This window comes from Streptomyces sp. NPDC006551 (genome assembly GCF_040611675.1).
In the GTDB taxonomy this organism is placed as follows: Bacteria; Actinomycetota; Actinomycetes; order Streptomycetales; family Streptomycetaceae; genus Streptomyces.
Window position 1 is genome coordinate 1 of record NZ_JBEXOT010000049.1, and the last position, 46,077, is coordinate 46,077.

Annotated in this window: 33 protein-coding genes and 3 pseudogenes; 12 read left to right on the plus strand and 24 right to left on the minus strand. The window is 70.0% G+C overall.

From position 1 onward, the window contains the following. From ABZY12_RS29635 to ABZY12_RS29650, 4 genes are all read right to left on the minus strand, one after another. A partial coding sequence (locus ABZY12_RS29635; protein WP_356895665.1) for a reverse transcriptase-like protein occupies nt 1-762 on the minus strand: 762 nt, incomplete at its 3' end. Further along, entirely contained in the window at nt 762-1,505 is a 744-nt protein-coding gene (locus ABZY12_RS29640) for a C4-type zinc ribbon domain-containing protein (RefSeq protein WP_356895724.1), read from the minus strand. The genes ABZY12_RS29640 and ABZY12_RS29635, both read right to left, overlap by 1 nt. Then, a complete protein-coding gene (locus ABZY12_RS29645) occupies nt 1,502-2,317 on the minus strand; it encodes a Nif3-like dinuclear metal center hexameric protein (protein WP_356895667.1) in 816 nt (271 codons plus the stop codon). The genes ABZY12_RS29640 and ABZY12_RS29645 overlap by 4 nt, the downstream gene beginning before the upstream one ends. Before the next feature lie 130 nt (nt 2,318-2,447). Then, nucleotides 2,448-3,485 carry an iron-siderophore ABC transporter substrate-binding protein gene (locus ABZY12_RS29650; RefSeq protein WP_356895669.1) on the minus strand — a complete coding sequence of 346 codons (1,038 nt, stop codon included), beginning with the start codon at nt 3,483-3,485 and terminating at the stop codon, nt 2,448-2,450. Nucleotides 3,486-3,729: 244 nt separating this feature from the next. Between ABZY12_RS29650 and ABZY12_RS29655 the strand changes: the two genes are divergently transcribed. Further along, the gene (locus ABZY12_RS29655) at nt 3,730-4,881 is read left to right on the plus strand and encodes a hypothetical protein (RefSeq protein WP_356895671.1); all 1,152 of its coding nucleotides are present in this window, start codon (nt 3,730-3,732) and stop codon (nt 4,879-4,881) included. A 249-nt stretch (nt 4,882-5,130) separates the two neighbouring features. On the opposite strand, the gene ABZY12_RS29660 is transcribed toward ABZY12_RS29655, so the two are convergent. Genes ABZY12_RS29660 through ABZY12_RS29670 form a run of 3 tightly spaced genes read right to left on the minus strand, consistent with a single transcriptional unit; the run spans nt 5,131 to nt 8,041 of the window. Further along, nucleotides 5,131-6,072, minus strand: coding sequence for a 3-oxoacyl-ACP reductase (locus ABZY12_RS29660; RefSeq protein ID WP_356895673.1), 942 nt, complete (start codon nt 6,070-6,072; stop codon nt 5,131-5,133). 15 nt (nt 6,073-6,087) lie between these two features. Next, entirely contained in the window at nt 6,088-7,164 is a 1,077-nt protein-coding gene (locus ABZY12_RS29665; protein ID WP_356895675.1) for a Zn-dependent alcohol dehydrogenase, read from the minus strand. A 22-nt stretch (nt 7,165-7,186) separates the two neighbouring features. Next, nucleotides 7,187-8,041, minus strand: a complete 855-nt coding sequence (locus ABZY12_RS29670; RefSeq protein ID WP_356895677.1) for a MaoC/PaaZ C-terminal domain-containing protein — start codon at nt 8,039-8,041, stop codon at nt 7,187-7,189. Between the two features lie 1,706 nt (nt 8,042-9,747). On the opposite strand from ABZY12_RS29670, the pseudogene ABZY12_RS29675 reads away from it, so the two are divergent. Next, nucleotides 9,748-10,419 (plus strand): annotated as a pseudogene (locus tag ABZY12_RS29675) (tyrosine-type recombinase/integrase); the annotation flags it as partial. On the opposite strand, the gene ABZY12_RS29680 reads toward ABZY12_RS29675, so the two are convergent. Beyond that, nucleotides 10,396-10,575 (minus strand): MafI family immunity protein, encoded by a 180-nt coding sequence (locus tag ABZY12_RS29680; protein WP_356895679.1) that lies wholly within the window; start codon nt 10,573-10,575, stop codon nt 10,396-10,398. The pseudogene ABZY12_RS29675 and the gene ABZY12_RS29680 sit on opposite strands and share 24 nt — an antisense overlap. Before the next feature lie 211 nt (nt 10,576-10,786). On the opposite strand from ABZY12_RS29680, the pseudogene ABZY12_RS29685 reads away from it, so the two are divergent. The 3 genes and pseudogenes from ABZY12_RS29685 to ABZY12_RS29695 all read left to right on the plus strand — a co-directional run bounded on the left by ABZY12_RS29685 (nt 10,787) and on the right by ABZY12_RS29695 (nt 13,521). Continuing rightward, nucleotides 10,787-12,046: pseudogene (locus ABZY12_RS29685) on the plus strand (replication initiator). Nucleotides 12,047-12,074: 28 nt separating this feature from the next. After that, a complete protein-coding gene (locus ABZY12_RS29690) occupies nt 12,075-12,224 on the plus strand; it encodes a helix-turn-helix domain-containing protein (protein ID WP_356895726.1) in 150 nt (49 codons plus the stop codon). Continuing rightward, nucleotides 12,224-13,521, plus strand: a pseudogene (locus tag ABZY12_RS29695) (site-specific integrase). Before ABZY12_RS29690 ends, ABZY12_RS29695 begins: the two are co-directional and overlap by 1 nt. Nucleotides 13,522-13,669: 148 nt before the next feature. Here the strand turns inward: ABZY12_RS29695 and ABZY12_RS29700 are convergent. The 7 genes from ABZY12_RS29700 to ABZY12_RS29730 all read right to left on the minus strand — a co-directional run bounded on the left by ABZY12_RS29700 (nt 13,670) and on the right by ABZY12_RS29730 (nt 31,381). After that, nucleotides 13,670-13,927 carry a MafI family immunity protein gene (locus tag ABZY12_RS29700; protein WP_356895681.1) on the minus strand — a complete coding sequence of 86 codons (258 nt, stop codon included), beginning with the start codon at nt 13,925-13,927 and terminating at the stop codon, nt 13,670-13,672. Nucleotides 13,928-13,937: 10 nt separating this feature from the next. Further along, on the minus strand, nt 13,938-20,834 hold the full coding sequence (locus ABZY12_RS29705; RefSeq protein WP_356895683.1) for a polymorphic toxin-type HINT domain-containing protein: 6,897 nt from the start codon (nt 20,832-20,834) through the stop codon (nt 13,938-13,940). 136 nt (nt 20,835-20,970) lie between these two features. Then, nucleotides 20,971-24,639, minus strand: coding sequence for a LamG domain-containing protein (locus ABZY12_RS29710; protein WP_356895685.1), 3,669 nt, complete (start codon nt 24,637-24,639; stop codon nt 20,971-20,973). A gap of 386 nt (nt 24,640-25,025) precedes the next feature. Continuing rightward, a complete protein-coding gene (locus ABZY12_RS29715; protein ID WP_356895687.1) occupies nt 25,026-26,447 on the minus strand; it encodes an MFS transporter in 1,422 nt (473 codons plus the stop codon). Between the two features lie 178 nt (nt 26,448-26,625). Then, nucleotides 26,626-27,828, minus strand: a complete 1,203-nt coding sequence (locus ABZY12_RS29720) for a lipid-transfer protein (RefSeq protein ID WP_356895689.1) — start codon at nt 27,826-27,828, stop codon at nt 26,626-26,628. Between the two features lie 13 nt (nt 27,829-27,841). Next, entirely contained in the window at nt 27,842-30,016 is a 2,175-nt protein-coding gene (locus ABZY12_RS29725) for an acyl-CoA dehydrogenase (protein WP_356895691.1), read from the minus strand. A gap of 168 nt (nt 30,017-30,184) precedes the next feature. After that, nucleotides 30,185-31,381, minus strand: a complete 1,197-nt coding sequence (locus ABZY12_RS29730) for an FAD-dependent oxidoreductase (protein WP_356895693.1) — start codon at nt 31,379-31,381, stop codon at nt 30,185-30,187. A gap of 139 nt (nt 31,382-31,520) precedes the next feature. Here ABZY12_RS29730 and ABZY12_RS29735 point away from each other — a divergent pair, with 139 nt between their 5' ends. Then, entirely contained in the window at nt 31,521-32,585 is a 1,065-nt protein-coding gene (locus ABZY12_RS29735; protein ID WP_356895695.1) for a hypothetical protein, read from the plus strand. Here ABZY12_RS29735 and ABZY12_RS29740 read toward each other — a convergent pair. Beyond that, nucleotides 32,554-32,961, minus strand: a complete 408-nt coding sequence (locus ABZY12_RS29740) for a hypothetical protein (RefSeq protein WP_356895728.1) — start codon at nt 32,959-32,961, stop codon at nt 32,554-32,556. The genes ABZY12_RS29735 and ABZY12_RS29740 overlap by 32 nt on opposite strands. Before the next feature lie 193 nt (nt 32,962-33,154). Between ABZY12_RS29740 and ABZY12_RS29745 the strand changes: the two genes are divergently transcribed. Beyond that, entirely contained in the window at nt 33,155-33,880 is a 726-nt protein-coding gene (locus ABZY12_RS29745) for a class I SAM-dependent methyltransferase (protein WP_356895697.1), read from the plus strand. Here the strand turns inward: ABZY12_RS29745 and ABZY12_RS29750 are convergent. Next, entirely contained in the window at nt 33,852-34,436 is a 585-nt protein-coding gene (locus ABZY12_RS29750) for an RICIN domain-containing protein (RefSeq protein WP_356895699.1), read from the minus strand. The genes ABZY12_RS29745 and ABZY12_RS29750 overlap by 29 nt on opposite strands. A gap of 238 nt (nt 34,437-34,674) precedes the next feature. On the opposite strand from ABZY12_RS29750, the gene ABZY12_RS29755 reads away from it, so the two are divergent. The 3 genes from ABZY12_RS29755 (at nt 34,675) to ABZY12_RS29765 (ending at nt 37,581) form a co-directional block, all read left to right on the plus strand. Further along, nucleotides 34,675-35,505, plus strand: a complete 831-nt coding sequence (locus ABZY12_RS29755) for an N-acetylmuramoyl-L-alanine amidase (RefSeq protein WP_356895701.1) — start codon at nt 34,675-34,677, stop codon at nt 35,503-35,505. Nucleotides 35,506-35,595: 90 nt separating this feature from the next. Further along, on the plus strand, nt 35,596-36,450 hold the full coding sequence (locus ABZY12_RS29760) for a DUF5336 domain-containing protein (RefSeq protein WP_356895703.1): 855 nt from the start codon (nt 35,596-35,598) through the stop codon (nt 36,448-36,450). 120 nt (nt 36,451-36,570) lie between these two features. Further along, nucleotides 36,571-37,581 carry an LLM class F420-dependent oxidoreductase gene (locus ABZY12_RS29765; protein ID WP_356895705.1) on the plus strand — a complete coding sequence of 337 codons (1,011 nt, stop codon included), beginning with the start codon at nt 36,571-36,573 and terminating at the stop codon, nt 37,579-37,581. Between the two features lie 93 nt (nt 37,582-37,674). Here ABZY12_RS29765 and ABZY12_RS29770 read toward each other — a convergent pair whose 3' ends face one another. Beyond that, nucleotides 37,675-38,223, minus strand: coding sequence for a hypothetical protein (locus tag ABZY12_RS29770; protein WP_356895707.1), 549 nt, complete (start codon nt 38,221-38,223; stop codon nt 37,675-37,677). A 111-nt stretch (nt 38,224-38,334) separates the two neighbouring features. On the opposite strand from ABZY12_RS29770, the gene ABZY12_RS29775 reads away from it, so the two are divergent. Further along, nucleotides 38,335-38,628 carry a hypothetical protein gene (locus ABZY12_RS29775; RefSeq protein WP_356895709.1) on the plus strand — a complete coding sequence of 98 codons (294 nt, stop codon included), beginning with the start codon at nt 38,335-38,337 and terminating at the stop codon, nt 38,626-38,628. Between the two features lie 49 nt (nt 38,629-38,677). Here ABZY12_RS29775 and ABZY12_RS29780 read toward each other — a convergent pair whose 3' ends face one another. The 3 genes from ABZY12_RS29780 to ABZY12_RS29790 form a co-directional block, all read right to left on the minus strand. Then, on the minus strand, nt 38,678-39,754 hold the full coding sequence (locus ABZY12_RS29780; protein ID WP_356895711.1) for a prenyltransferase: 1,077 nt from the start codon (nt 39,752-39,754) through the stop codon (nt 38,678-38,680). After that, complete coding sequence (locus ABZY12_RS29785; protein WP_189802044.1) at nt 39,751-40,485, minus strand: class I SAM-dependent methyltransferase; 735 nt, start codon at nt 40,483-40,485, stop codon at nt 39,751-39,753. Before ABZY12_RS29785 ends, ABZY12_RS29780 begins: the two co-directional genes overlap by 4 nt. A 208-nt stretch (nt 40,486-40,693) precedes the next feature. Next, nucleotides 40,694-42,004, minus strand: coding sequence for a glycosyltransferase family 4 protein (locus tag ABZY12_RS29790; protein WP_356895714.1), 1,311 nt, complete (start codon nt 42,002-42,004; stop codon nt 40,694-40,696). A gap of 230 nt (nt 42,005-42,234) precedes the next feature. On the opposite strand from ABZY12_RS29790, the gene ABZY12_RS29795 reads away from it, so the two are divergent. Then, entirely contained in the window at nt 42,235-42,900 is a 666-nt protein-coding gene (locus ABZY12_RS29795; RefSeq protein WP_356895716.1) for a TetR family transcriptional regulator, read from the plus strand. Here ABZY12_RS29795 and ABZY12_RS29800 read toward each other — a convergent pair. From ABZY12_RS29800 to ABZY12_RS29810, 3 genes are all read right to left on the minus strand, one after another. Beyond that, on the minus strand, nt 42,854-43,087 hold the full coding sequence (locus tag ABZY12_RS29800; protein ID WP_356895718.1) for a ferredoxin: 234 nt from the start codon (nt 43,085-43,087) through the stop codon (nt 42,854-42,856). The genes ABZY12_RS29795 and ABZY12_RS29800 overlap by 47 nt on opposite strands. Further along, nucleotides 43,087-44,556 carry an aldehyde dehydrogenase gene (locus ABZY12_RS29805; protein ID WP_356895720.1) on the minus strand — a complete coding sequence of 490 codons (1,470 nt, stop codon included), beginning with the start codon at nt 44,554-44,556 and terminating at the stop codon, nt 43,087-43,089. The genes ABZY12_RS29800 and ABZY12_RS29805 overlap by 1 nt, the downstream gene beginning before the upstream one ends. A gap of 131 nt (nt 44,557-44,687) precedes the next feature. Continuing rightward, a complete protein-coding gene (locus tag ABZY12_RS29810) occupies nt 44,688-45,953 on the minus strand; it encodes a site-specific integrase (RefSeq protein WP_356895722.1) in 1,266 nt (421 codons plus the stop codon). Between the last annotated feature and the right edge of the window lie 124 nt (nt 45,954-46,077).

A 46,077-nucleotide genomic window follows, 5' to 3' on the forward strand; every position in this document is an offset into this window, starting at 1 on the left:
GTTGCCGACGCAGTGGTCGATGGCCTGGAAGGTGCGCTTGGCCGGCGGCTCGACGGTACCGCCGGTGGCGTCGCGCTCGGCGGTGCCGGCCGCTGCGAGCGAGGCGCGGGCCTGGGCCGCGATCGCCTCGTCGGCGGCGAAGAGCCCGTCGGCGGACGGGGCGACCGCGCCGCCGCCCGTACCGGCGCCCAGGCCCACCGCGGCACCGCCCGCGAGGGCGGCCCGGGCGCGGGCCGCGCCCGCCGTCGCGTCGCCGGGCGGGCCCGACGGGGGCGGCGTCGCCGCGTTGCGGGCGGCGGCCGCGTCCAGGGCGGCCGAGGAGGCCGTGGGCTCCCACTGCCTGCCCCGCTTGCCCGCGTCCATCGCCTCGTTCGCGAGCCGGTCCGCGTGCTTGTTCTGCTCGCGCGGGATCCATTCGTAGCGGACGCGGCCCGCCGGGAAGACCCGGCCCGCCTCCGCCGCGAGCGGCTTCATGTCGGGATGCTTGATCTTCCAGCGGCCGGACATCTGCTCGACGACCAGCTTGGAGTCCATCCGGGCATGGACCAGCGCGTCGGGGAACAGCTCGCGCGCCGCTTTCAGGCCTGCGATCAGGCCCTTGTACTCGGCGACGTTGTTCGTGGCCACGCCGATGTACGCGGCCGCCTCGGCGAGCGTCTCGCCCGTCACCGGGTCGAGGACCACGGCACCGTAACCGGCGGGACCCGGGTTGCCCCGGGAGCCCCCGTCGGCCTCGACGATCAGTTCCCTCACAGGCGTCATTACAGGCCGGACTCCGACGTACGGACGAGGATCCGGCGGCAGTTCTCGCACCGCACCACCGTGTCGGCCGCGGCCGCGCGGACCTCGTTCAGCTCGGTGATGTTCAGCTCGATGTGGCAGCCCTCGCACTTGCGCTGGTACAGGCGCGCGGCGCCGACCCCGCCCTGCTGCTCGCGCAGCTTCTCGTACAGCTTCAGCAGGTCGGCGGGGATCGTCCCGGCCGCCAGCTCGCGCTCCTTGCCGACGGACGCGGCCTCGCTGTCCAGCTCGGCCTGGGCGGCGTCGCGCCGGGCGGTGGCGTCGTCGGCCTTGGTCTGGACGGCGGAGGCGCGCTCGGTCAGCTCGGCGACCCGCTCCTGCGCGGACTCGCGGCGCTCCATGACCTCCAGGACGATGTCCTCGAGGTCGCCCTGGCGCTTGGCGAGGGAGGCGATCTCCCGCTGGAGGCTCTCCAGGTCCTTCGGCGAGGAGACGGCGCCGGAGTCCAGGCGCTGCTGGTCCCGCGCGGCGCGCTGGCGCACCTGGTCGACGTCCTGCTCCGCCTTGGTCTGCTCGCGGGCGCAGTCGCTCTCCTCCGTCTGCGCGGCGACGAGCAGATCGCGCAGCTGGGTGAGGTCCTTGTTCAGCGACTCGATCTCGGCGTGCTCGGGCAGGGACCTGCGCTTGTGGGCGAGCTGCTGGAGACGAACGTCCAGGGCCTGGAGGTCGAGGAGTCGGATCTGGTCGGCGGGCGCGGCGTTCAGTTGGGGGCTCCAGAAGTGTGGTGGGAGGACCATGGGTCGGTGACCGTCTTCGAGACGTGGACGCGGAGGTCCCAGCCGTGGCGGTCGGAAATCTCGTCGAGCTGGGCGGCGGCCTGCTCGCACCAGGGCCACTCGGTGGCCCAGTGGGCGGCGTCGACCAGGCCCAGCGGGGAGTGCTGGGTCGCCTCGGACACCGGGTGGTGGCGCAGGTCCGCGGTGAGGAACGCGTCCACGCCCGCGGCTCGTACGGCGTCGAAGAGGCTGTCGCCCGAGCCGCCGCTGACGGCGACCCGGCGCACGATCATGGCGGGGTCTCCGGCGACGCGGACGCCCTGCGCGGTGGCGGGGAGCCGCTTCGCGGCGCGGGCGGCGAACTCGCCGAGCGTCTCGGGGTGGGTGAGCTCGCAGATCCGGCCGAGGTTGTTCTCGGGGACCAGCGGGCCGATGACCCGCAGGTCGAGGGCGCCGGCGAGGGCGTCGGAAACGCCGGGGTCGGCGGTGTCGGCGTTGGTGTGCGCCACGTGCAGGGCGATGTCGTGCTTGATCAGGCCGTGCACGACCCGGCCCTTGAAGTGGGAGGCCGCGACCGTCGTCGTACCGCGCAGATAGAGCGGGTGGTGGGTGACGATCAGGTCGGCGCCCAGCTCGATCGCCTCGTCGGCGATCTCCTGGACGGGGTCGACGGCGAACAGGACACGGGTGACCTCGGCGTCGGGGTCGCCGCAGACCGTGCCGACGGCGTCCCACTGCTCGGCCCGGTCGGGCGGCCAGAGTGCGTCGAGCTCGGCGATGACTTCAGACAGACGGGGCACGGAGGAAAGGCTACCTGTCCTCCGTGCCCCACCGCCCTGCCTGTGGGCAGGGATGATTCCGCTTGGCCGGCAAGGCGCGGTCCGGGGCCCGCGCCGCCCGGTCACCGGACCCTTCCCGCCCGCTCCGGGGCTACTTCTTCACGAGGTCGGCGCGCAGGTCGTCGAGGACGCTGTTCGCCGCCGTCACGCCGAGGCCGAGGTACCAGGTCTCGTCCGGGACGTCCTTGGCCTGGCCGGCCTTGACCGCCTTGAGGTTCTTCCACAGCGGGTTGGCCTGGGCGGTGTCGCGCTTGGTGGCCTTCGGGTCGCCGTAGACGCCGGTGAAGATCCAGTCGGCGTCGGCCTGGTCGATCTTCTCCGGGCTGATCTCGGCGGCGAGGTCGTCGATCCGCTGGTTCTCGGGCCGGGGCAGGCCCGCGTCCTCGAGGATCGTGCCGATGAAGGACGCCTTGGCGTAGAGGCGGATCTTGCCGGGGAGGTAGCGGACCATCGAGATGGTCGGCTTGTTCGGGCCGACGTCCGTGCCGAGCCGCTTGGCCTTGGTCTCGTAGGCGGCGAGCTTCGCCTTCGCGTCGGCGGTCCTGTCCAGGGCCGCGGCGTTGAGGAGGTAGTTCTCCTTCCAGGTGAAGCCGGGGCGGATGGAGAAGACGGTGGGGGCGATCTTCGAGAGCTCGTCGTACTTGTCCGCGGCGCGCAACTGGCTGCCGAGGATCAGGTCCGGCTGCAGGTTGGCGATCGCCTCGAGGTTGAGGTTGTTGATGGTGCCGACGGACTTGGGGGCGCCGGCGTCCTTCGCGAGGTACCCCGGGATGCCGTCGTCGCCCTCGGCGGGGGCGTAGCCGACCGGCTTGACGCCGAGCGAGACGACGTTGTCGAGCTCGCCGACGTCGAGGACGACGACCCGCTTGGGGGCGGCCTTGATCTCGGTCGTGCCGAGGGCGTGGGTGAGGGTGCGCGGGAACTGGCCCGGCTTGGCGTCCGTACCCAGGGCGGCGGTCTTGGCGGCGGCGTCGCCGAAGTCCTTGCCGCCGACGGCGACGTCCTTCTTCTTGCCGCCGTCCTCCTTCTCGGCACTGTCCGAGGAGCCGTCACCGCTTCCGCAGGCCGCGAGGGAGAGCGCGGCGGCGAGGGCGACGGCGGCGGCTGTGCCGCGGCGGCGGAGGGACATGAGAGGTGCTCCTGTACGGGTACGGGGACGGCGGCTCGTCGACCGGCACGGAGGTTCCGTACCCGGAGCCACTCACTCCACTTAGGGTCGCCTTACTTTACGCATCCGCCATTCCTCCAGCACAACCGGCCCCCTCATCTCAGCCGAATCGCGACATGGCCACCCTTATGTGTGAAGTGACATGGCTCGTGTTGTTCGGCTGGAAGTGCGAAAACTAGCTTCGGTGGCCGGAGGTGACGAGTCGATGACAGCCTGTGCCATCGAGACCGCGGCGGAGGACGGCGGCGCGGTGTGGCCGACGGGGTTCACGATCACGGCGAACGGGGCGTACGCGGCGCGGCTCGCGGGCGCCGGGGACGCGCTGTACGCGGAGCGGTGGACGCTGGACGGGCCGGAGCCGTACGCCGTACCGCTCCCGCTCGACCAGCCCGAGGACCCCGGTGCCCGGCTGCTGCCGCTGGCGGACGGGCGGGTGCTGATCGGGCGGCGGGTGGACGGCCGTCGGCACACGTTCTCGCTGTTGTACCCGACGGGCCCCGGGACGGGGCAACTGCCGCTAGGGGCGGTCGAGTCCGTCGAGCCGTCCGGGGAGCTCACGCTGCTGCCGCCGTCGCCGGACGGCATCTGCGCGTACGCGATGTGCGTCGGCCCGGACACGACCTCGCTGTGGCTGGTGGCGGGCGGGGCGTTCGGCCCCGAGCAGGTCGCGGAGGTCAAGGGACGCTGTACGGGCGGGGTCTGGCTGGACCGTACGGGCCGGATGCTCGCCCTCGACCGGCGGCTGGACGGCGGCCCGGTGAAGGCGGTGGCGGTCGATCTGGAGCGGGGCGGAGAGACGACACCGTTGCTCCAGATCACAGAGGAGAGCGACGACCGGCTGCTGATGGCGGACCCGGACAGCGGGCTGCTGCTGATCCGTTCCGACGCGCCGTCGCCGGGGCACGAGCGGCTGGGGTGGGGTGTGCTCGGCAGCCGGCTGCCGATCCGCTTCCCGGAGTGTCTGCGCCTCGACGACGCGGCGGTGACGCCGTTCGCGGTCCAGCCGGGGCAGGTGCTGCTGCCGGAGCACTGCTCGGTGGCGCTGCGGATCGACGCGGCGGCGGGGAGCTGGGTGGGGATGTGGCGCCCCTCGGGACGCCGGATGCACCAGGTGGCGGCGCCGGCGGGGTGGCTGGCGGGTTCCGGTCTCTGGACGCCGCACGGGGTGCTGCGGCTGCCGTACGCGACCCCGGAGGCGCCGTGCGGCCTCGCGGACCTGGAGGTACCGCCCGACCAGGAGCCGGAGCCGGAGCAGCAACCGGCGCGGCAAGCGGAAGCCGCACCCCCGGCGCCGGCCGTGTGCCGACCGGTCCCACTGCAAGAGGCACCCCTCACCGACCGCAGAGTGACCCCCTAGACTTTCGCTCGCAGTACAACAGCGATCAGCACGGGGTGAGTTCCAGCATGTCGGAAGCACGCACGGACGGGTCGGAGCCGCACGGCTCCGGAAGGCATCGCGGCGAGGCGGCGCCGGCGGAGGAGGACTCCACGTCCTCCCCGCACGGCCGCCACCGTCGCGACCCGCAAGCGCGGTGACACCGCACGGGCCCCGGGAGACCCCCGGGGCCCGTGCGTTTCCCGGCCCGCGCGCCGACGAGTCCGTTTCTCAGCCCTTCCTCAGGCCCAGCACCTCCGTCGCCGCGAACGTCTCCCCCGCCGGACGGCCCGCGTAGTGCGGGGTCAGCAGCCCGTCCAGTTCCTCGTACGTGAACGCGTCCTTCGTCGTGTCGAACTTCGCCGCGACCTTGGGGCGGTCCACGATCGCGACCATTCCGCCGTGCACGACGAGCAGTTGGCCGTTCACACCGCTCGCCGCCGGAGAGGCCAGATAGCCGACCAGGGGCGCCACATGCTCCGGCGCCAGCGGGTCCAGCTCCCCCGCGCCCGGCTCGGCGAAGCCCGCGAAGACGTCCTCCGTCATCCGGGTCCGCGCCCGCGGGCAGATGGCGTTCGCCGTGACGCCGTACTTCGCCAGCGCCAGCGCCGTCGACGTCGTCAGGCCCACGATCCCGCCCTTCGCCGCCGCGTAGTTCGGCTGTCCCGCCGAGCCCGCGAGGAACGCCTCCGACGAGGTGTTCACGATGCGGCCGTACACACCGCTCTCCCCCGCCTTCGCCCGGCCCCGCCAGTGCACCGCCGCGAAATGCGTCGTGTTGAAGTGGCCCTTGAGATGGACCCGTATCACCGAGTCCCACTCGTCCTCGCTCATCGAGAAGACCATCCGGTCCCGCAGGATTCCCGCGTTGTTGACCAGGACGTCGAGCTTCCCGAACTCGCGCACCGCCAGGTCGACCAGCCCCCGCGCGGTCTCGAAGTCGGCGACGTCGCCCAGGTGCGGGACCGCCCGGCCGCCCGCCGCGCGGATCTCCTCGGCGACCTCCTCGGCCGGGGCGGCCGAGGCGGCGCCGGAGCCGTCGCGGCCCGCCTGGCCGTAGTCGTTGACGACGACGGCGGCGCCCAGACGGGCCAGTTCCAGCGCCTCGGCCCGGCCCAGGCCCCGCCCGGCACCGGTCACGATCGCGGACAGGCCCTCAAGAGGGAGTGACATCTCGTGGAAGTCCTCTCAGATCTCGACGCAGGTACGCAGCGCCACACCCGTACGCATCTGCTCCAGCGCCTCGTTGATCCCGGAGAGCGGCACCCGGTGGGTGATCAGCGACTCCAGGTCGATCCGGCCCGCCCGCCACAGCGCGATGGCCCGCTCGTACGAACGCATGACGTCGCCGCCGCCGTACATCGACGGCAGGATCCGCTTCTCGTCGAAGAACAGCTCGAACATGTTGAGCTGGAGGTGGTCGTCGAGGGCGCCCGCGCCGACCACGCACAGCGTGCCGCCGCGCCGGGTCGTCTCGTACGCCGTCCGCGCGGTCGCGGACCTGCCGACGACCTCGAAGACGTAGTCGAAACCCTCGCCCGCCGTGATCCGCTGCTTGGCGTCGGCGAGCGCGTCGGGGGAGACCGCCTCGGTCGCACCGAAACGCAGGGCCGCCTCGCGGCGGGACTCGACCGGGTCGACGGCGACGATCTGGGCGGCGCCCTGGAGCTTGGCGCCCTGGATCGCGGAGACGCCGACGCCGCCGCAGCCGATGACGGCGACCGACGAACCGGCCTCCACCTTCGCCGTGTTGATGGCCGCGCCCAGGCCCGTCGTCACGCCGCAGCCGATGAGCGCGGCGATGTCGAAGGGCACGTCGTCGGGGATGGGGACGGCGCAGCCCGCGTCGACGACGACCTCCTCCGTGAAGGTCCCCGTCCCGGCGAAGCCGAAGACGTCCCCGCCGGGCCGGCGGAAGTTGGGGGTGCCGGCGTTCATGAACCCGGCCAGGCACAGCTGGGTCTGGCCGCGCTTGCAGGCGGGGCAGCCGCCACAGGCCGGCAGCCAGCACAGCAGGACCCGCTGCCCCTCGGCCAGGCCGGTCACCCCGTCGCCGATGTCGGTGATCTCGCCGGCACCCTCGTGCCCGGGGATGAACGGAGCGGGCTGTGGGAGCACGCCGCTCATGGCGGAGACGTCGGAGTGGCACAGACCGGTGGCCCGCACCCGGATCCGCACCTTGCCGGGGCCGAAGCCCACCGCCTCGACGTCGTCGAGGACCTCGAGTTCGTCCTGGCCGATCTCGTGCAGCACGGCTGCGCGCATGGTGCGGCTCCCTTCGGGATGGCTACGAGTGTTCGACGATCGTGTCGGCCAGGACCGGGGCGTCCTCCCGCTCCACGGCGGTGACCGACACCTGGACGCGGCCGTCCCCGGTCCACATGCGGACGCGCAGTGTCTCGCCGGGGAAGACGACCCCGGTGAAGCGCGTGCGGTACGAGCGGACCCGGGTGACGTCCCCGCCGAGCACCGTGTCGACCACCGCCTTGAGGGTCATGCCGTACGAGCAGAGTCCGTGCAGGATCGGCCGGTCGAAGCCGGCCAGCTTGGCGAACTCGGGGTCGGCGTGCAGCGGGTTCCAGTCGCCCGACAGGCGGTACAGCAGCGCCTGGTCCTCCCGTACGGCACGTTCCACGGTCCTGTCGGGCGCGCGGTCGGGCAGTTCGACCCGCTCGGAGGGGCCTCGGTCGCCGCCCCAGCCGCCCTCCCCCCGGACGAAGATCTGGGCGTCGCTGGTCCACAGGGGGCCGTCGTCGTCCGCGGCCTCGGCGCGCAGGACGAGAACGGCGGCCTTGCCCTTGTCGTGGACGGCGGCGACGCGGGAGGTGGTGACGGCCCTGCCCTTGACGGGGATGGGGCGGTGGAGGGTGATCGCCTGCCCGCCGTGCAGGACGGCGGCGAGGTTCACGTCGACGCCGGGCGCGGAGAGCCCGCCGACGATGCCCATTCCGGCGCCGGCGACGGTGGCGAAGCTGGGCAGGACGTGGAGCTTCGATTCGAGGGTGTAGCGGAGTTCGTCGGGGTCCGTGGCGGGGATTCCCGCCCCGAGGCCGAGGTGGTAGAGCTGGACGTCCTTGTGGTCCCAGACGATCTCGGCACTGCGGGGCTCGGCGGCGACGGCCTTGGCGGCATCAATGGGCATCGGGATGCTGCTCCTTGGAGATCCGATGAGGATCCGTGAAGAGGAAGGACCTCGGCACGACCGTCCGCACCGTCGGCCGCACCGAGGCCGTGCGGGACCGTCCCGTACGCGCCCGCCGTTCTAGAACGCGTTCTAGGTCGGTGATCCTCATGTATAGCCCAGGGGGAATGACTTGAGAACCCCCTGACGCCATGTCAGGTATCGGCTTCGCAGTCCGGACAGCGCGGGGAGCAGCGGCACGGGATGTGCGAAGCCCCTCGATGATGCGACGCTCGGCGGCGACGTCGGCAGCAACACGCTGGGGGTCGTGGCACGCGGATGCGGACACCGGTGTTGGGCAACGTGAACCGGGCGACCGTCCGGCCCCCTGCCGTCGCGCACCCTCCGGCCCCACAGGAGGGTCCACGGCGTGACACGCCCCTGGGAAGGGCTGTCAGACGGTGACTGCTCGGCGCGCGCCACATGCCCGGCAATGTCGGGACGAGCGCAATAAACCCCACGACATCGGCCTCGTCGCCTCCACCCGGCCATCGCTGCGGCTGCCGCGGACGACTGACCGAGCCTCCTGACGGACCGTTTGCGGAGCGCCCTGGCCGCAGCGGCCCGAGCGGACCACCAACAAGGCCGGCGAACAGCCGGTGCCACTACGCAGAACCGCCCCGGTGCAACTCAAGGCCGCACCGGGGCGCAGGAAGGGGCAGGCAGGCAACAGGCCGAGACCCGGAGCCCCTCCGGTCGCCCTGCTATCCAGGGCCCTCCTCCCTGGAGAAGACCAAACCGACGCTGCAGAGGCGATCAGGGTCGTCACTCAGACACAGGGACTTACCCCCGTCAATGGGGTTGACCGAGATGTTGCACCCGTCTAGGGGCTCGTTCTGAAAATTCAGAGCGACCGAAGTTCCCGACGCGGCCTCGGTCTTCGAATAGGAAGTATCTCCGGCATCGACGAAGAACGCCCAACTCCCCGTCGAGTCACCACTGGGACATGACGGATATACATCTGATTTCAGATCGACGGAGGTAAGGCTGAAGGCGTGATGCGCAGTGATCACCATCTTCCCTCCCGAGCTGTCCACCCACGCACCCACCAAGTCTCTGTCGGTGATCAGTGAGGGCTCGTGTTGCTCACCGGTACACGACGTCACCCCAAGCAGCAGCACAGCCAGCTGAATAGCAGATAACCACCTAGAGCGGACCAACATTCCCACTCCGTTCCTGACGCTCGGTCGCTCGATCATATCCTGCCACATTGTCACTCGACCCAGAAGGGTTATAGGAGTTCAGAGGAAGGCGCTCGCTCCAGGTGAGGTGCTGCGTCGTCGCTGAAACCGAACTGTCACGGAATGAAGGGTTCCAGCTTCTGCGAGTCACACGCGTGGCGAACGCCAGTCCGACATGTTCACGAAAAAGGGACATCCTGTCTCACTCTGCGACAGTACCTGCGGGCGAGCTAGCGTTTACCCACGGACTGCAGGATTCCTTCAGGTCCGCCTGAATCGATAATCCCTTTGAAGGAATCCAGAATCGCAGCCAGACCACCCTCCGGAATTGCCTACGAGATCGGGACACTGAAGATACCCGCCAGAGCATTCCCCGGGTCGCCTTCCATCGATCCATCACTTGCCCGATCTTACGCAGCGTCATTAACGTGGCGCTCCACCGCATCCCATCGGGAAGCCCAGCGTCAACATTGTCAACGGGTTCCCTACACCGCCTGCGTGAACCGGTACCTGGTCCCCGGCCTCGGCAAGAAGAGGCTCACCAAGCTCACCGCCAAGGATGTCCGCACCTGGCTCAACCGCCTCCGACCACCTGCTAGTGCTGCACGCGCGGCATCGACGCCCGGCGAGACGATCGCCGTTGCTGCGCCGTCGGCAAGTGCTGCTCCAAGCGACCTTCTCCGCTGACGCTGACCTACATCCACTCCGTACTCAAGTCCGCGCTGGAGCACGCCGTACGCGAGGAGGAGATCCCGCGCAACGTCGCCCGCAACGTCCGCACCGGCACACCCCCCTTGATTCACAGCGGGTTACGCTGACCCGCCAGGATCTATATCGACCAAATCGGAAAAATTCAGCCCCCGATGATTCGACCCCCTCACCAGCGACGAAGCCCGCCAGCTCCTCGCCGCCAGTCGAGATCACCGGCTGCGCGCGCTGTTCGGTACTCGCCCTCCACGCCGGCCTCCGCAAGGGCGAACTCCTTGACCTCCACTGGGACGACATCGGCCTCACCATCGACACCGGCGCCATCCGCCGCACCCTGCAACGCACGAACGCGGGCGGGCTCACCACCCTGCCCCCAAGACCCGGCCCTCCGAACGCCGCATCGCTATCCCCGCCAGCTGCCCGCACTCACTGAAGCGTCACCGCGAGCAACTGCACATGGGAAATCCACTCACAGAGCGTGTCGAAGGCCAAGGCGTATTCGCCGACAATGAGGAACTCTCGCACATTCCTGATCACTTCCCCTCGAGCAATAGGGGAATCATTCAAGAGTTCCGCGATTGCGCTCCGATAGTGCGGCTCCTGCATCACGCCACCCAACTACTTGTAGGGGTGCCCAGTGATAATCCGATCACTGGCCGGCTCGCAAATCACCTTAACGTCCACCCCGTCATACACACCGGTGATCGCCACGCGAGATGGCGCCCCCCTCCGGATACCACCGCACACCCCGACCACCACAATCCCCCGCCCCGAACCGACCACGGCCGCGCTGCCCACGTTCACCGGCTATCGGGACCTGCTCGGCGTGGTACGGCAACTGTCCTCGCTCGGCTGCGCCCAGCCGATCCGGCTCGAAGGCCACCGCGCCGAGATCGACGCCTTCACCGGCGAGATACTGCGCGAACTGAAGTCCAAGGAACTTCCCGCCGGACACCTCCTGGTCCGATGCGGCAACCGCCGCACGACCCGCTGCCCCTCCTGCGCCGAGCTCTACCGTCAGGACACCTACCAGCTCATCGCCGCCGGCCTGCGCGCGGCAAGACCATCCCCAACCAGGTCGCCACCCACCCCCGCGTCTTCGCCACCCTCACCGCTCCCTCCTACGGGCCCGTCCACGGGCGACACGTCAACGGCTCCGCCCGCTGCCGCTGCGAACGCACCCACACCAAGGACGACCCGCTCCTCGGCACCCCGCTCGACCCCGAGCGGTACGACTACACCGGTGCCGCGCTGTGGAACGCCCACGCCCCCGCCCTGTGGGCCCGCTTCATGCTCCACCTGCGCCGCACCATCGCCGCCGCAGCCAGCATCCCCCAGCGCCTCCTCTCCAAGGTCGTCCGGGTCGCGTACGCCAAGGTCGCCGAGTACCAGCAGCGCGGAACGATCCACTTCCACGCCGTCATCCGCCTCGACGGCCCCGCAGGCCCCTACACCCCACCACCCACCTGGGCCACACCCGAACTCCTCGCCGACGCCATCCGCATCGCGGCCACCCGCGCCCACATCGACGGGCCCGAGGTCAACGGCCGCGCTCGCTCCTTCGCCTTCGGCGAGCAGATCGATACCAGGATCATCCGGTCCTCCGCCTTCCAGGACGGGGCCACGATCACCGAGGGCAAGGTCGCCGAATACGTCGCCAAGTACGCCACCAAGGGCACCGAAGCAGCGACCGGCACCCTCGACCACCGACTGAAGAGGATCACCGATCTCTGGTCGGAGTCAGTACCCGAGCACGCCGCCCGGATGATCCGCACCGCCTGGGCCCTCGGCGCCCGCGAGGACCTCAAGCACCTGAACCTGCGCAAGTGGGCCCACATGCTCGGCTTCCGCGGCCACTTCTCCACCAAGACCCGCGCCTACTCCACCACCCTCGGCGCCCTCCGGGCCCGCCCGAGCCGCCTGGCACCGCCGCCACACCCCTCCGCCCTCCCCGACCACCCTCGTCATCGCCCACTGGGCCTACGACGGCACCGGCCTCACCCCCGACCTCGAACGCCTCGCCGCACTCATCCACGGCGGCCCGACACGCGAACAGGGAGTGACAGCCGGTGCGTGACGACGAATTGCTCACCGTGCCCGAGGCGATGGCCCGCCTCAAGATCGGCCGCTCCGCCGTCTACGACCTGCTCCGCTCCGGACAACTCGCCTCGATCACCCTCGGCCGCGCCCGCCGCATCCCCACCCACGCCCTCACCGACTTCATCCTCACCCGACTCGAAGAGGAAGCCGCCTGATGAGCACACCTCGCGACACCCCTGCCTCCCGTCGCGTCCGCGCCAACGGCGACGGAACCGTCTATCAGCGCAAGGACAGCCGGTGGGAGGCTGCCGGATACGTCCTCGCCCCTAGCAACAGCCGCAAGCGCATTCGCGTCTACGGCACCACCCGCAAGGAAGCGCTCGCCAAACTGACCGAGAAGATCGCCACCAGCAACCGCGGCCTCCCCATCCGGTCCGCGCAGGGCAGTCTGGCCGCGTACCTGACGTACTGGCTGGAGAACGTCGCCATCCACCCCTCCGCGAGAACACCCACACCCGCTACACCGCCTGCGTCAACCGGTACCTCGTCCCCGGCCTGGGCAAAAGGAAGCTCAGCAAGCTCACCGCCAAGGACGTCCGCACCTGGCTCAACCAGCTCCGCACCACCTGCCAGTGCTGCACCCGCAGCATCGACGCCGACCGCGACCAGCCCCGCTGTTGCGCCACCGGAGCCTGCTGCTCCAAGCGGCTCTCCCCGCTGACGCTGGCCTACATCCACTCCATCCTCAAGTCCGCCCTGGAACACGCCGTGCGCGAGGAGGAGATCCCACGCAATGTCGCCCGCAACGTCCGCACCGGCACCCCTCGCCCCCGACGTTTCGAACCACTGACCGCCGACGAGGCTCGCCAGTTCCTCGACGCCGCGAACGAACACCGGTTGCACGCCCTGTTCGAACTCGCTCTCCACACCGGACTCCGCAAGGGCGAACTCCTCGGCCTCCGCTGGGAAGATCTCAACCTCGACCGGGGCACCGCTGCCATCCGCCGCACACTCCAGCGCACCAAAACAGACGGCCTCACCACGCTGCCCACCAAGACCCGGGCCTCCGAACGCCGCATCGCCCTCCCCGCCCGCTGCCTCCAGTCGCTGAAGGTTCACCACGAAGAGCAGCAGCATGAGCGTGACACCGCCGGCACCACGTGGCAGCACAACGGGCACGTGTTCACCACTCCACAGGGCAGACCGATCGACCCGACCAACCTCACCCGCACCTTCACCGCACTCCTCCGCAAGGCCGGCCTCCGCCGCATCCGCTTCCACGACCTCCGCCACTCCACCGCCACCCTCCTCCTGGAACAGGGCGTCGAACTCGTCGTGATCAAGGAACTTCTCGGCCACGCCCACATCGGCGTCACCGCCACCGTCTACGCCCACGTCCGACTCCGCCTCCAGCGAGACGCCCTCGGCACCGCGCTCGACGGCATAACGAACATCAAGGCCAGCCGAACTGACGGCGACGATCCGCCTCCGCTCACCGCCCTCGTCCGCTGACGTTGCCGTCAACTACTGCCGTCACCCCACGCAAAAGCCCCGCCAGGATGCACCCGGCGGGGCTTCAGATTTGCGGTTGCTCACTCTGATTCGACCCACATCAGACGATCGCGACGCGGCCCAATCGAAGTGGCGGGAACACACTCAGCTATCCCATTACCAGCTCACGCATTCGCGCGATCAGATCGTGAGACCCAAGATCTTCCGACAGCCGGACAAGCCGCTCGTAATACTCTTCGCTAATCGACAACTCGTCCTCATAAATCCATGAGCACATGGTGTCGAAAGCTAGGGCGAACTCTCCGGCCGTCAGAAGGTCGCGCACATCGACTGCGACCGAAGGCGCAGTGATGGGAGATTCCTCTAGCAGATCTTCGATCTTGGCGGCGTACTCTACAGCTTTCACTGCACCTCCATCAGGGCCGGTACGGGAAACCGGTCACAACTCGGCCCGTTGCTGGTTCATAAATGACCCTGATGTTCACGCCGTCCACTACTCCTTCAACCTTCCACCGCGACGGATCCCCGTTCCTCGTGTACAGGGCTCCAGCTCGGCCTGTCTGCTGCGTCCTACCGCTGCTGGGACTGGTCGCGACGTCGGCAATGCTGTCGAGGATCTTGTCAGTGTCCCAGCCGCGCGGAAACACGGTCTTCCCAGGCTGTCCCGGCCACTTATGGCCGCCACCCGTTCTGTCACCGTGAATGATATGGAACTGCTCTTGCCCGCCAATCAAATCACGGCCGACACCAGGGCAGTTGCTGTTGTGAACAAGTACCGGCGTCTCGCCCGCCAGCACATAGTACGTGTGCAGGTCGTCTACGGTCAGGTTGTACGTGCGAGCATGCCGCGCAAAGGCCCGGTTTCCCAGTATCTGGACGATTTCGCCCTTGTCAGTCAGGAGGGTCATCCCCTTGGCCAGGTGGCGGGCCTCGACCCACTCCTGCTTCGAGGGGGACCAGAACGGATGCTCGTGCGTCGCGGTGAGCTTTTCAGGTCCGTCGTCGGTCTCGATGCTGAGTTCGTTGAAGTGCTTGTCGTCTTCAGTGACGATCAAACGCGTCACCTTGCGGGGGCCGGACTCCCCAGTCTCGGGATCGGTGGCCAGAACCTGATCACCGAGCTTGACGGCCTCAATGTCCTTCGTGGACCCGTCCGCCATCTTCACGTCTGTGCCGGCGAGGAAGCACTTACAGCCACCTACAAGCTTCGCTGCCCTTGCTCCGAAACTTGCTGCGCCTCCGGGCGCAATCAGGCTGAAGCCATCAAGGAATCCCTGCGCGTTCTGATAGTGCGATGAATTGACGTCGACGCCGAGGGTGGCCATCCAGCCTTCATAGAGCGCGTTATGCACCATACCGAAGAGACCGGGAAGGACAACACTGCTCTGTGAGGTTGCCCAAGCTCCTACCCCGCCCCACATATTCGTCGACCAGTTGTGGTCGAAGTTCTCGTTTCGATAATCCGTTACCTCGTAGGCTTTCCCCCAGCTGCCGTTCTGAGCAGGACCTTGACTCTCCCATGTGGCCTGAGTTTTAGCAGGCACCGTTTTCTCGTAGTGCCTGGCAACGATTTGCACATCTTGGTACTTGGTGGTGCTAGTCGTGATGACCTGGTTACCACCGCACTTGTAGAGAGATCCGCACTCATCGCTTTTCAGACCGGTAGGGTCGCTTTGCGTAACCGGGCTGTTGTTCGCGTAGCTGTACCCGTTCAGGGACTGGTGCTGGTCGGGCGACAGGAGCGGGTCGACGCTGATGAACTGGCCAATCAGCGGGTCGTACTGGCGGGCACCAACGTGTGTCAGGCCCGTCGTGCTGTCGGCTGTCTTGTTGAGGAACGCCTTGTCTGTGGGCCAGCTGCCGATTGCTCCGCCGCGCTCGGAACCGAAGGGGGTCATGTAGCGCTTGGTGATCTTCTGTTCGGTGTCCGAGCCTACGGCGAGGCTCTGACTACCGTGGTGGTCCCCGGCGAGGAAGAGTAGTTGGGTTGCTCCGGACTGGTTGGTGCGTACCGCGATTTGGGTGCCACCGGCCGTGTAGCTGCGCTGGGCCCAGGTTGTGCCGTTGGCACGGCGGTGGAGCTCGGTGAGGCCCGCGTACAAGATGCGCTCGCCGTCCTGGGTGTGGCGGACGAGCAGGATGCCGTCGGCGTCGTAGAGGTAGTCCGTGGACTTGCCGTTCTCCGTCAGCTTGGAGAGCCGGCCCTCGTCTGACCAGGTCAGGACTTGCTGGCCCGTAGCGCCCGGGCGCTTGGTTGTGTTGCCGGCCGCGTCGTAGTCGTAGACCTTGTCTGTGGTCTGGGGGGCTGTGGTGCCGCACTCAGTGCGGGGCGTGGTGTAGCGGAGGGCGTGCGGCTGGCTGGCCGGGTCGTAGCAGTACGTCGTCGTGGTGTCACCCGCGACGAGGTGCTGGGTCTCCGTCTTGCGCTGGCCGGCCGTGTTGTAGGTGTACGACGTCCAGTACGGGGCGGGACCGCTCAGGGTGCTGGCTGCTCGAGTGTCACCACAGTTCTGGGACGTGGGTGTCCAGGCCTCTAGCAGACGGCGGTGGCCATCGTAGGTGAAGCACTGAGTCTCGGCCTTGCCGGTGCCTCCGAGGATCGTCGGGTCGGCGATCGACGTGACGTTGCCGGCCTGGTCGAAGGTGTAGGAGAGGGCCTGGAGCATGTACGGGTGCGTCTGGTCCGTGACGTTGCTGTTCGTCAGACGTCCCGTACCGGTCTCGTACGTGTTGGTGACATAAACGTTGTGGTCACCAGTACCGCCCTTGCCCAGCGTCAGCTGCTGGACCTGGCCGAGGGCCGAATAGTCGGCGTTCTGCAGGTAGCCCGTCAGACCGTTCATGGACGTGAGCTGACCGACAGAGCCGTAACCGTACTCGATGATCTCGGCTGGCAGACCGCCGAGTGACGGCTCTCTGATGCTGCCCACCGTGCCATCGATGCGGTACGCCGTGGTGTACGTCAGCTTGCCGTTCGGCACCGACGCAGTCAGGTCATCCCCTGCCGGGAGCGTCAGCTCCGTGGTGGTGGGACGGCTGAGTACGTCGTACGCGGTGACGGTCTTGATATACGCGTCTCCCGCCTTCCCGCCGACATAGCGGGTGGCGGCGTAGGGCAACCCCTTCAAGACCATGTCATACGTACGGTTCGTCAGGAGCGTGGTGTCCGACTGCGTGCCGGACCAGGTGTTGACCGGGCGGTCGATATCGTCGTACGACGTCAGGATCGTCTTGCCGCCGGTCGTCGTCTTGGTCGGGCGGTCAAGCAAGTCGTAGTCGGTGGCCGTCGTGCCCTTGTCAGGGTCCACGGCGGCCTTCTGACGGCCGAACCGGTCGTAGGTGTACGACCAGGCGGCACCGTCAGGGCCGGTGATCTTTGTCTGCTTGCCGTCCAGGGTGTGCCAGAACTTCGTCGAGGTGTACGAGGCGCTCAGGGTCGCTCCGTACTGAGCGTCCGCCGGGCTGGCGCCCGCGTACTCGCGGGTCTCCGTGGTCCGGCCGCGGGCGTCGACGATCGTCCGGGTGGCCGAGCCACCCTCCAGGGCGGTCGTGGCGGTGGAGTCACCGGTGTATGTGGTGTTGGTCGTCCACTTCTTCACGCCGAGGATGTACAGACTGGTGTCTGTCGGGCGCTCGGCGCCGTCGTAGACGGTCTCGGTCTGCTTCGGCGCCCCGCCGTACTCGGCGCGCGCGTAAGTTCCGTTGGGTGTGGCCGCGCTGTCGAAGATGTCCGCGTACGTCTCGTAGGCGAGTCCCCGGCTGTCGTAGCGTGTGTCTGTAAGGAGACGCCCGCCCTGCGCGGTCGGGGACTGCGTCTGGAGCGGACGGAGCAGGGCGTCGTAGATTGTGTAGCCGGTGTTGTACGTCTCGCCGTCGGCCTTCAGAGTCGACGTCGCTACCCAGGACTGCTTGGTGTTGCTGAGGAAGTACACGAATCGCGTGTTGGGCGACTGAGTGCTGCTGCTGCGGTTGGGAAGCCAGACGTCCGTCAGTCGGCCCAGCGCGTCATAAGCGAGCTCCGTCTTCTTGAGGTTGGCGTCGTACGTGCGCAGCGGGTTGCCTCGGCGCGGGTCCAGGTAGGTGTTCACCTGGTGGGTCGCGGCATTGGTGGTGACGGTCCTCGTCAGCGGGCCCGAGGAGTCGGCCGGCGTGTACGCGGTGGTCGTCCCCTTGCCGTTCGCGTTCGTTACCTTCGTCGGACGGCCGAGGGCGTCGTACGCTGTGTCGGCGGTCTTGTCCCAGTCGACGGTGCCCGCGGTCAGATAGGCGGCGGCGCGACCGGTCCAGGTGGCCAGGCCCTTGGTGGGCGTCATGGACGCCGACCACTCGCCGAGGTTGTCGTATGCCATGGCCGTGTCGGAGAGAACGTTGCCCCGGGTGCCGTCGGCGTTCGCCAGCTTCAGATCCGCCTCGGTGAAACCGCAGCCCAACCCGACCGTACGCACACGCGACACCAGGTTGGTGAGTCCAACGGTGTCGTTGCGGGCGTACCAAGTCTCACTGCACGTCTCGTCACCAGTCTTGGAATAGTCACCCGAGTCGTAGACCTTACTCGGCATCCCGTAACTGTCGAACGTCGTCTGGACTGCTCGGCGCCGCCACGTATCGGAGGCAGTGAGGTAGGTGTAGGTCGTGGCCTGCTCGGTACGCACATAGCGGGCTACGTGGTCGCCGGCACTCGGCACGTCGGTCTGCCGCGCGGTCTCCTGGGACCAAGGCTCATTCGCCGTGACGGAGATGGGTACGGTGCCGTTGTAGACGACCTGTTCTCGCAGTGTCCCGGCGTACTCGTTGCTGTCGGTCAGAGTGGCGATGCCGACCGACGGCTGAGCCAGCGGAGCCACGGTCCTTGCTTTGGTGGTGCCGTCCTTGTTCTTGTCGCCGTTCATGCCCTGCATGTAGAGCGAGACGGTCTTGGAACGGGGAACCCCGGTCTTCTGCGCACCCTTGTAGACGGTGACCTCGCGGTAGCCGCGCCAGTCGGACCAGGTCCGCTCGGCCGTCGGCGTGAACGGGTCGTCGTTGTAGTGCCAGGCTGCCCCGCTGTAGACGTACTCGTTCTCGACCACGTCGTTCCGGCCCGCAGGGTCGGACGTGGTCACGCCGAGGACGCGGTACTTGTGGAACCAGTCGACCGACGCCTCGGAGGCCCCGTTGATGTTCCAGTACTGCGGATAGCAGTTGCGCGTGTTGGTGTCCTCAGCAGCGCCAAGAACCTGGCTGCGCACGCACTCCGCCGAGGACGTCGTCACCGTGGTGATCGCGCCGGTCTCCGAAGTGACGGTGGAAATACGCGGCCGGGACAGCGGCAGGATGTCGTCCGTGCCGTCCACGCGGTTCGGACGCATGTGGTACGTGAACACGACCGGATCCGTCGCGACCGGGGTCTTCCCTGCCTTTGCCGTCCGCTTGATCGACTTCAGGGTGAGTGTGTGGTCGGACGTGTCACCGATGTCGCCGCCGTCCAGATACGCCTGGGTGAAGTCCCAGGAGTCCACAGGGTCGTACGTGGTGGCCGTCTTGTTCCACGAGAAGGTGTCGATGCCGGTCAGGCGCTTACGCGTGAAGAACGACGGTGACTGCGACAGGCACTCAGTGGAGTCCTTGGCGCAGATCGCGTCGAACGGGACGTCCGGCCAGTTGTCGGACGTCTCCTTCGTGAGCGAGGTGCAGTCCGTGGCCGTGCACCGCTCGGTGTAGCCGAAAGTCACCTTCGCGTCGGCCGTGTCGGTGAACACGGCGTTCTGCCGCAGGCCGTACTTCACCTCCGTCAGGTAGCCACCGCGCACGTACTCGGCGTCCGCCTTCGTGGCCTTGTTCTTCTTGTAGTGGTTCTTCTCCTGGGTGTACCAGTACGTCGCGGCGTTGCCACGGGTGTCCTCGACGTAGTCGAGGTTCCACCGCCACGCCTGTGTGACGGACCGGTCGGCGAACGCGGTGCCCGCGCTGTACCCCGGCTCACCGGAGTCGTCGCCGAAGACCGGGACGGTCCAGGTGGAGTTGGTGCGCTGCGTGGTGGCGCCGTCGAGCTTGTCAAGGCCGAAGACGTACTTGGTGCCGTCGCCCGAGAGGACGGTCCAGTGCTCACCGTCGTTGTCACCGTTCTCGGCACCGGTGGAGCGGATCACCTTGGAGGCGTCGTCGTTTTCCAGCTTCCATACATCGGCTGTGGACGTCTTCACCAGGCGAGAGGATTTTCCGTTGAGCACAAGCCGGGCGTTGTCGTACTTCCAGCAACGGTCGAAGACGTCGGTGTGGCCGTCGTCGTCACAGCTGCCGTAGGAGCGCTCGATGTACGACTCGGTGAGGGAGAAGCCCTCACCGACTGAGGTGCCCTGGTTGTTCGTCGTCGCCGTACGCCCGTCGATGCTGCCCGAGTCGTACGAGAGGCCCAGCGCCGGAGCCGGGCCGGCCGCGGCGGGCGGCAGGGTGAAACCGTAAGACCAGGTGAACGAGCCCGAGCTGGCTCCCGCGGCCCACGAGGACGACGCCGACAGCGGCGTCGCACTGTAGTCACCGGTGCCCTTCGGCGAGGAGCCGCCGCTGCCCGAGGCGGTCAGCGCCATCACCGTCGCGCCGGAGCTTTCCGCGCCGAGCTGGGTCGTGGGGCCGCTGTCGGACTCCGCGACGGTCACCCGGGCGGTGACGGTCTGCTCCTTCGCGTCGTTGCGCGAGGCGAGCGGCGTCGGGGTGCGGCACTCGGCCTTCTGCGGCGTGGTCAGGGAGCACGCCGGGAGCTGCACAAGTCGGAGGCGGCCCGACCATCCGCCGCCGACCGCAGAGGCGAACGCGCCGTAGTCGACGCTCACCTCGGCCGTTCCGGCGGTCTCGGCCTCGGCCGTCAGCACAACGCCAGTGATGCCGAGGCGGTCGGCCGTCCCTTGGTCCAGGACGGTGAAGGTCGTGTCCGTCCCGGTCGCGAGACCGTTCTTGGCGTTCAGGGGAGTCACGGCGACCGGGAGGCCGCCAGGGGCAGCCTTCGTCGCACTGGCCGTGAGCGTCAGGTCGGCGGTGCCGGCCTTCGGCCAGGAGGCCCGCCGCTGCTCGGCGCGGGCGCGCAGGGCTTGGGCCGCGTTGTCTCGCAGATCCTCGGCCACCTGCTCACGGGCTTGCTTCGCGCCCTGACCAGTGACTGGCCTGACCTTGGTGACCCGCTGTTCGGGCAGATCCGGTCGGCCCAGACCGCCCGCTCCATCAGCGGCGACGGGTGTGAGCCCGATCGGTATCGACAGGGCCAGGGCGAGCGGCAGCACCACGAGCGCTCGACGGCGCCTGCGGCGGTCCTCCCCTCGCCATGCGCCGTAACTACTCATGCCAAGTTTCACAGATATCCCCATCCTTGTGACATGTGTGTGCTGACGCCGGTTCGACGCTCGCCTCCTGGCCCGGAGAAGGAGCGGGCGGCACCGCGGAAGCGGTGCCGCCTTACTCGCTCCGGGCTGTGCCGGATCAGGAGCCGACCAGCGTCTCGATCTGGGTCTCGTTGTTCATGGCACCCGACCAGACCCGTACGTCCGTGACCCGTACCGGCAGGAAGTGCTTCCAGGTTCCGGCGGTGAGTCCCTTGCCGATCGCGAACTCACCGGTGCCGAGCTGGGCCGTGAAGGTCTTCGCCTCGCCGTTGAGCGTCGTGCCCACGCGGAGCGCGATCTTTCCGTCCTGGGCATCGAAGACGCCGGTCAAGCGGACGCCGGAGCCGAGAGCTGCCGCCAAGTCCGACTTCACGGAGGTGAAGGTGCCGTCGGCGTTCAGTCGGCCGAAGTGCCAGTAGCCGACCGGGACGGTCGCCTCCCCCGAAGGAGAGCTGTCGTCGAATACGGTTTCGGTGCCCTCAACCTGGTACCACAGGCCCCATGCCGAGCCGTCGGCCGTCCGCTGTCCGAGGACCTGGCCGATGTAGCCGACACCCTTGGAAAGGATCTTGTCCCGGTCCAGCGCAATCCGCGTAGACACCGTGAACGAGCCGGTGTCATCGACCAGCGGAGATTTCGTGGCGGCCTCGTCGTTGACGCCGTCGAACTCGAACGCCTCACCGGCCACGGCGGCACCATTGGACAAGGTGAGCGCCCGGCCGTAGCCGGAAGTGGTGTCTGAGACGGTGGTACCCGAGGCGCCCGAAGTCGACCAGTGCGCCACCATTTCCGCCGCGTTGAAGCCTCCGGGCAGCGTCGCCCGGGCCTCGTCGGCGATCTCGGAGTCGATCAGCGCGCGCTGCCACGCGGCAACCTCGTCGATCGAGCCCTTCCAGTAGTCGTAGTACGCGCCACGCCACCAGACACGGCCGATCTGGAACTTGCCTGTGGACGTCCACGACGGGGCAACGGCGCGGGTGCCCTGGAGCTCACCGTTGACATACAGCTTGATCTGGTTGACCGAGGCGTCGTAGACGGCGGCCAGGTGCGTCCAGACACCGACGGCGGCGGGCCGCTTCGCCTTGATGATCTGGTTGCTGATGTCGCCGTCCGTGGCGTCCTTCGGCGAGGTGCGCAGCTCCCAGGTCTTGGAGTCCGCGCGGTATCCGAGGTAGAAGGCACTGTAGTAGCCGCCGGCCATGGTGCCGTCCTGGCCGAGCGCCGTGTTGGTGCGGGTGCCGTCCTCCAGGCGAACCCAGGCGGAGACGGTGTACGAGGAGCCGGTCTGCACGACCGGGCCCGCGGTGGAGGCGTAGCCGTTGGTGCCGTTGAGGGAGAGGCCCTTGTCCGTCACCTGGTTTTCCGGCAACAGCTCGATACCGTCCTGATCGTGCGTGATCAGGCCCCGGCGACCACGGTCGTCACGGGACACCTCACCCGTCAGGGTGGCGTCGGACGCACCGCTGGCCGGTGCACTGTCGAGCGCGGCGCCCGTGTCCTCGGCGAAGTTCCAGCGCCCGACGGGATCCGCACCGGTCGCGACCACGAACTCAACTGGCTGGGGAGCGCCCCAGCGGCCCAGGGTGTCCTGCGCTTGGACTTCGAGCTTGAATGTGCCGGACCTGGGCGGCGTGATGGTCGCGGTCACGGTGGAGCCGGACAGCGGCGTTGACCAAATCAAACTCGAAAGCCGGTACTGGTATGCCCTGATGGTGTCCCCGGCCGCGGGAGTGAAGGTGAATCCGCCAGGCACTCCGGGAGCACCGGCCGCGGGACAGTCGTTCGGGAGGCATGGCTTGTACGGGCTACTGAAGGTGACCGTGGGCGCCTTCGGAGCCGAGGGATCGACCTTGAAGTAGCACCAACTGGTGTAGCCGGAGGACTGCACGTACTTGCCCGCGTCGTCGAAGACCTGAGTCAGGGACGCGTAGCGGTACAGAGAGCCCTCGACAAGGGTGGTCGGCCAGGAGGTCGTCACCTTCGTGTTGTCGCCGACGAAGTTGGTACCAGTGGGGCTGGCGATGCCCGAGCCGGACCAAGTGCCGTCGATGGCCTGCTCCTCGATGCGGAACCAGGCGTGCAGCCGGGCCCCGGCCTCACCGCCGGCCGAGGTCTGCGGCGTCGACGTCAGCGCGGGCGTGGGGTCGGAGACAACGGTCGGGGCCGCAGCGTTGGTGTCACACACATGGTTAGAGCCGCTCACGATGCCGACGTTGGTCGGCTTCGCCGGGTAGGCGACGTACTGCACGCGCAGGACCGCGTCGTTCTTGAACCGCTTCCAGGCGGACGTGTCGGTCTCGTCATTCGCCCGGATCTCCAGCGTGAGCCGCGAGAACTTGCCGGCGGCGAAGTCTCGCACGGTGGGCGTGAGGTTCTCGTTCGTCTCCTCCGGATTGTCATTGAACTCGATGGGAGCGTCAGGGGAGTTCGGGTCGCACTCCGAACCGCGGCCCGCCGAGACATACCGGTCGACCATCCAGTCCAGTTCCTTGGGCCGCGTGGCCCAGGTCGTAGCGGAGGAGATGTTGTCGGTGCGGACCAGGTCGACCCAGCGTGGGTCACACTGGAAGGCCCACGGCTCCGTCACCGCGAACGTAGCGTCCAGGACCCGCTTGCCCTTGAGGCTGTCGGGCACGAACTCGAAGTAGAGCCGCTGCACGTACCCAGGACCGCAGTAGTAGCCGTTCCACGAGCCGCACTTGCCCACGCCTTGACCGTTGCCGTCACTGCCGTTGCCCCAGCCGTAGGACTCGTAGCCATCCGAGCGCAGGAGAGTTCGCTCCGACTCGCCCCAGGTCACAGTCGGGTCGATGAACACCGGGTACGCGTCCGTGGGGGTGCTGCTCAGCATCTCGGCGTCTGGCACGATCGACAGGGCGTCTTTGGTGACCTCGATGTCCATGCGGGAGACGTTGTCGCCCTGGCCGGGCTCCAACCCGGTTCCAGATGCAGCCTGCTCAGAAGGGTCAGCGGGTATCGGCTGCCCCTCGTCCGCCATCATGGCCTTCCGCCCAAGCTGCGGAGCCAGCCCGGACTCATCGGCAGGCTTCCCCGCCGAGTCCCACATCCGTGCGGGCGGCGCTCGGAAGACAGTGGTCCCGCTGCCGTCGACGGCGGCCAAGTTGCCCGCCGCACCCTCCTGAACGGTCAGTCCGTCCGTCTTGAGCTCGAAGGTGAGCTCCTTGAGCGCCGGATTCGCCGCCGCCTCTGGCGTCTTGACCACCAGCACCTGCTGGAAGCTCTCGGCCGTTGCCGTCACCTTCAAGTCGACATCCGGCAGCACATCGCGGTACACCGCGCTGGCCCCGTCGACCTCCGGTGCGGGGAGGTCTCCCTTCCAGTCCAGCTCAAGAGACCGCCCATGGTGGGCGATCTTGACCAGCGAGTCATTGTCGGCCCCGCCGGAGAAGGACATCTCCGCGGATGCGGCCTTCGGGCCGACGGTCCCGTCGGCACGCTTCTCCAGCGTGGCGTCGGGAACCTGCCAGCCGCCGCCGGGCTTCGCCACACGCACGGGAACCGTGTGCTGCTCCAGAGTGAAGGTGAATCCGTCGGGATTCGCGAAGACACTCGTACGCTCCGAGCGCTCTCCCGCGACTTCGACACGCTGGCCCGAATCCTTGGCCTGCTCCAGCGCGCGGTGTGCTTCGTCAAGTACCGGCGAATCGACCGTCGGGACGGCGGCCTGCGCGGCCGGAGCCGGAGCCCCCAATGCCATCGTCAAAGCTGACAGGGCGATCACCGTGCCCTGAGCACGCTGAATCACCCACCGTTTCCTCACGATTCCCACCCCTGTTTAACGCAAAGTTCACAGTAGGCAAGTCACCTAACGACATGGCTCCATGCAACGTCAAGGACCTTTGGCCTCTTGCGGAGGACACAACTCACCCCGCAAATACGGGCATAGGGCGATACATCTGAACCGCACATGCATCACCTCGGCCACGTAAGCATCACCACCTGTAGCGGTCCTCGCCACGGTTCACCACGCGAGACCGACCAACCACCCTCACGACTGACGTACGCCATAAAGCGTCACCTCACCCGGTCTCGTCTCGAAGCCTCTCAAGCGGAACATGAGATTCCGACTTCAGTGCGCAGCGTGACTACAAAGGGGTTACCAGACAACGTGTGACAGCTCACACCCCCACATCACCGACGCTCCGGCCTCGGCAGCCACAGCAGCATCAGTACCGCGCCCGCGAGCAGGACCCCCGTCGCCGTGCGGAACGCCAGCGCGTAGCCCGCCGTCAGGGCCTCGGGGCTGGTGGCGCCGCCGGTGCGGGCCGCCGCGACCGTCGACAGGATGGACAGGCCGAGGGCGCCGCCCATCGTGCGGGAGGTGTTGACCAGGCCGGAGACGAGGCCCGCGTCGCCCGGGCCGGCGCCGCTGGTGGCGAGGGTGGCCAGCGGGGTGATCAGCAGGCCCATGCCGGCCATCATCAGGATGCCGGGGCCGAGGATGATCGTCAGGAAGGTCCCGTCGGCGGTCATCGTCGACTGCCAGCCGAAACCGGTCGCCGCGACGAGGGCGCCGATGACGGCGAGGTTGCGGGCGCCTGTCACGGGCATCAGGCGCGGGCCCAGCTTGGAGCCGACGATGACGCTGACCGAGCTCGGTATCAGGGCGAGACCGGCCTGGAGCGGGGTGTAGCCGAGGACGTTCTGGGCGTAGACCGTCATGAAGAACCACATGCCGAACGAGGTCGAGGCGCACAGCAGCAGCGTCACGTTGGCGGCCGAGACCGCACGCGAGCGGAAGACCTTCAGCGGTACCAGCGGCTCCGCCGTCCGCGCTTCGACGGCGACGAAGACGCCGAGGAGCGCGAGACCGCCCAGCAGCGGCACCAGCGTGGCCGGGTCGCCCCAGCCCACCTCCTCCGTCTGCACGATGCCGTACGCCACGGCCGCGAGGCCGCCGGTGACGAGGACCGCGCCCGGCAGGTCGAGCCGCCGGCCTCCGGGGCCCCGGCTCTCGCTCAGCCACAGCACGGCGCCCACCAGGACCAGGACGCCGACGGGCACGTTGATCAGGAGGACCCAGCGCCAGGAGAGGAGGTCGACCAGGACGCCGCCGACGAACCCGCCCGCCGCGCCGCCGGCCGCGCCGACCGCCGTCCAGGTGCCGATCGCCCGGGTCCGCGCGGGTCCGGCGGGGACGGTGGCGGTGACGATGGTGAGCGTCGCGGGCGCGAGGACCGCCGCGCCGAGTCCCTGTACGGCGCGGGCGGCGACGAGCTGCCAGCCGTCCTCGGCGAGGCCGCCCGCCGCGGAGGCGGCGGTGAACAGCCCCAGGCCGAGCAGGAACATCCGCTTCCGGCCGAAGAGATCGGCCGCCCGGCCACCGAGCAGCATGAACCCGGCGAAGGTGATGGAGTACGCGTTGAGGACCCATTGCAGCCCGAGGGCCGACAGCCCGAGGTCGGTCCGCATCGACGGCAGCGCGACGTTCACCACCGAGACGTCGAGGACGACGAGGAACTGCCCGGCGCAGGCGGCCAGGACGACGAGCCAGGTGCGGCGGTCGGGTCGTACGGACGCGGCGTGGTCGGTGGCCGACTCGGTGGGGACCATGCCCGTCATGGTCGCAGACAGGTTGCGGCCCGTACATCGGGATTCGGTCCCAGGACAGGGCCGGTCGGCAGGCAGACAGACAGGCCGCCAAGCGGTCAGGCCGACAGGCAGACAGGCAAGCCGTCAGGCAGCGAGAGTCGGGCCGACAGGCCCGACGACAGCGCCGCGCGCGACGGCGCTACGACCTCCGCAGCATCGTCACCACGGCCGCGCCGCCCAGGCCGATGTTGTGCGCGAGTCCGACCCGCGCCCCCGGCACCTGTCGCGGTCCCGCCTCGCCCCGGAGCTGCCAGACCAGTTCGGCGGCCTGCGCCAGGCCCGTCGCCCCCAGCGGGTGCCCCTTGGAGATCAGCCCGCCCGACGGGTTCACCACCCAGCGGCCGCCGTAGGTCGTCGCACCCGACTCGACGAGCTTCCCTGACGCGCCCTCCTCGCACATGCCGAGGGCCTCGTACGTCAGCAACTCGTTGATGGAGAAGCAGTCGTGGAGTTCGACGACGTCCACGTCCTCGATGCCGAGCCCGGACCTCTCGTAGACCTGCCGGGCCGCGGCCCGGGACATCGGCCGGCCCACCGCGTCGACGCAGGACCCGGAGGCGAAGGACTCCGCCGTGTCCGTCGTCATCGCCTGGCCCGCGATCTCCACGGCCTTGTCGTGCAACCCGTGCTCGACGACGAACCGCTCCGACACGACCACGGCGGCGGCCGAGCCGTCGGAGGTCGGTGAGCACTGCAGCTTGGTCAGCGGGCGGTGGACGGTCTTGGCGGCGAGGATCTCCTCGACCGAGTACACGTCCTGGAACTGGGCGTTCGGGTTGTTCGACGAGTGCCGGTGGTTCTTGGCGCCGACGGCGGCGAGTTGGACCTCCGTCGTCCCGTACCGCTCCATGTGCTCGCGAGCCGCGTTGCCGAAGATCTGCGCGGTGGGCGGGCTCGTCTCGAAGCCGTGGGCGGCGGCCATGATGCCGTAGTGCCGGGCCACCGGAGAGGTCGCGCCCCCGACATGAGCGGCTCCGCCGCCCGCACCTCCCCCCAGCGCCCCGCGTGCCATCTTCTCGAAGCCGAGCGCGAGCACGCAGTCCGCGATCCCGCCCTCCACGAACTGCCGGGCCATCATCAACGCCGTCGACGCCGTGGCGCAGTTGTTGTTGACGTTGTAGACGGGAACGCCCGTCAGGCCCAGTTCGTACGCGGCGCGCTGCCCGGCCGTGGACGCCTGGAAGCAGTAGCCGACCGGCACCTGCTCCACCCGCTCGTACGAGATCCCGGCGTCGGCGAGGGCGGCCGTCCCCGCCTCCCTCGCCATGTCCCAGTACTGCCAGTCCCGGGTCTCGGGCTTCTCGAACCTCGTCATCCCGACGCCGACGATGTACGCCTTCATCCGCGACAACCCCTCAGTCTCTCGGCAGGCCGAGCAGACGCTCGGCGACGACATTGAGCTGGACCTGCGTGGTGCCGCCGGCGATGGTCAGGCAGCGGGACATCAGCAGCCCGTGCACCGCCCGCTCCCCCGCCCCCTCCCGCACCGCGCCGCCCGGCCCGAGCAGTTCGAGCGTGAGCTCGGCGACCTTCTGCTGGTGCACGGTCTGGACGAGCTTGCGGACGCTGGCCCCCGCGCCCGGTTCGAGCCCCGACACCTGGAGCATCGTCGTGCGCAGACCGAGGCAGGCGAGGGCGTGTGCCTCGGCGGCGAGCGCTCCGACGCGTACGCGTACGGCGTTGTCGGCGCCTGCCGCCCGGTCGAGCAGCGCTTCGAGACCGGTGTCGAAGGCGACCTGGTCGGCCATGTGGACGCGTTCGTTGCCGAGGGTGTTGCGGGCGACCCGCCAGCCGTCGTTCACCTCGCCGACGACCGCGTCGGCCGGCAGCGGCACGTCGTCGAAGTACACCTCGTTGAAGAGCGAGTCGCCGGTGATCTCCTTCAGCGGCCGGATGTCGATCCCCGGGGTGTTCTTCATGTCGACGACGAAGTAGGTCAGCCCCCGGTGCTTGGGGGCGTCGGGGTCGGTACGGGCGAGGAGGATGCCGAAGTCGGCCCACTGGGCGGCGCTCGTCCACACCTTCTGTCCGTTGACCCGCCAGCCGCCGTCGTCGGCGCGTTCGGCCCGGGTGCGCAGGGAGGCGAGGTCGGACCCTGCGTCGGGCTCGGAGAAGAGCTGGCACCACCGGAGGTCACCGCGCAGCGTGGGGCCGAGGAAGCGGTCCCGCTGCTCGGGCGTTCCGTACGCGAGGAGGGACGGGACGACCCAGGTGGCGATCCCGAGCCCGCCGACCTTCACCCCCGCGTCGGCGGTCTCCCGCTGGACGGCGAGCTGCTGGAGCGGCCCGGCGCCGAGGCCGTACGGCGGCGGAAGGTGCGGGGCGGCGTAGCCGGTGGGGGCGAGGACGCGGCGGGCGGCGGCGGGGTCGAGCCCGACGGCGGGTGCGATCGCCTGCCGTGCCCGGGCGCGGTACGCGTCCGCCTCCGGCGGGAGTTCGAGGCGCAGTTCGCGCCGGGCACCGGCGACGGCGAGCCGTACGGCGTGGGCGCGATGGGTGTCGCCCGGGCCGAGGAGCTGGCGGGCGACGAGGGCCCTGCGGAGGTGGAGGTGGGCGTCGTGCTCCCAGGTGAAGCCGATGCCGCCGAGGATCTGGAGGGAGTCCTTGGCGCAGCTGTACGCGGCGTCGAGGGCGGTGGCGGCGGCGAGCGCGGCGGTGAGGGACCGCACGTCGTCCTCGGTGTCGTCCTCCGAGGCCGCGCGGGCGGCGTCCCAGGTGAGGGCGTGGGCCTGCTCGACCCGTACGAGCATGTCTGCGCAGAGGTGCTTGACGCCCTGGAAGCGGCCGATGGGCCGCCCGAACTGCTCGCGGGTCCTGGCGTGTTCGGCGGCGGTCTCCAGGGCGCGGGCCGCGGTGCCGCAGGCGTCGGCGGCGTACAGCACGGCGGCGAGGTCCTGGACGAGGGCGGTGTCGACGCCGAGGATCCGGTCGGCGGGCACATGGGTTCCGGCCGCGCCGACCTCGGCGGTGGGCCGGGTGGGGTCGGCGCTGTCGTGGGCCCGGACGGACAGGGTGTCGGCGTCCACGGCGGCCCAGACGGGGCCGCGCGCGGTGGTGGCCGCCAGGATCAGCAGCCCGGCCTGGGCGCCGCCGAGCACGGGCGGTGCGGTGCCGTCGAGGAGGAGCCCGTCACCGGTCTCGACGGCGGTCAGGCTTCCGGGCGCGAGGGCGACGGCGCCGACGCGGCGGCCCGTGGCGAGTGCGGTGGCCAGTTCGCTCCTCCCGGCCCGCCGCAGGAGTTCGGCGGCGAGGACGGTCGGGAGGTACGGCCCCGGCAGCACCGCCCGCGCGGCCTCCTCCAGGACGACGGCGAGGTCGACGAGTCCACCGCCGCCACCCCCGTACTCCTCGGGCAGATGGAGCCCGAGGAGGCCCTGTCCGGCGGCGGCGTCCCAGTAGCCGGGCCGGCCGGTGGCGGTGTCGGGGACGTCGAGGTGCTTGCGCACCTCCTCGGCGGGGACGACGCGGGCGAACCAGCCCCGGACGGATCGGGCGAGCTCCCGCTGCTCTGGCGTGATGGCGATGCCCATGGCACGGCAGACTAGAACACGTTTCAATCTGACGGAAGGTCAGATACGTGGTCGGGTTGCCCGGGGCCCCGTCGCCGCGGCACCCCCTGGGGCACGGCACGTGTGTACGCGACGGTGAAGAGCAGCTTGCGAGGGGCGACGAAGGTCTCGGTCGCCCGGTCGCCCGTCCTAGGCCACCCGTTCGGCGGTGACCGGGCGCTCGGCCCGCAGCAGCCGGCGACGCCTGGCGCCTCCCGAGACGCGGTGCAGGCCGTACGAACCGGGCTTGCGCGCCTCGCCCGCCAGGTGCTTGACGATGGTCCGGCACACGAACTCCTTGAGCTTCGCTCCGGGGCGGCCGTCGATGTGGAACCACATCGCGACGTCGTACCGGTGGGCGAACTGGAAGATGCCGGCACCTCGGCCCAGGCTGACGCACTGCCCCGCGAACACCTGGTTGAGCGTCGAGGGCTGCTCACCCGCGATCCGGCTGAGCACCGTGTCGGCGGCCCGTGCGCCCAGCGGCATCGCGGCCTGGCAGCTCATCCGCAGCGGGAGGCCCGACGGCGCCGCCGAGTCCCCGGCCGCGACGATGCGCGCGTCGTCCACGCTCGTCAGCGTCTCGTCCGTGAGCAGGCGGCCCAGCGCGTCGGTGCTCAGCCCGCTGCGCGCGGCCAGGTCCGGCACGCCGAACCCGGTGGTCCAGATGGTCACCGCGCCCGGCACCTCGCGACCGTCACCGAGCCGCACGGCGTCACGCGTCACCGCCGTCACCGTCGCGTCGGGACCTTCGAGCACGGTCACACCGAGCTCGGTCAGCCGCCCGGCGACCGAGCGCCGGCCCCGCGGGTGCAGATACGGGCCGAGGACTCCGCCGCAGACCAAGGTCACAACGCGGCCCGCCTCCGCCAGTTCGGCGGCGGTCTCGATGCCGGTCGGACCCGCTCCGACAACGGTCACCCCGGCCGTGGCGGGAGCGGCGTCGACGACCGGCCGCAGCCGCTCCGCCTCCTCCAGGGTGGCGATCGGATAGGCGAACTCGGCCGCTCCGGGCACGCGCGGGTCGGCGCTGCCGCTGCCCACCGCGTAGATCAGGTAGTCGTAGCCGACCGTGCCGCCGCTCGCCAGCGTCACGCCGCGCCCGGCCGCGTCGATCCGGGTCACGGTGTCCACGACCAGCCGAACGCCCTCGGCCAGGACGTCCCGGTAGTCGACGACCGCGTCGTCGGACCCGCCCACCAGTTGGTGCAGGCGGATCCTCTCGACGAAGGCCGGACGCGGGTTGATCAGAGTCACGGTCACGTCGTCGCGCCGGGTCAGACGATTGGCCGCCATGACACCGGCGTACCCGCCGCCGATCACGACGACATCGGTGTTCTCGTTCACAGTGTCTCCCTGGTGAGTTGTCCTCGTACCGTGCCTTCGCCCTTGAGACGCCGGGGGACCGATCGCTGTGACATCGTGTGGGGCATCACTCAGCGGGACCTTCATCCGCCGCGGGAAACGAGCGGCGATAATCGCGCACATGTTCCGTACCCTGCGTACCTTGCTGATGGCCCTTCTGATGGCCGTCGCGGCGACCGCCGCATCCGCGCTGCCGGCCCAGGCGGCCGCCGAGCTGCCCGGCGGCAAGGCCAATTTCGTCGTCTCCCTCGGCCACCTCAAGGACGGTGCCCGCAACAACTGGGTCCGCCTCGGCACCTACGAGTTCGACGCCGCCGCCGGCACGGTCTCGGCCCGCATGTACGTCTGGGACCACGCCGTGCCGAAGGCCCGGGAGGGCACCGGCACCGTGCCCGACAGCAGCTGCTCGTCCACCGACCTGAAGAGCACCACGCACGTGCTCGCCTGCCAGATCAAGACCGCGGGCGGCTTCACCGGCTCCCCCACCGAACTGCGCACCGGCATCTACACGCTCCAGAACGACACGATCGACGGCGTGTCCACGCCGACCGTGTGGATCAAGTGGAACCACACCACCGCCTGGACCGAGAAGTGGGCCATCGAGACCGGCACGAACCTCGCGCGCCTGTCGTTCCTGCACAACACGAAGGCCACCACGGGTTACGGCTACGGCAGCAACGCGGCCCTGACCACGCGCCGCGCCATGACGACCGTGCAGGCCCACCCGTCGACGATCCGCCTCCAGGGCACGACCTGGGCCAAGGACGTGACCGGCACCAGCGGCGGTGTCTTCCACCACGAGAACTTCCGCACCTGTGAGACCACGACGTGGTGCCTCACCTACCTCCAGCCGACCTCGTCGACCGCCTGCCAGAAGGAGGGCGGCTGCCCGAACTACGGCGGCGGCACGGCGTCGAACATCTCGTCCATCCAGTACTACCTGCAGAAGCTGAGCAACACCGACCGCCGCGACACCCTGTGGCACTGGTGCACCTGCTTGGCCGTGGAGCGGAACGAGCTCTGCTACACCGGCAACTCGCACGTGAAGCCGATGTACCAGATCATCGACGACACCGGCACCTTCCGCGGCTGGGTCGGCGTCGAGGCGTCGTACTACCCCGGCACCCTCACGGACCCGAGGAAGAGCGACATGTTCAGCGTCTTCCGTCTGGCCGACTGGACCTGATCCCCTCCCCTTCGACACGTCGGCCCCGCAGCGCGAAGGCGGACCAGGCGACCGCCGCCGTCAGCGCGGCCGCGATGAACACCCCCAGGACGAGCGCCTCCGGCCGCCAGCCGAGGGAGATCCGAGTCCCGAGGAAGGCGAGGACGACCGCGATCCGCCCGGGGGCGTAGACGGGGACCCTGGCGGCGGTGGCGCGCAGGACGGCCGCCACCGCCACGCCCGTCGCGGCCCAGACGGCCAGGTACGGCCAGACCTCCCCCGGAGCGGCGGGCGGCAGGCCGTACTCCTCGGGTCCGATACGGAACAGGGATCCGGCCCAGCCCAGACCCACCCCGAGAACGACCACACCGGCCACCCACAACGCGTGGCGCCACATCGGGCCGGGCGCCACTCTCTCTTCGTCGTCGGAGCCGGAGAATTCGAAGAGTTCGATCACGCCCTGAAGGACGTCGTCCGACGGGTCCGCGTTGCCTCCGGGCGGCGCGGGGGCAGGACGGTGTGGTTCGCGTGCGGGGCGTAGGGCACGATGGGCGCTCGCACACGCGTACCCGCCAGTAGGAGGACCGCCCATGGCCGCCGAGCCCGCCCCCGAGATCCTTGCCGCCTTCGAGGCCGCGAAGGGCTTCATGCCCGTCAAGGAAGGGCTCGCGCTGTACGAGGCGGCTGCCGAGGCCGCCACGCTCGGGCTGCCCCTCCTGGAGGTCGGTACGTACTGCGGGCGCTCCACGATCCTGCTCGCGGACGCGGCCCGGGCGGCCGGGACCGTCGCCGTGACCGTGGACCATCACCGCGGCAGCGAGGAGCAGCAGCCGGGGTGGGAGTACCACGACCCGACGGTCGTCGACCCCGAGGTCGGCCGGATGGACACGCTGCCGACGTTCCGCAGGACCCTGCACGCGGCCGGCCTGGAGGACCACGTGATCGCGGTCGTCGGGCGCTCGCCCCAGGTCGCGAAGGTGTGGGCGGGCGAGCTCGGCCTCGTCTTCATCGACGGCGGGCACACGGACGAGCACGCGACGGCGGACTTCGAGGGCTGGGCCCCGAAGGTCGCTCCCGGCGGCCTCCTCGTCATCCACGACGTCTTCCCCAACCCGGAGGACGGCGGACAGGCTCCCTACCGCGTGTACCTCCGGGCGCTGGAGTCGGGCGACTTCGAGGAGACCTCGGTCACCGACTCCCTCCGGGTCCTGCGCCGCGCTCGGAGCTGGAGCGCGACGTCCTCGATGACCGCCGTCGGCTCGCCGGGAACGGCGGCATGCTCGGCTGTCAGCTCGGCGCCCCGCCCAGGCGGATGACCCAACGGCGGGAGTTGTCGGAGTCGCAGCTGAACTGGACCATCCGCACGTTGTTCTCGGTGGACCGGCCGCCCGCGACCGTGGCGCACTTGTTCGTCTGGACGTTCACCACCTGGTAGGAGGTGCCGCCCCAGTTGGACAGGCGCCAGCGGCGCGAGGGGTCGGAGTCGCAGGTGAACTGAACGAGCGGGTGGTTGTTGTCGGTGGACCTGCCGCCGGCGACCGTCGCGCACTTCCCGCTCTGGAGGTTGACCAGCTGGAAGGAGTCGCCGTTCCAGTTGGTGATCCGCCATCTGCGCGACCGGTCCGTGTCGCAGTCGAACTGGAGGAGCTCCAGGTTGTTCTGGGCGAGTGTGCCGCCGTTGAAGGTCATGCACTTGCCGGTCTGCAGGTTCCGGAACTGGAAGGTCGCGCCGGAGATCCGGGCTTCCGACGTGGTGGTGTCCGCCGCGGGGCGGGCGACCGCGGGGAACGGCAGGAGCAGGGTGCTTCCGGCCAGGAGGATCGTCGATGTCGTCAGGAGGCGACGGGACCGCGTTTCCTTGCGTAGACGCATGGGACCGTTCCTCTCTTGCGAGTGAGAAGGGAGGGGACGGCGGCCGCCTTCTCCACTATCAGCGGGTCCGGTGCCCTGTGCAAACGCGGGGCGGCCGACTCGTCGCACGGTCAACCAGTCCGCGGAACAGGGCCCCCCTCCGTGGTCGTTGCGAGATTGCCCCCACATAGCCTCACCCTCTCCTCACACACGTCCGGCGATACGGGCAATCCGGCGCCGGAACGCCTACAGTCACGGGGTGCCGTACGACCACCGCAAGCTCCTCGCCCTCCCCCTTGCCCTGACCGCCTGCGCCGCCCTCGCGGCCTGCGGGGGCGGGTCGGCCACGCAGGCCACACGTACCGCCGACGCCAAGGCCACCGGCGCGGTCCCCGCGGGGCCGCCGCGGACGGTGCTGCCGTTGACGGGGCGGACCGTCGTCATCGACCCGGGACACAATCCCGGCAACTTCCGCCATTCCCGGGAGATCAACCAAAAGGTTGATATCGGGTCGGGCCGCAAGGAATGCGACACCACCGGCACCTCCACCGGCGCCGGATACACGGAAGCCGCGTTCACCCTCGACGTCTCACACCGTCTGCGCGATCTCCTCGAGGCCCAGGGCGCCGAGGTCGTGCTCACCCACGACGCCGACCGTCCCTTCGGGCCCTGCATCGACGAGCGCGCCCGGACCGGTAACGCCGCCCGCGCGGACGCCGTCGTCTCCGTGCACGCCGACGGCTCGGCGACCGGCAACCGCGGCTTCCATGTGATCCTGCCCGCCCGCGTCCGCGCCGGCGCCGCCGACACCACGAAGATCGTCGGCCCCTCCCGTATCCTCGGCGAGGACATCGCCCGGCACTTCGCCCGGGCGACGGGGACCGCGCCCGCCAACTACCTCGGCTCGGGTACGGGGTTGGACATCCGCGACGATCTCGGCGGGCTCAATCTCTCAACCGTCCCCAAGGTCTTCGTCGAATGCGGCAATATGCGTGATCCGAAGGACGCCGCACTGCTGACCGATGCGGCGTGGCGCCAGAAAGCGGCGCGGGGAATCGCGGACGGCATCAGGACCTACCTCAAGGGGTAGAACCGGCGGGCGATAGATTCGCTCCGTACGATGGGGCCGCCCCCGTGCTTCGCGCCACCCCGACGAGACGACCCGACGAAGGACATTTACGTGAATATCCGCTCCCTCACTCGAGGCGATGGCGTGGTGATCGGTGCAGCGGTGGTGCTGTTCATCGCCTCGTTCCTCGGTATCACCGGCGGCTGTGAAGGCGAATTCTGCGACCGGATCGAGACCCCGAACTCCTGGGAGATGTCGCCCCTCGGCTGGGGCGCCTTCCTCCTCGGCATCGCGGGCGCCGCTCTGGTCGTGCTCTCCCGCGCGCTTCCGCAGCCCCGCAAGGTCGCCGGCCTGGAGCTGGGGCAGATCGGTGTCGCGTTCACCGTGGCCTCGGCCTGGAACCTGCTGATGTGGATCTTCGAGTCCGAGAACGCCGGCGTCGGCCTCATCCTCGGACTGATCGCCTCCCTGGTCCTCGCCGGTGCCGCCGTCGCGGCCCCGCTGGTCCCGGCCCTCAAGGCTCCGCTGGTCGGCGCCCCGCGTCCGCAGACCGCGCAGCCGTACGGCGTGCACCCCGGCCAGCCCGGCCAGCAGGGCGTCGCCGACGGCTACGGCTACCCGGGTGCCCAGCAGCAGCCCTACGGCGCCCAGCCCCACCAGCCCTACGGGGCCCAGCCGCAGCCCGACGCGCAGGTCGCCCAGGCGCAGCAGCAGGCCCCGGCGCAGGCCCAGCAGCCGGCGCAGGCCCAGGGGCAGCAGCCCGCCGCCGACTTCGCGCCGTTCTGGTTCGCGGTCCCGGTCGCCCGCCCGCTGTACGCGGAGGACGGCTCCCCGACGCCGATCGCCGAACTGGCTCCCGGTACCTGGTACCTGGCGGTCGAGCAGCGCGGTCCCGGCCTGGTCGCCCAGACGCAGGACGGCCGCCGCGGCGTCCTCCAGGACACCACCGGCATCCAGCGCGGCTGAGCGCTCACCCCGCTTCACGACGACGGCCCCCCGCCCGGAATCCCTTCCGGGCGGGGGGCCGTTGCCGTACAGTCCCCCCATCCGCACCTGACACACCGTCAGAAAGGTTGGTGGGGGACCATGCGGCTCGGACTCGCCCTCGGCTACTGGGGGCGCGGCCCCTCCCCCGCCCATCTCGACCTCGCCCGGGAGGCCGAGCGGCTCGGCTACGACTCCGTGTGGACCGCCGAGGCCTGGGGCTCCGACGCGTTCACCGCGCTGACCTGGATCGCCGCACACACCAGCCGGATCGGACTGGGCACCGCCGTCGCGCAGATGGCCGCGCGGACGCCGACCGCCACCGCCATGCACGCGCTCACGCTCGACCACCTCTCCGGCGGCCGGATGATGCTCGGTCTCGGCCTCTCGGGGCCGCAGGTCGTCGAGGGCTGGTACGGCCGCCCCTTCCCCCGCAGCCCGCTGACGGCGACCCGCGAGTACGTGGACGTGATCCGCCAGGTCCTGCGCCGCGAGGGGCCCGTCGCGCTCGACGGGCGGTTCCACCCCCATCCGTACGCCGGTGAGGACGGCACCGGGCTCGGGAAGGCCCTCAAGCCGATCACCCACCCCCTGCGGCCCGACCTCCCGGTCCTCCTCGGCGCCGAAGGGCCGAAGAACATCGCGCAGACGCTCCGGATCGCCGACGGCTGGCTGCCGCTCTACTGGTCCCCGACACGCCACGCCGAGGTCTACTCGCTGCCCGAGCGGCTCCCCGAGAATTTCATGGTCGCCCCCATGGTCCGCGCCCGGCTCTGCGACGACCCGGCCGAGGGTCTGCTGCCCGTCAAGGCGATGCTCGGGTTCTACATCGGCGGCATGGGCCACGCGGCCCGCAACTTCCACGCCGATCTGATGGGACGCATGGGGTACGCGTCCGAGGCCCGGCACATTCAGGAGCTGTTCGCGGCCGGCCGCCGCGAGGAGGCCGTGCTCGCCGTCCCGGACGCCTTCGCGGACGAGATCTCGCTCGTCGGGCCGAGGGAGCGGATCGCCGAACGGCTTGCGGAGTGGCGCAAGGGCCCGGTGACCGACCTGCTGGTCACGGCGCCGGACCCGGCCACACTCCGCGTACTCGCGGAGCTCAATTCCTAGGTCGTGTCCGCGGAGTCCCGCCTGGCCCGCGACGCCCTTCGGGCGGACGGCGATACTTTGCGGACACTCCCCAGGACGCTTGCCGAGCCGGCGTCAGCCGCCCAGCTGGGCGGTGGTGGGGACCTTGTCCTTGACCTCGGCGCCCGCGCTCCTGCCCGCGTCCTTCACGCTGGTGATGACGTTCTCGAACGCGCCGACGTCGGCCTCGCTCGCCTCGCCCTTGCGCAGCTTCGTACCGAGGTCCTTCAGCGAGTCGATGCCGGCCGACAGCGGCGCCACCGCCTTGGAGAGCAGTTCGTCGCCCTTGGCGTTGTTCACCGCCGCCTTGAGCCTGTTGTACGCGAAGGCCCCGGCCAGCCCGGCCTTGACCAGGGCGAACTTCTGCCCGTCGGCGCCCTTCTTGAACTTGCCCTCGCGGTACGGCTTCACGATCCACTGGTACGTGGCGCCGGCCGCCAGCCCCGCGTTGGCGACGAACCGGGTCTTGGCCAGCTTCTGCCGCTCGGCCGTGCCCGTCGGGGTCGCGCTGCCGCTCGCGCCCGGCTCATCGTCGCCTCCGCCGCAGGAAGCGGTCGTCAGGAGCAGGGCGCAGGACAGGAACAGGGCGACGACGCCACGGCGTACCGGAACAGGACGGAGCACGGCTGGACCTCCCTGGGGGCTTTGGCGTCAGCCTCGCCCCGGTCACCCCACCGCACCACCCGGGCGACGCCGAACGGGTTTCGGAGGGCGGGACGCGGTAAGGCGAGCCGTATGACTTCCGGACGGAGTAACACCACGCAAGCGGCGCGGGTGATCGCGATCGTCGCCGATGTCTTCGCCGCCATCATCGGTCTCTGGATCCTGATGTACCTGCTGGACGCCAACCGGGGCAACGGGCTGGTGGAGTTCGTCCAGAGCGTGGCCCGCTGGCTGGCGGGCTGGTCGCACGATCTGTTCACCTTCGACGAGGCGTGGGCGCGCGTGGTGGCCGGCTACGGTCTCGCCGCCGTCGTGTACCTCGTCGTCGGGCACACGGTGGCCGGCCGCCTGCTGCGCCGCCACTGACCTTTCCGAGGGCCGTCCGGGGCCATCGCGCTCCGGACGGCCCGGGCGTTCACCCGCAGCAGTCCGGCTCCAGGCCTCTCGGCAGCCGCTCCCCGCCGAAGACGGCGACCGTCGCCTCGTCGCCGCCCAGGGCCGCCACCGCGAGCAGCAGCGACCCGGCCGTCCAGGCGGTGAGTTCCTCGGGCCATACGGCCCGGTTGCCCTCGAAGACGTAACCCGTCCAGTACATGCCGCCCTCGGCGCGCAGGTGCTGGATGGACTGGAGGATCTCCAGGGCGCGGTCGGACTCGCCCATGACCCACAGGGCGAGGGCGAGTTCGCAGCTCTCGCCGCCGGTCACCCACGGGTTGGGCAGCACGCACCGCACACCGAGGCCGGGGACCACGAAGTCGTCCCAGTGCGCGTCGATCCGGGCCTTGGCCCCGGCGCCGGTCAGGGCGCCGCCGAGGACCGGGTAGTACCAGTCCATGGAGTAGCGGGACTTGTCGAGGAAACGCTCGGGGTGGCTGCGGATCGCGTGGCCGAGGGCGCCGGCCGCCAACTCCCAGTCGGGCTGGGGCTCTTCCCGCTCCTCGGCGATGGCGAGCGCGCAGCGCAGCGCCTGGTGGATGGAGGAGCTGCCGGTGAGGAGGGCGTCCTCGACGGGCGTGCCGTCGGGCTCGCGCTTCCAGCCGATCTGGCCGCCGGGGCGCTGGAGGGCGAGGACGAACTCGACGGCGGCGTAGACGACGGGCCACATCCGGTCGAGGAAGGAGTCGTCGCCGGTCGCGAGGTAGTGGTGCCAGACGCCGACGGCGACGTACGCGACGAAGTTGGTCTCCCGGCCCCGGTCGGTGACGTCGGCCGGGTCGCCGTCGTGGTAGGCGGCGTACCAGGAGCCGTCGGGGTTCTGGTGCCGGGCGAGCCACTCGTAGGCCCGCGCGGCGGCGGCGTGCTCGCCGGCCGTGTCCAGGGCCATGGCGGCCTCGGTGTGGTCCCACGGATCGAGGTGGTGGCCCCGGAACCAGGGGATCGCCCCGTCCTCCCGCTGGACGGCGAGTATCCCGGCGACGGTCTCGGCGGCCTGCTCGGCGGTGAGGACCCCGGGCAGGAGGAGGTGCTCCGCGATGCGCTCCGGAGAGGTCACTGGGCGTCGGCCTTCGGCAGGTGCGGCTTGGTCGCGTACGCCACGAAGCTCTTGCCGACGACCGGGTTGAGCAGCTGCTCCGCGACCCGGGTCAGGGCGGGCTTCTTCATGATGTCCCAGACCAGGAGCTTGTGGTACGCGCGGACGGGCAGGGCCTTGTCGTTGTCCACGCCGAACGCGCACTTCAGCCACCAGTACGGCGAGTGCAGCGCGTGCGCGTGGTGGGTGCCGTACGGCTTGAGGCCCGCCTGGCGGATCTTGGCGAGGAGCTCGTCCGCCTTGTAGATGCGGATGTGGCCGCCCTCGACCTCGTGGTACGCGTCGGACAGCGTCCAGCAGATCTTCTCGGGGCCGTAGCGCGGGACGGTGATGGCGATCCGGCCGCCGGGCTTCAGGACGCGGACCATCTCGGCGAGCACGCCCTTGTCGTCCGGGATGTGCTCCATCACCTCGGAGATGATGACGACGTCGAAGGACTCGTCGGGGAAGGGCAGGTTGAGCGCGTCGCCCTCCATCGCGGTGGCGGTCGCGCCGGCGGGGGCCTCGCCGGCCTCCTTCATCGCGGCGAACCACTTGGCGACCTCGCGGATCTCCTCGCCGTTCTGGTCGAGGGCCACGACCTGGGCGCCGCGCCGGTAGCACTCGAAGGCGTGCCGGCCCGCACCGCAGCCCAGATCGAGCACGCGGTCGCCGGGGGCGAGCGGGAAGCGGGTGAAGTCGACGGTCAGCACGAGGGCCTGCCTTCGCGGTCGGAATGGTCCACAGGGGTGGCCGCGGAGCGGCCGGAGATCGCGCCCGCGGAACGGGCGAGGGGGTGCGCCGCCGAACGGGCGCGGGAGCGCGCCGCCGAACGGGCGTCGGGCCGGGGCGTGCGGCGGGCGGAGGAGGCCGCCGCCGCGTCGGCGCGCGGAGGCGTCGACGGGCGGCGTCGCGGTGGGGTCACCGGCGGGCCCCCTGGGCCTGCCGGGCGATCGCCTCGCGGTAGAGGCCGGCGGTGCCCTGTGCGGCGCGGGCCCAGGTGAAGTGGGCCAGGACCCGGGCGCGTCCGGCGGCGCCCAGACGGGCCCGCAGCTCCGGGTCGCCGAGCATCCGGCCGAGGGCGGCGGCCAGCGCGTCCGCGTCGCCCGGGGGCACCGCGAGGCAGGTCTCGCCGTCGCGTCCCGCGACCTCGGGGATCGCACCGCCGGTGGTGGCGACGAGCGGGGTCCCGGTGGCCATGGCCTCGGCGGCCGGCAGCGAGAACCCTTCGTACAGCGACGGCACGCAGGACACCTGGGCCGAGCGCACGAGGTCCACGAGTTCGGCGTCCGTGATCCCCTTGACGAACTCGACGGCGTCCGCGAGTCCGTACCGCTCGATGGCCTGGGCGACCGGCCCGTCCTCGGCGCGCCTGCCGACGACGACGAGATGGGCGGCCGGGTTCTCGGTACGGAGTTTGGCGAGCGCCTCGACGAGATGGATCAGGCCCTTGAGGGGCACGTCGGCGCTGGACGTGGTGACGATCCGGCCGGGGATCTCGGCGACCGAGGGGTCCGGGGACCACAGGTCGGTGTCGGCGCCGATGTGGACGACCCGGATGCGGTCGTCGCGTACGCCGAGATGGTCGACGATCTCCTGCCGGGAGGTGCCGGAGACGGTCAGCACGGACGGCAGCCGGCGGGCGACCCGCTTCTGCATCCGGGTGAAGGCGTACCAGCGGCGTACGGAGGCGCGGCGCTTCCAGTCGGCGGCGGCGTCGAGTTCGAGCCGCCGGTCGACGGTGATGGGGTGGTGGATCGTGGTGACGAGGGGCGCGCCCAGGTCCCCGAGCAGCCCGTAGCCGAGCGTCTGGTTGTCGTGGACGACGTCGAAGTCGCCGCGGCGGGCGGCGAGCATGCGCCGGGCCCGCAGGGAGAAGGTGAGGGGCTCCGGGAAGCCGCCGGTCCACATGGTGGCGACTTCGAGGGCGTCGATCCAGTCGCGGTACTCGTCGCGCCCGGGCGTGCGGAAGGGGTCCGGCGAGCGGTAGAGGTCCAGGCTGGCGAGCTCGGTGAGCGGGACGCCCTCGTCCAGGACGGGGTACGGCTGCGAGCCGATGACCTCGACGCTGTGGCCGAGCCGGGCGAGCTCGCGGGAGAGGTGCCGGACGTAGACGCCCTGGCCGCCGCAGAACGGGTTTCCCTTGTACGTGAGGAGAGCGATCCGCAACGGACGGTCACCGTCGTCGGTGACGCCCTGGCGGGGGCCTGACTCTATGGCCTCAGCGGTCACTCGCTGCCCCCTTCGAGCGTGCGTTTCGCGGGAGCGTAACCGCTCGCGCTAATCTAGAACAAGTTACAGACTTGATCGCTCTTGATCGTTCAAGGTGCACTGAATCTACCGGCAGGTAGCCCCACTGTAGGAGCCGGATCAGGTGATTCGCGCCACGGCGGGCGCCCCGCCATACTGTCGCTCCCCCACCGCCGTCGTCGCGCTCGGCGGTCCGCACGGAACGGGACTCCATGACCGCGGAAGACAGACCCGCCTCGCCGCCCCTGACAGAGCGCCAGGAGGCGCGACGCCGCCGCATCCTGCACGCCAGCGCGCAGCTGGCCGGGCGGGGCGGTTTCGACGCCGTACAGATGCGCGAGGTCGCCGAGGCGGCCGGGGTGGCGCTCGGCACGCTGTACCGCTATTTCCCTTCCAAGATCCATCTGCTGGTCGCGACGATGCAGGACCAGCTCCAGCACATGCACACCACCCTGCGGAAGCGGCCGCCCGCGGGCGACAGTTCGGCGGAGCGGGTCGCGGAGACGCTGATGCGGGCGTTCCGGGCGCTCCAGCGCGAGCCGCAGCTCGCGGACGCGATGGTCCGCGCGCTGACCTTCGCGGACCGCAGCGTGAGCCCCGAGGTGGACACGGTGTCGCGGCTGACGACGGCGATCATCCTGGACGCGATGGGGGCGGAGCACCCGACGCCGGAACAGCTGTCCGCGGTGCGGGTGATCGAGCACACCTGGCACTCGGCGCTGATCACATGGCTGTCGGGCCGCGCCTCGATCGCACAGGTGAAGATAGACATCGAGACGGTCTGCCGGCTGATCGACCTGACGGCGCCGGCCGGGGCGACCGCGCCCGCCGTCACTCCTCGGGCGGGAAGACCGGCTCCCCGCCGTCGAGCAGAGTGATCAGGATCGCCTCCACCGGACAGCCCTCGGCCGCCGCGAGCACGCTCTCGTTCGCGTCCGCCTCCGGACGCGTGGGGCGCGACTGGCGGGCCGAGTCGAGGCGGAAGCCGTCAGGGGCGTGGTTCACGCACATGCCGGAGCCGATGCACACCCCCCGGTCGACCTCCACGTGCCACCGGTCGCCCATCACGCACCACCCGGCCCCTCGTACCCGGCCGGCAGGTGGATCATCTTGTGCTCCAGATACTCGCCGAAGCCCTCGGGGCCGAACTCCCGCCCCAGGCCGGAGTTCTTGTAGCCGCCGAACGGGCCGAGCATGTCCAGGCTGAAGGTGTTCACGTTGAAGGTGCCGGTGCGCACCCGGCGGGCGAAGTCGATGCCGTGCTCCACGTCCCCGGTCCAGACGCTGCCGCTGAGCCCGTAGTCGGAGTCGTCGGCGAGCCGGAGCGCCTCGCTCTCGTCCCCGTACGGCAGGAGGCAGACGACCGGACCGAAGATCTCCTCGCGGGCGATCCGCATGGAGTTGTCGACTCCGCCGAAGAGCGTCGGTTCGACGTACCAGCCGCGCTCCAGGCCGGAGGGGCGGCCGCCGCCCGCGAGGATCTTGGCGCCTTCGGCCTGGCCGATCCCGATGTAGTCGAGGGAGCGCTGTCGCTGGCGCCGGGCGACCAGCGGACCGACCTGGGTGGCCGGGTCGAGCGGGTCGCCGACCACGAGCGCGCCGGCGGCCGCGGCGAACGCCTCGGCGATCTCGTCGTACCGGGAGCGCGGCGCGAGGATACGGGTCTGGGCGACGCACGCCTGGCCGTTGTTCATCCAGGCGGCCGGGACGATCCCGGCGACGGCGGCCTCCACGTCGGCGTCGGGCAGGATGACGGCCGCGGACTTGCCGCCGAGTTCGAGGGTGACGCGGGTGAGGTTGCGGGCGGCGACCTCCATGACACGCTTTCCGGCCGCGACCGATCCGGTGAAGGAGACCTTGTCGACGCCGGGGTGGCCGACCAGGTACTCGCTGACCTCGCGGTCGGCGGGAAGGATGCTCAGGACCCCCTCCGGCAGCCCGGCCTCGGTCGCGATCTCGGCGAGGATGTAGGAGTCGAGGGGGGATTCCGGCGACGGCTTCAGCACCACCGTGCAGCCGGCCAGGAGCGCCGGTCCCAGCTTCGCCGCCGCCGTGAACTGCGGCACGTTCCACGGCACGACGGCCGCGACCACGCCCACCGGCTCGCGCCGCACCATGATCGGCCCGAGGACTCCGGTCCGCCGGCTCTCGTACGTGAAGTCGCGGGCGACGGTGATCGCCGCGTCCCAGACCATCATCGCGCCGAGCGCCTGGGCGAGCACGCTCCAGGAGTACGGGGAGCCGTTCTGGGAGCTGATCGAGCGGGCGATCTCCTGGTGGCGCACGGCGATGGCGTCCTTGATCCGGGTGACGACCTCGATCCGCTCCTCGAGCGTCGTCCGGGGCCAGGGCCCGCGGTCGAAGGCCTCGCGGGCGGCGGCGACGGCCCGGTCGACATCGGCCCGGGAGGCGTGCGGCACGCGGCCGATGACCTCCTCCGTGTGGGGCGAGATCACCTCGATGACCTCGCTGCCGAGAGGATCGGTCAACTCGCCGCCGACGAACAGCTTTCCGTGCTCCACAAGCTCGGTCATGACCGACTGCCTCCCGGAACCCGCAATGTTTCTGACTGTGTCTCAGAACTGATACCAGTTCTAGTTATACTTGGCCAGACTCAGGACGAAACCGGCCCCCACCAGCGGCTTTACCGCCGGTGGGGGCGTCCTCATGCCGCCTGGGCCGTCTGTGGGCCGTCCGGTGCTTCACCGAAGGCCCGGTAGACGTTGTCGACGGCCTTCCGAGTCCGGCTCTCACTGCTCGGCATGAGGTGGGTGTAGGTCCGGAGCGTGAACCCGGGGTCGGCGTGCCCCAGGTACCCGCTCAACGCCTTGATGTTCTCGCCGGCGTCGAGGAGGACGGACGCGTAGAAGTGCCTCAGCGCGTGCATGCCGTCCTCGCGCGACTCCTGGGGCCTCTCCCCCGGTTCGGGCTCCGGGATGATGCCAGCGGCGATCAGGGCGGGCTTCCAGGACGCGGTGTTGAAGTAGTGCCGACCGACGGCCTTGGCCTCCTCCGTGGTGAAGATCAGGCGCTTGGTCACCGGCGGGCCGGTGAGGGTCTCCCAGGGCAAGGTGACCTCCTGGGGCGGGAACGCCTCCATGTGGGCCGCCAGGGCGCGACTCACGCGCTCGGGCAGGGGGACGTCGCGCACCTTGCCGCGCTTCGGCGGGGCGAAGACGGCTCGCCCGCCGATGAGCTTGACCTGGTAGCCGACGTGCAACCAGCCGGTGAGGAAGCCAACTTCATCGACCGGGAGCCCGAAAATCTCTCCCTGCCGCAGACCGCAGCCACCCCCGACGTCGACCAACGCCCGGTAGTGGGCAGGAAGCGCCTCCCTCACCGCGAACACCTGGTCGGCACTCCACGGCCGAACCCGCTTCGAGGCCAGCGTCGGCGCCTTGACCGACGCGGCGCGGAAGGGGTTCCGGCTGATCAGCCGGTCGTCCACGGCAGCCGTGAAGACGGCCGACACGTTGGCGTAGATGGTCCGCCGGGTCGACGCGGCGAGACCCGCGTCTTCGAGCTTCCTCAGCCACTCTCGGATGTGCTCGGGCTGGAAGGAGCCGAGAGGGCGAGCCCCGATGTACGGGAAGGCGTGCAGCCGGATCCGCGACTCGGCTCCGGTGCGGGTGGCGACGTCTGTCGTCTGGGCGGCGATCCAGCGCTCGGCGTACTGCTGGAAGGTGGTGCGGCCGACCTTGGGGTCGATGAACTCGCCCCGCGCCATGTCCGCCTCGATGCTGGTCAGCCACTGCTCGGCGAGACGCTTCTGCCGGTCCGGGAAGCTCTTGGACTTCTCGGTGCCATCGGGACCGACGTACCGGGCCCGGTAGCGCAGCCCGGTGCCGTGCCGGTCCGTCTTGACTCGCCGCGTCTTGCCGTCGGCGCCCTTCTCGTCCTTGAACCAGCGGTCCTGGATGTGACCTGCCATGTGGTGCTGTGCCTCTCTCGGGAACACTGTGGGGGGGGGGGGGGGGGGCGCGGCCCCCCCGGGGGGGGGGAGGGTGGGGGGGGGGGGGGGGGCGGGGGGGGGGGGGGGCGGGGCGGGGGGAACG

Coding starts and splice junctions, on each gene's coding strand:
- ABZY12_RS29650 (WP_356895669.1), bottom strand. CDS start 3,485: ATGTCCCTCCGCCGCCGCGGCACAGCCGCCGCCGTCGCCCTCGCCGCC.
- ABZY12_RS29655 (WP_356895671.1), top strand. CDS start 3,730: ATGACAGCCTGTGCCATCGAGACCGCGGCGGAGGACGGCGGCGCGGTG.
- ABZY12_RS29660 (WP_356895673.1), bottom strand. CDS start 6,072: ATGTCACTCCCTCTTGAGGGCCTGTCCGCGATCGTGACCGGTGCCGGG.
- ABZY12_RS29665 (WP_356895675.1), bottom strand. CDS start 7,164: ATGCGCGCAGCCGTGCTGCACGAGATCGGCCAGGACGAACTCGAGGTC.
- ABZY12_RS29670 (WP_356895677.1), bottom strand. CDS start 8,041: ATGCCCATTGATGCCGCCAAGGCCGTCGCCGCCGAGCCCCGCAGTGCC.
- ABZY12_RS29680 (WP_356895679.1), bottom strand. CDS start 10,575: ATGCAGGAGCCGCACTATCGGAGCGCAATCGCGGAACTCTTGAATGAT.
- ABZY12_RS29690 (WP_356895726.1), top strand. CDS start 12,075: ATGGCCCGCCTCAAGATCGGCCGCTCCGCCGTCTACGACCTGCTCCGC.
- ABZY12_RS29705 (WP_356895683.1), bottom strand. CDS start 20,834: ATGAGTAGTTACGGCGCATGGCGAGGGGAGGACCGCCGCAGGCGCCGT.
- ABZY12_RS29715 (WP_356895687.1), bottom strand. CDS start 26,447: ATGGTCCCCACCGAGTCGGCCACCGACCACGCCGCGTCCGTACGACCC.
- ABZY12_RS29720 (WP_356895689.1), bottom strand. CDS start 27,828: ATGAAGGCGTACATCGTCGGCGTCGGGATGACGAGGTTCGAGAAGCCC.
- ABZY12_RS29725 (WP_356895691.1), bottom strand. CDS start 30,016: ATGGGCATCGCCATCACGCCAGAGCAGCGGGAGCTCGCCCGATCCGTC.
- ABZY12_RS29735 (WP_356895695.1), top strand. CDS start 31,521: ATGTTCCGTACCCTGCGTACCTTGCTGATGGCCCTTCTGATGGCCGTC.
- ABZY12_RS29740 (WP_356895728.1), bottom strand. CDS start 32,961: ATGTGGCGCCACGCGTTGTGGGTGGCCGGTGTGGTCGTTCTCGGGGTG.
- ABZY12_RS29745 (WP_356895697.1), top strand. CDS start 33,155: ATGGCCGCCGAGCCCGCCCCCGAGATCCTTGCCGCCTTCGAGGCCGCG.
- ABZY12_RS29750 (WP_356895699.1), bottom strand. CDS start 34,436: ATGCGTCTACGCAAGGAAACGCGGTCCCGTCGCCTCCTGACGACATCG.
- ABZY12_RS29765 (WP_356895705.1), top strand. CDS start 36,571: ATGCGGCTCGGACTCGCCCTCGGCTACTGGGGGCGCGGCCCCTCCCCC.
- ABZY12_RS29775 (WP_356895709.1), top strand. CDS start 38,335: ATGACTTCCGGACGGAGTAACACCACGCAAGCGGCGCGGGTGATCGCG.
- ABZY12_RS29795 (WP_356895716.1), top strand. CDS start 42,235: ATGACCGCGGAAGACAGACCCGCCTCGCCGCCCCTGACAGAGCGCCAG.
- ABZY12_RS29800 (WP_356895718.1), bottom strand. CDS start 43,087: ATGGGCGACCGGTGGCACGTGGAGGTCGACCGGGGGGTGTGCATCGGC.
- ABZY12_RS29805 (WP_356895720.1), bottom strand. CDS start 44,556: ATGACCGAGCTTGTGGAGCACGGAAAGCTGTTCGTCGGCGGCGAGTTG.
- ABZY12_RS29810 (WP_356895722.1), bottom strand. CDS start 45,953: ATGGCAGGTCACATCCAGGACCGCTGGTTCAAGGACGAGAAGGGCGCC.